Consider the following 57,671-nt stretch of genomic DNA (forward strand, 5'->3'; position numbering starts at 1 on the left):
TTAGTAAAAGAGTCGATATCGATATATAACGACTTGAGGCCGCACATGAGCTTGGGGATGAAAACTCCAAGTGAAGTGCATGAAAAAGCCAGCAGGGATTACCTACTGGCTTCATAAAAAAAGCGTCAACCTATTTTAGGACTAGACAATTATTTGTTAAGGAAGTTGACCGCTTTATCTGGGAAATCGGTAAACAGACCATCTACCTTGACTTGATTGTAGAAGATATCCATCATGCCCTCGAAGCTATCCGTGTAACTTGGAATACGGCCTGGGTCTGCTCGGAAAGTGTATGGGTGAACATCTAGGCCTGCTGCTTTTGCCTCTTTCATCAACGGCTTGATAATAATGTTATCTTTGGTTGATTTATCATCGACCAGCATTGGTTTCCAAGGGCCAATACCTTCGGCGTACTTGGCAACTTCCTTCATTGCGCCTGATTCGAACATCCAATCATAGCTGTACGGGGTTGCCGTATCACCTTGGTAGACCATGGTTTCGTTCCAGTCAGTGTAAGCCATCAGCTGCACTAATTTGAGATCCATGTCCATACTCGGCATGAGTTCATCGTTAATGCGTTTGAGCTCATTGGCGTCAAAGCATTGCAAGTACACTTTGTCATCCTGACTGTCATAGCCGTACTGTTTTAATAACTTAAGCACTGCGGAAGAGATGTCTTTGCCTTCATGACGGTGGAACCAAGGGGCTTTGATTTCAGGGTAGATACCAATATCGTAACCAATGGTCTTGTTGAGCCCTTGAATCAGCTCAATTTCTTCAGCCAGTGTAGGGACGCTGAAGTCGGACTTCCACATCGGAAAACGGGTTGGATAACCCGCGACTTTATTGCCACTGTCGTCAATATTGAACCCTTCTGTCACCTTCAATGTTTTGATTTCGGCGAGCGTAAAGTCAATCGCATAATAGCGGCCATCAGCGCGAGCACGATCAGGGTAGCGCTCTGCGACATCGGTGACCCGATCAAGGTAATGATCGTGTAAAACAACCAGTTGATCGTCTTTGGTCATAACGACATCTTGCTCAATGTAATCCGGTTTCATTGCATAAGCTAATGCCTTAGCCTCTAAAGTGTGCTCGGGTAGGTAACCTGAAGCACCCCGGTGAGCGATGACCAGAGGATGAGCTATGGCACTGGTTGATAGGCTAAGAGCCAGAAACGTAGCGCAAACTGACGTTGTTTTCATTGTTCTTTCCTTGATTGATATAGAGGTAGCATGGCTACCTCTGTTATAGATATTAAGCGAGTGCCGCTTTTTCACTGTCTTTTTGTTTATGGTGATCACGTTCGCCAACAAATGCATACACTAGGCAGACGATGGATGCGATACAAGAAGCGATAAGAATGGCAAAACCACCATCCCAACCAAAGTGATCCACGGTGTAACCTAGAATCGCATTAGCGGCAACCGCACCACCAAGATAGCCAAACAAGCCTGTTAGACCTGCTGCGGTACCTGCGGCTTTTTTCGGTGCTAACTCGAGAGCGTATAGGCCAATCAGCATTACTGGGCCGTAAATCAGGAAGCCGATTGCGACGAGTGCCATCATGTCGACAGCAGGATTGCCAGCAGGGTTGAACCAGTAAATCAATACAGCAATAGTGACGAGCGCCATGAATAAGATGCCAGCTGGAGCACGGCGCCCTTTGAACAACTTATCGGAAATCCAACCACACAGTAACGTTCCTGGAATACCCGCCCACTCATAAAGGAAGTAAGCCCATGAAGATTTATCAACCGTGAAATCTTTCGCTTCTTTGAGGTAAACGGGAGCCCAGTCAAGCACGCCGTAACGAATTAAATAGACAAATGCGTTTGCAATGGCGATTGACCAAAGCAGTTTGTTAGAAAAAACGTATTTGAAGAAGATTTCTTTCGCCGTCATTTCCTGTTCATGCGATTTATCGTAATCATCTGGATAGTCGTTTTTGTATTCTTCAATCGGAGGCAAGCCGCAAGATTGAGGAGTGTCTCGAACTGTCATCCAGATGAAGATAGCAACCAACGTGGCAAAAAAAGCAGGAACGTAAAAAGCGGTGCGCCAGTCGTCATTAAATGCCCATAGACCGAGAATGAATAGTGGGCCAATCAAGCCACCACCCACGTTATGGGCCACATTCCATACTGAAACGATTTCACCACGTTCCTTGCGTGACCACCAATGCACCATGGTTCTACCACAGGCAGGCCATCCCATACCTTGGAACCAACCGTTGAGGAAAAGCAGGATGAACATTGCAGTGATACTGCCTGTTGCCCATGGCATAAAGCCGAAGCAGAACATGATCAATGCCGACATCAGTAAGCCGCCACTGAGGAAGTAACGAGGGTTAGAGCGGTCAGAGACACTGCCCATTAAAAACTTGGATAAACCGTACGCAATTGATACCGCAGCAAGTGCAACCCCAAGGTCACCACGGCTGAATCCTTGCTCAATTAGGTAAGGCATTGCCAAACTGAAGTTTTTACGGACTAGGTAATAGCCAGCATAGCCGACGAAAATACCGATAAAGAGTTGCCAACGTAATCGGGAATAGGTGCCGTCGATGCTATCTGAAGATAAGCGATCGATGTGCGCCTTAGGTTTGAAGATTCCAAACATGAGGACCTCATTTTTTATTGTGCGATGGTAAGGTAAAGGAAAGTGAACGAGCAAAATTTATTTCGTTCGAAAGTGTTGGGCATTGTATGAATAATGGTATTAATTTCTGTGATAAATGTTGCATAAGTATTAAATTTTACTTAAATACAGAAAGTTAGAAGGGAAAACTTCGATGTCGATTCCGGATTACGCACTTTTGGTTACGAACGAAAACTTTTCTATCGAACAGCTTTTGTTCATAAGAGAACATTAATTAGAGAGGGAATAAGAAAGGCTGGATTTATGAAGCAGAAACAAAAAGCCACCGCACAGGACGGTGGCTTTTTTCTGGAAGGCGAAAGTTTAATGAAGGATACGTGCGCGTAGTGTCCCTTCGATCCCTTTGAGTTTCTTCAGCGCTTCTTCTGAGCGACTGGTTTCAACGTCGATCACTACATAACCAATATCAGCATTGGTTTGTAGATACTGACCGGCGATGTTGATGCCTTCTTCTGCAAAAATGGTGTTGATTTGCGTCAGGATGCCAGGGCGGTTTTTGTGGATATGCAGTAGACGTGAGCAATCACGATGCTCAGGCAGAGAAACCTCAGGGAAGTTAACACTCGAAAGTGTCGAACCATTGTCAGAGTATTTCGCTAGTTTGCCTGCCACTTCAACACCAATATTCTCTTGCGCTTCTTGTGTTGAGCCGCCGACGTGTGGTGTCAGGATAACATTGTCAAACTTTTGCAATGGTGACTCAAATGGGTCTGCGTTGGTTTTAGGCTCGGTTGGGAATACGTCAATCGCGGCCCCGGCAAGGTGGCCTGATTCCATCGCATGACAAAGTGCTTCAATATCGACCACAGTGCCCCGTGCGGCGTTGATGAAAATTGAGCCCGGTTTCATACGAGCAAATTCTTCCGCACCCATCATGTTTTTGGTACCCGCGGTTTCTGGAACGTGCAGAGAAATGACATCACACTTGTTCAGTAGTTCACTCATGGTATGCACTTGAGTGGCGTTACCAAGTGATAGTTTGTTCTCAATATCGTAGAAGTAAACACGCATCCCTAGGTTTTCCGCGATAATACCCAACTGCGTGCCGATGTGGCCATAGCCGATAATACCTAAACGTTTGCCTCGTGCTTCGTACGAGTTGTCGGCGCTTTTTTTCCAGATACCACGGTGTGCTAGGGCGTTCTTTTCTGGAATCCCGCGCAGTAGAAGCAGGACTTGACCAAGAACCAATTCCGCTACACTGCGTGTGTTAGAAAATGGGGCGTTAAACACTGGAATACCGCGAACAGCGGCTGCATTAAGATCGACTTGGTTGGTACCAATACAGAAACAACCAATCGCTACGAGCTTCTCTGCTGCGTTAATCACTTCCTGCGATAGGTTAGTGCGGGAACGGATACCGATGAAGTGAACATCCTTCACAGCTTCTAGCAATTCGTCTTCCGGTAACGAGCCTTTGTGGTATTCAATATTGGTGTAACCAGCAGCCTGAAGCACTTCTACCGAAGATGGGTGAAGACCTTCAAGTAGGAGGATCTTAATTTTGTCTTTTTCCAGTGAAACTTTGGCCATTGTTTTCGTCCTTAAAATGGAAATTTGGGGCTTAACTGGCGCACAAGCGGTGTAATGTTATTAAAGCAAACGTTTTATTAGCAAAAAGCCTGACGCAAACGTTTTCCTTGTGCGTCTTCTGTTCACTAAGTTAACAAAAAAAATACACTTTGGGTAAGAAAATTACGGAATAAGGAATAATTTTTATAGGATAAAAGACAAAAACGGCACCTAATGGTGCCGTTTGTAATGAAATAACTGAAACTAGCTTCAATTAATCTTCGATTTTAGCCCCTTGAGGCGTGCCAGTGATCACGACATCCGCACCACGGTGAGCAAATAAGCCAACCGTCACAACACCTGCGATAGCATTGATTTTATCTTCCATTTCTTTCGGGTTGGTGATCTGCATACCATGCACATCAAGGATCACGTTGCCGTTATCTGTTATCACACCTTCACGGTATACAGGATCGCCACCAAGTTTTACCATTTCACGAGCGACGTAAGAACGCGCCATTGGGATGACCTCTACGGGTAACGGGAACTCACCAAGAACGTCAACGGCTTTGGTGCCATCTACGATACAGACAAACTTATCGGAAATAGCGGCAACAATTTTCTCGCGTGTTAGCGCCGCACCACCACCTTTGATCATGTCGCGCGTTGCGTTGATTTCGTCAGCACCATCAACGTAGACATCCAAGTTCGACACTTCATTACAATCGAAGACTTCAATACCTAAACCTTTGAGTTTTTCAGTCGATGCCTCTGAGCTAGAAACCGCACCTTTGATATCGTCTTTGATTGTACCGAGTGCATCGATGAAGTGATTTACCGTAGAACCTGTACCAACACCGACAATGCTGTCTTTTTCAACATACTTAAGTGCTGCCCAACCAGCTTCTTTCTTCATTTCATCTTGAGTCATGCCCATCTCCTGAACGAGGTTTGAAATTAACGTTTGCGGCGCGATTATATGATCAATCAGAGACTATTCCCAATCCCAGATCTGCTTTGGTGTCACTATTTTTGGCAAAGGTACATCCCAGGATTCAACAGGTAGCTTGTCGACTTGTTGGCAATCATGCGCAAGGCCGATAGGTTTAGCGCCTGACTTGTGGTGAAACCAAGGCTCTAGCGTCCGATCATAATAGCCGCCCCCCATTCCAAGTCGGTGGCCGTGATGATCAAAGGCGACTAAAGGGGTAGTAATGAGATCCAATTGTTGAACGGGGATAATACGCGTTTGATCTAGCTTAGGTTCTTGAATGTTATAGCGATTACGTACCATTGGTGTATCGCTATCATATCGAAGGAACAACAATTGGCCTGCTGAAAAAGGGTGAATAACCGGAAGGTAAATGTCTTTGCCTTGCTGTCTGAGCCAGGCGATTAATGGAGCGGTATGGATCTCACCGTCAGTAGAAAGATACAGAGCAATATGCTGAGCTGAAGATAATTCTGGTAGTCGAGCAAATTGAGCGATCAAATCCGCTCCCGCTTTTAGCTGTGTCGCCTCATTGAGTTGATTGCGTCTGGTGCGGATGAGTTTTCTGAGGTCTTGTCGGGAAAGAGTCATAGGAGTACCCATAGTTACTGGGTACCGAGGAGGATACCCCAGAGTGCCGTTGGAGATTTTGACCCTTGAACCAGCTGGTTCAAGGCGGATCAGCAATGATAACCGTAGGCTTCTCGGTTCAAGCCGAGCTTGCTCAATAGCTATCAAGTACTAACCCTTGGGTATTGCTTATCGGCTCAGGGACGTAATCCCCTCACGAACACTCCAGGGTAAATTCTTGTTTGGCGGTAAAGGCTATTGCTGTCCTGGCTTTACTTTACTTAGTGCTTTCGTCAGTGATGCGCTGAGCTTTTCCAATTGCTCATTGAGTGCATTCTGCTGCTTTTCATCTACTGTATCACGGCTTTCGAGCTCATGACAGACGTTCAGAGCAACAAAGGTCAATAGTTGAACTTCATTGGTAATTTTGGTTTTTGCAGCCATGTCTTTTAAGCGTTCATCAAGGTTTTGAGCTGCATTACGCAAAGACTCTTCTTGTCCTGACGGGCAATTTACCAGAGTTAGCTTACCTAAAATTTCGACTTCAACTGCTTGATTACTCATACCGACTCTAAATGCGTTAGTAGGGGTGATGTGCAGACAATCACCGAGGGGGAAACTATAGGAAAAGGCTTGTTAAGATTCAAGCTTTTCCCCGCTAAGGTGAATAAATCATAACGCAATAACACAGTAATTGGGCAAATTGTGTAAAAGCTACCCACAATTGCGTAATCGCTCGTTTTCGCTGCTCTTGGTAAATGGTAGGATTGGCATTATTTAGCAAATTTTGGGTCTCTTTATGAGCGAAAGCAATCTGCCAGAATACCTAACTTTGGCAAGTGAACTTCAGTCAGCTGGATTGGCCGTCAACCCTTCGGAACTGCACGGCTTATTGGCTGGAATGTTAAGTGGTGGTTTGAGTTTAACCGACAAAAGCTGGCAACCTCTTATCTTTGATTACACCAATGATGGTATGGGCTGGCCGACAAAATCTTTGCAGTTGGCTGAAGCTACATTAGAAGCGACGATCGTAGAGTTTACAGGTTCAGGAATGGATATTTCGATGTTGATTCCAGACGAAGAAGCTAGTGCTAGCTTGTTTGACACAGCAGATGGTGTCGCAGAATGGGTCAATCACTTCATTTCGGGTCTGGGGTTAGTTGGTGCTGAGCTGAAGAAAGCGTCTAAGGATGCCAAAGAAGCGCTGGCCGATCTGGAAGAGATTGCCAAGCTTGGCATTGATGAAGATGATGACATGGAAGAGCAGGCGCTGTTATTGGAGCAAGTGATTGAGCACGTTAAAGCTTGTGCGCTGACTATTCACTCTGAATTTGGCCAAAAGCCAGCAGAACAAAAAGCACCAACTATCCACTAATCAGGACTTCTCATGAAGCAGTTTGATGTTGTAATTGCTGGTGGTGCAATGGCGGGTATGACGCTGGCATTAGCGATTAATACACTTTCTCAACAGCCGATTTCTATTGCAGTTATTGAGCCTTATAAAGCTGATCACCAAGCTCACCCAGGCTTTGACTCCCGTTCTATCGCTCTATCATATGGCACCGTAAATGTTTTAAAACAATTCGAGCTGTGGGAAGACATTTCAAAATTAGCGACCGCCATTGAACATATTCATGTATCTGATCGCTCGCATGCAGGCATGACAGACATCGACCATAAAGCAGTGGGTGTAGAAGCTCTAGGCTATGTGGTCGAGTTAGCGGATATTGGTCGCTTGTATCATGATAAAGCGGCTCAAGATCCTAATATTACTTTGCTTTGCCCCGTATCGGTGAACCGTGTTGAACGTTTGCAGGAAGAAGTGCATGTTTCTCTTGATAATGGGCAGGTGATCAGTGGAAAGCTATTAGTCGCCGCTGATGGTGCGGTATCAACCTGTTGCCAGCAAATCGGATTAGAGCTCAACGAGCATGATTTTGAGCAAGTAGCAGTGATTGCCAATATCAAAACAGCTCAAGCTCACCAAGGTCGTGCGTTTGAGAGGTTCACTGCATCTGGTCCAGCCGCCTTGTTACCAATGAGCGAACAGCGAATGTCGTTAGTTTGGTGTTTAAGCTCAGATGATGCACAGCGAATCATGTCTCTGAGTGAAGACGCATTTCTTGAAGAGTTGCAGCAGGCTTTCGGCTGGAGACTGGGTAAGCTGGAAAAAGTCGGACAACGAGCTGACTATCCATTGCTGTTGCGTTACAGATCGCAGAACACCTCTCACCGATTTGCCCTTGTGGGGAATGCTGCCCAGACGCTGCACCCAATCGCTGGACAAGGCTTCAATTTAGGGATCCGGGATGTTGCGACATTAGCCGAAGCGATTGCCAATCATGAGCATGATCCAGGTGCATACTCGGTTTTACGCCAGTTTAAGCATCGTCGTGAAAGTGACCGCCGCGCGACCATCACTTTGACTTCGTCTTTGGTGCATATTTTTTCCAATGACTACCTTTCGTTGCGTATTGGCCGAAATATCAGTTTAGCAGCGATGGACAATATTCCAGCTTTAAAAGCCCCTTTATTAGCGAGAACTTTAGGTTTAGTTTCTCGCTAGCAGATTGAATAAGGATTGAATTCAGATGATGCAAAGCGTTGATATTGCAATTGTCGGTGGAGGCATGGTCGGTCTAGCTTTGGCGGCGGCGTTTAAAGAGACTGACCTGCGTATTGCAGTAATCGAAAGCCGTGTTCCGGATAGTGAACTGGCTGAACTACCAGATGTTCGCGTCTCAGCTTTGAGCCGTTCAAGTGAAAATATATTACGTAACCTAGGCGCATGGAATGGCATCGTACAGCGTCGCGCCGCACCGTATTCAGCCATGGAAGTATGGGAGCAAGATAGCTTTGCCCGGATTGAGTTTGATGCTCAGAAGTTAGCCCAGCCAGACTTGGGGCATATTGTTGAAAACCGTGTGATTCAGCTATCATTGCTTGAGCAGGTCAAGCAGCAGTCAAACGTTAGCTTATTTATGCCGACAAAATGCAGTTCGATGGCTATTGGTGAAAGTGAAGCTTGGTTAACGTTGGATAACGGTCAGTCCCTGACTGCTAAGTTGGTTGTTGGCGCGGATGGGGCTAATTCTTGGGTGCGCAAGCAGCAAGATATTCCTTTAACGCACTGGGACTATGGGCATAGTGCCGTTGTAGCGAATGTTTGGACAGCAGAAACGCACGACAGAGTTGCGCGTCAGATCTTTACACCACAAGGACCGCTGGCTTTTTTACCTATGGGTGAAAGCAATATGAGTTCGATTGTCTGGTCTACCGAACCGAATCGAGCCGACAGTTTAGTGGCCATGTCTGATGCTGAATTCAATAAAGCCCTGACGGCTGAATTTGATGCTCGACTAGGGTTATGTGAAGTCGTCGGACAACGCTTTGCTTTCCCACTCAAAATGCGTTATGCGCGAGACTTTGCCGTAGAGCGAGTTGCCCTCGTGGGGGATGCGGCTCATACCATTCACCCGCTAGCGGGGCAGGGTGTCAACCTTGGTTTGTTGGATGCTGCGAGTCTTGCCCAAGAGGTGATGACGTTATGGCGTAAAGGTGATGACATTGGTGCTAAACGTAATCTCCGTAGTTACGAGCGCTGGAGAAAATCTGAAGCCGCGAAAATGATCGCAGCGATGCAAGGATTTAAAGATCTGTTTTCTGGGGATAACCCTGCGAAGAAGCTGGCGAGAGGTATTGGTATGGCGTTGGTTGGGCAATTGCCAGGAGCGAAAGATGAAATCATGAAACGTGCTCTTGGATTGAAAGGTGAGCTCCCTGCGCTAGCGCAATATCATGAGGCGACATTACCTTAGTTGTTTGTGGTAAATCACAAAGGGTTGGCTAAAGCCAACCCTTTTTAATTCCTATTTACGCGTACGCGCAGCGTAGTCTCATTATTTCTTGGTTCACTTCTTTGACTGTCTGGAAATGTCGTCGCTCAGCCTTTTCCGGTAAGACGAGTTTACCGTTATCAAATTCAAACTTACCAATACCGTAGATATAAATCCTTCCCTTAAAGAGCCGACTTACGTGTTTAGCAATCATACTTGGTGTATAGCGCTTAAACAGTCTCATAGAGTAATCCTTATGTTTAGCAAGCACTGCAAAGTATACGATTTTCCGCCTATTTTTTATGTGATTATGGTGGAGGAATATGCAGTTAAATGTGTTTTTTTGGATATTTGTGTTGTTGTAGGCAAAACTGCGGATAAATATCCATTTTATTGTGACAATTACCTCAGTTATGTTCTGTTTCTGGAACTCATCTCGGCTTATCACTCAGCGCAATAGTAAACCGGAGATTTATGACATTTATAAGAATAGTTTAACTTTTTTATAATATGCCAACTTACGGTAAATTTTTTGTATAAAAAAAGCCCGCTAAAATGCGGGCGAATAGTCACAGATGCATTACACAAAAAGTGGATGTCCTGAAACAATCAGTGGATTCACTTTTTCGTTGGAGAAGGATTTGTATGCTTATTACTATTTAATCGCTCAGCAGCTAAACATACCAAGCTATACATCATAATTCGCTCGTACTTTACCCAACGAAAATAAGCTTAATCTAAAATATTGATTGTGACTATATATTCTTTATTATTGAATAATGATTTATTTTGTTGGGGTGCTTTATTGAGTGGCTTATCACGATTTTATGCAAATAGAATGAGTGATAAGAGAGGTAAATGATGGTTATATCACCTGCAGATGTCGGCAAAGATCGGGTTGCAGAGCCGGATCAAGTCGTCCCTGTGGAGGGCTAAACCTGCCATATTTGAGCCACTGCTTATGGTGACTTTGGATTCGTTTAAGATTTGGTTATCAAAAATGATCGGCATGTTAATCGGAAGCAGTAAGGGTGTGACGGTGCCAATTTGATAACCTGTAAGCTCTTCCACCATTGATAAATCCACACAGGTCATTCGTCGGCAGTCAAGCAATGAGCGCACTTTTTTAGGATCAACTGATTTGTCTCCTGGTGCACAAGCTAACGCATACAAGTTACCCATATCACGCAATAGGATCGATTTAACCATCTGTGCAGGTCTAACTCCTCGTTGCCGAGCGGCATCATCAATCGTAATCGCTGGGGATTGATGCGGGAGGAGCTGGAAAGAAACCCGCTGCTCGGTCAAGTAGCGGGTGAGCTTGGTTTCGAACTTATTCATCATCTTCAAGAGAATAAGGAAGGGGTTGCATAGTCAAGATGGTGTTAGGGACATCTTTTAAGCGGAATTGTGTGTCGGCGTCGAGGTTATTTGGTAAAACCGCAAGGCCAATAGCGATACCATCATTAAAGTGATAATGACTCATGAGTTGTCCTGCACTACGCCAATTATCACCGACGGAACGCTCTATTTCTGCTCCTGCTTTGAGCTCTGATTCGCAGTGACCTCTTAGGAGCTGTAAGGCGCGCTTGTTCATGCCACGGTATTTTGCTCTAGCGACGGTTTCCTGGCCGGTATAACAACCTTTGCTAAAGCTGATGCCTCCGAGAGCCTGAACATTCAACGCTTGTGGAATATGTTCGCCTTGGTGCTCTTTTCTGACAGCAGGGATCGCCGCATTAATATCTAGGCAAGTCCAGATATCTTCGCAAGCCTTGGTCGCCTTGATGGACTGGCATAGCTGGGTTGCCGTTGCGCTATCAACGGCTAACAACCATCGTTGTTCGTCGATTTTGAGAGCCGTGCCACCTTCGATAGCACGCACATCTCCACTTTGCTGTGACAGTTCCTCAATGACTTGATTGGCGTTAGTACCAATTAGGCCAAGCAATACGTCGTGGCTTTCAGCAAACTCGACATTTGAGAAAATGGCGTATTTCTTTAATTCCGCCAGCTCTGTTTCGATTGCCGACTTGGGCTGTAGCATGGCGTAACCGCCTTGGTGGTGGAACAGACGAAATACACTCCAAACCTTGCCTTTCGCATCACAGTGAGCACCAAATGTTGTCTCGTCTTTGGCAAGCTGAACCACATCACAGGTGACCTGACCTTGCAGGTAAGATTTTTTATCATCGCCTTGTGCGGTGATCATTCCCCATGACGTTAAGTGGGTGAGAACAAGTTCGGGAAGAAAATCTGAACTAGAGAGAGAAAGAGGTGCAAAATCTTGTTGCCATTCCATGATGATTACCTGAATGCTATCGAATAGCGCTATGTTAGCGCTGAAAGAGTGATGGAAACAACCTTTGAAGTGATAGGGATAAATGGTGTAAATCTGTTAGCTTGCTCGGGAGTGTGACTGAGTTAGTAGTTGTGGGCAATTTTGATTGTTACACTCGGCGCAAACAACCGAATAGGTGAGGAATAAGAATGTACACCACGGAAGAAAAAGCGCGAATCAAATGGGCGTGCCGCCGCGGAATGCTCGAATTGGACGTCGTGATTATGCCGTTTTTTGAAGAGTGCTTTGACGAGCTCCAAGACAATGAGCAAAGAGATTTTGTGTCGTTACTTGAGTGCGACGACCCCGATCTGTTTACTTGGATCATGGGTCATGGTCGTAGTGAAAACTTAGGTCATGCATCCATGGTCGATAAGATTGTTGCCCACAACCTCAGTAAAGTGCGTTAATCTCTTCGCCACCAAGTCATTTCTATTTCAACAGGCTAATGCTACTTTCCTGATGTTGGCCTGTTGCCTTGTTATTTCTTCTGATCTACCTCTGCTTGCTACAGTCTTTATCCTTATTAGACTGATTCAATACCACAGTGAAGCAACATGGATTACTGAACCTGTACAAGGCCATTTAACCTTCTCTTCTGCCTGCTCATGTGAGATTGACGGAAAACCGTTAGATATTAAAAAAAGTGTGCTGAGCTTGGCTATGTTTGGTGTGCTGATATGGTTCGAAAGCGGGCAAAAACGTATTCTCTGGCGAGATAGTGTTGCAGAAGAGCACTACCGACAATTACTAGTGATGTTAAAAAGGGAACATTAAGTTCCCCCTTTGATTTATGACTGGATTTTCTTCGGTTCCAAAATAGTGGGGCCACTATTTGGTGCCAGTTCTGGGTAGTCGAGAGTGTAATGTAAACCTCGGCTTTCCTTACGCTCCATAGCGCAGCGAACCATGAGTTCCGCGACTTGAAGTAAATTACGTAGCTCAAGTAAGTTGTTAGAAACCTTGAAGTTACTGTAATACTCATGGGTTTCCTGCTGCAGTAGCTGGATGCGGCGTAAAGCCCGCTCAAGACGTTTATCGGTACGAACGATACCCATGTAATCCCACATAAAGAGGCGCAGTTCATGCCAGTTGTGCTGAATTACCACCTCTTCATCTGAGCAGCTCACCTGACTTTCATCCCAAGCAGGTAATGAAGGGGGAAGCTCTGCGTCGTCTAAACGTTGGATGATATCGTTAGCCGCCGACCATGCATAAACAACACACTCTAGTAATGAGTTCGATGCCATTCGGTTGGCGCCATGCAATCCGGTATAGCTGACTTCGCCAATGGCATACAACTGAGATAAATCCGTTTCACCTTGCTTATTGACCATGACGCCACCGCATGTGTAGTGAGCTGCCGGTACAACCGGAATCGGTTCTTTGGTCATGTCGATACCAAGATCCATCAAGCGGGTATATATGGTTGGGAAATGCTTTTCGATAAAGTCGGCAGGTTTATGGCTGATGTCTAAATACATGCAGTCTGCACCCAATCGTTTCATTTCAAAGTCAATTGCACGCGCGACGACATCGCGTGGTGCCAGCTCTTCTCTTTCATCAAAGTCTGGCATAAAGCGTGAACCATCCGGGCGACGTAGGAATGCACCTTCCCCACGCAATGCTTCAGTCAAAAGGAAGTTTCTTGCTTCTGGGTGATACAAACAAGTTGGATGGAACTGATTGAACTCCATGTTGGCGACTCGACAGCCCGCTCGCCAAGCAATCGCAATACCATCTCCTGAGGACACATCAGGGTTTGAAGTGTATTGGTATACTTTAGATGCGCCACCCGTAGCTAGTACCACAAACTTGGCCCGTACCGTCTCAACGTGCTCTTGGTTTCGGTTCCAGATGTAAGCACCAACAATTTTATTTTTATCGCCACCCACCTTATCTTCGCAGATTAGGTCTAGGGCATTATGCCGTTCCAATACCGTAATATTTGGGTGATTGTGAGCGTTATCTTGCAATGAAGTCTGCATGGCCATGCCTGTCGCATCTGCAGCATGCAGAATACGGCGATGGCTATGTCCACCTTCGCGTGTAAGGTGATAACGAGGTTGGTCATCACTATCACCGTCTTCGCGGTCAAAAGGTACACCACCATCAATTAACCATTGAACACACTCTTTCGCGTTCTCTGCGATAAATTCGACGGTTTCTTGCTCACACAGACCAGCACCCGCGACAAGTGTGTCCTGAACATGAGATTCAATGCTGTCTGACTCATCAAACACAGCAGCAATACCGCCCTGAGCATAATAAGTTGCCCCTTCACTTCTCGGCCCTTTGCTCAATACAATGACTTTGCCATGTTCTGCTACACGTAACGCTAAAGACAGACCGGCTGCGCCACTACCTACCACTAACACATCACATTGATGTTCACGGTTTGCGTTCATAAAACTTTTAAATTCCCGAGTTAAGTTGTACTGGCGCCAATCCAACTTTTTAGCGTCAGTAATAGAGCGGCTTCGCTCTTTAAATCAATTTTTAAATTGCAACATGAACCCTGAAAATATCAGAGTTAGCTCACTATAGTAGCATTGGAATGAATGCAATTCTTGGTAAATAACATTGCTTTTAAGTTCTTTCGTCCCCACAATCTGGGGCAGAAGTTATAGGGTCATCACTTCTCAAATAAAATTCGAAGAAAGTTTGAACTTTATATTTATTGCTGAGTCACAATAGTGCTCAAGTAAGCAGTGGTGTCAATACTACATTTTGCATAATTAATGCTCATATCTGACAAGATAGGGGTTAATAACAATAGGAGTACCCGCTCGAATGAACGAGCAGCTGACCGATCAGGTGTTAATTGAGCGAGTTCAGAATGGAGATAAGCAAGCATTTAATCTATTGGTCACTAAATACCAAAATAAAGTGTGTAACCTTATTTCCCGCTACGTCAACAATCCGGGAGATGTGCCTGACGTAGCACAAGAAGCATTTATTAAAGCATATCGCGCCATACCAAGCTTTCGTGGCGAAAGTGCCTTCTATACTTGGTTATATAGAATTGCTGTTAATACTGCGAAAAACCATATTGTTGCTCAGGGCCGAAGACCGCCTGCGCAAGATGTGGATACTGAAGAAGCTGAATATTACGAAACTGGTAGTGCATTAAAAGAAATATCGAACCCTGAGAACTTAACGTTGTCCAAGGAATTGAAGCAAGTAGTTTTCAGTGCGATTGAAGCACTACCCGATGACTTAAAAACTGCAATGACGTTGCGCGAGCTTGATGGCTTGAGTTACGAAGAAATCGCTGCGGTGATGGATTGTCCTGTTGGAACGGTACGTTCACGTATCTTCCGAGCCCGTGAAGCGGTTGAGAAAAAGATTCAACCCCTTTTGCAACGCTAGTACCAGTAACATTAATGGTGAAAAGAATGGCTGACAAAGAAAAACTTTCAGCACTCATGGATGGAGAGTTGGTTGATAAAGCTTTAATTAGTGAATTAGAGCATGACCAAGGTAGCCTGAAAACCTGGAAAAATTACCATTTGATTGGTGATGTGATGCGAGGTGAAGCACCGGAAAAACCGGAGTGGAATATTGCCGATAGTGTTGCACTTGCTTTAGAAGATGAGCCTGCGCATTCGACGTTTACCTCAGGTAAAGTCACAGACATCAATGAGCAACGCACTGAAGCTCAGCCTACGCCTTCTCAAGCTCGTCGCCAATTACCTGCTTGGCTCAGTCAATTTGGTCAAGTAGCTGTTGCAGCATGTGTGTCATTGGCGGTGATTCTCGGTGTCCAGCAGTATGGTGGCAGTGAATCGGGCCAACAGGATACTGAGCAACTCCCAGTGCTACAAACTATCCCATTTACTGGTAGCGCAGAGCCAGTGAGCTTAACGCGCTCATCGGTTGAACAACCATCAGCAACGAGCGAAGCAAATGTTCAGGAGCAACGTCGTCGTATTAACGCTATGCTTCAGGACTATGAGTTACAGTTGCGTTTAAATAGCGACAGTACCGCAGAGCACAATGACAACCCAGAAACGGTAGTTGAATGAGAAAATTTCTGATCAGTGCGCTGACACTGTTCAGTTTGAGCTCGCCACTAGCCTTTGCAGAAGACAAACCTGCAGAGGCTTTGTTGCATCAAATGAACGAAGCCAGTCAGCATCTCAATTATGAACTGTCTTATATCCTGATTAAGAAAAACAGCATCGAACCTTTGCTGTATCGTCACGCTCGTGATGAAGAACAGCAACTTGCCCATCTTATTTACCTCAGCGGCCCAGTACGAGAAGTCATTCGTCGTGGTGATGAGGTCAGCTACATAGAGCCTGGCGTTGAGCCATTTACGATTGAATCGGGTAATATGGTCGCCCCAACTATCCCTCTTTTGGATGCCAATGTGGATGAATTGAGTGAGTTCTATGACTTTGTTCAAGTTGGTCGAGCGCGTGAGGCAGGAACGGCCTGTCAGGTATTGAGAGTGGCGCCAAAAGATGGACTACGCTACTCCTACATTCTGTGGGTTGATGAACAAACTAAGTTGCCTCTGAGGGCTGATCTGGTGGACCGTGATGGCGAAGTGCTTGAGCAGTTTCGTACGATTTCTTACAGCGTGAATGATCAGATTTCCGATATCCTGAGTGGGTTGAATACCGTTAAATTACCGGATGTCCTGTCTTTACCTAAAGGTGAACTTGAGAAAAGTTTTTGGACGGTTGGTTGGATTCCCAAAGGTTTTGAGTCCAAAGAGCTGAACCGTTATCGAATGGCAAATACTGATCGTATGGTGGAGACACAGATGTACAGTGATGGTTTGTTCAGCTTTTCTATTTATGTGTCTGAAAGTGACAATTACTCACTTAAAGGGCAGCTAGTTCGTCAAGGTAGACGCACGCTTCATAGCTTTGTTAAGGGCAACAAAGAGATTTCTGTCATTGGAGATATTCCTCCCGCTACAGCAAAACGTATTGCTCAGTCTGTCACCATTGATAAACAAGCGGGTACAGCACAATGATGACGGCGTTGGCAACCGTTTCTTCAGTGAGAGCTGGCCCATCTGGCTATGATATTGAGCTGAGCTGCGAGCAACAGACAAGTTGCAGTAGCTGCTCGTCACAAAAAAGTTGTGGTACTGGTATTGTATCTAAAGCGGTGGGAAACAAGTCTCTGCATTGGCATCTAGTGACCAGTAAAAGAGTTAAAGAAGGTCAAGTGGTGGAAATTGGCTTGCCGGAAAAAAGCCTCCTGCAATCTGCCGCGGTGGTTTATTTAGTCCCGTTGTTTGCCATGATCCTAGGCGCTGTTGTTGGACAGTGGCTATTAGCGCCAGCGTTTGGTCTTGGCGAGGGTATTGCTATCCTGACATCTGCTATCTTTACTGTGGCAGGCATTTATGGCGCAAAAACTCTAGCCGCCAATTTTGAGCGCCAGTCACTGCGAGACGTTATATTACTTCGGGTTTTGGGAGAACCAATTAGCTAGTGCGAAGTGCACGGAAATTGGGTAGAATCTGCCAACTTGATTGAAACGCCGTCACAAGACGGCTTTCTTATGTCCCTATTTTAAAGAGTTTAGTCACACCAAATCATGAAGCACATTCGTAACTTTTCGATTATCGCCCACATCGACCATGGTAAGTCGACCCTATCAGACCGTTTGATCCAAGACTGTGGTGGATTGAGTGACCGTGAAATGGCAGCTCAGGTTCTGGACTCCATGGACCTTGAACGTGAGCGTGGCATCACTATTAAATCTCAAAGTGTGACACTCAACTATACCGCTAAAGACGGTGAAACCTACCAATTGAACTTCATCGATACTCCAGGGCACGTTGACTTTGCCTACGAAGTTTCTCGCTCTCTAGCAGCATGTGAAGGTGCGTTGCTGGTGGTTGATGCTGGTCAGGGTGTTGAAGCTCAAACGTTGGCTAACTGCTATACCGCGATCGAAATGGATCTGGAAGTGGTGCCAATTCTGAATAAGATCGATCTACCTGCCGCGGATCCTGAGCGAGTAGCAGAAGAGATCGAAGAAATTGTTGGCATCGATGCGATGGAAGCCACGCGCTGTTCGGCGAAAACGGGCCTAGGCATTGAAGACGTACTAGAAAACATTGTCTCTGCGATTCCAGCACCAGAAGGTGATCCTGAAGCGCCACTGCAAGCTTTGATCATTGACTCTTGGTTTGATAACTACCTAGGTGTTGTTTCTCTGGTCCGTATTAAAAATGGCGTTCTGAAGAAGAATGATAAGATCAAGGTGATGAGCACTGGCCAAGTTTGGGGTGTGGATCGTCTTGGTATCTTCACACCTAAGCAGGAAGACACGACAGAGCTGAGAACGGGTGAAGTAGGCTGGGTTGTCTGTGGTATCAAAGATATCCTAGGTGCGCCTGTTGGTGATACGCTAACGCTAGCAAAGCATGGTTGTGAAGAGCCGCTGCCAGGGTTTAAGAAAGTGAAGCCTCAGGTATACGCCGGACTATTCCCTGTCTCTTCGGATGACTACGAAAACTTCCGTGATGCACTAGGTAAACTGAGCCTAAACGATGCGTCTCTGTTCTATGAACCAGAAAACTCAGCCGCTCTAGGCTTTGGTTTCCGCTGTGGTTTCCTCGGCATGCTGCACATGGAAATCATCCAAGAGCGTCTGGAGCGTGAATACGATCTTGACCTGATTACTACAGCGCCAACGGTAGTGTACGAAGTAGAGCAAACGGATGGCGAAATTCTTTACGTTGATAGCCCAGCTAAGCTACCAGCAGTGAATGATATCGAAGAAATTCGTGAGCCGATTGCGCGTTGTAACATCCTTGTACCTTCTGATTACTTAGGTAATGTGATTACTCTGTGTGTTGAGAAGCGTGGTGTTCAGGTTGATATGGTGTATCACGGTAACCAAGTTGCTGTGACTTACGATATTCCGATGGCGGAAGTGGTACTCGATTTCTTTGATCGTCTGAAATCAACCTCTCGTGGTTATGCGTCTCTGGATTACAACTTCCAGCGTTTTGAAGCGTCTAACATGGTTCGTGTGGATGTACTTCTCAACGGTGATAAGGTGGATGCACTGGCATTGATTACGCACAAAGATCAATCTCAGACTCGTGGTCGTCAACTTGTCGAGAAGATGAAAGAATTTATCCCACGCCAGATGTTTGATATTGCGATTCAGGCTGCGATTGGTAACCATATTATTGCGCGTTCAACGGTTAAACAGCTACGCAAGAACGTAATCGCAAAATGTTATGGCGGTGACGTGAGCCGTAAGAAGAAGCTACTGAAGAAGCAGAAAGAAGGTAAGAAACGTATGAAGCAGATCGGTAACGTAGAACTGCCTCAAGAAGCCTTCTTAGCTATCTTACACGTAGGTAAAGATTAATTTGTTGGGTAACGACTCAATATAAGAACTTGTTAAGTGAAAGGGTTTCGGCTCTTTCACTTTCGTATTTTTTAGGTAAGGGAAGTCAATGGCAAATACATTTTCACTGTTCTTGGTTATTGTCACTCTGGTGACCGGTATTGTTTGGGTGCTGGAAAAGCTGGTGTTTGCGAAGAAACGTCAGACTAAACTAGCTGCAGTTGAAGCTCAGACAAACGGACTGGATACTGCGACTGCTGAACAAGTGGAAAAGCAGCCATGGTGGATTGAAAACAGTGTTTCAATTTTCCCTGTTATTGCGGCTGTTTTGGTATTGCGCTCGTTTATCTACGAACCGTTCCAAATTCCTTCAGGCTCAATGATGCCGACTTTATTGGTGGGAGATTTCATTCTGGTTGAGAAATACGCATACGGTCTAAAGGACCCTGTGTGGCGTACACAACTAGTTGAAACGGGTAAGCCAGAACGTGGTGACATCGTGGTATTCAAATACCCACCTCAGCCAAACATTGACTACATCAAGCGTGTTGTTGGCCTACCGGGTGATACGGTTCGCTACAGTAATAAGAAAGAAGTATGTATTCAGCCTAAAGGTGAGAGTCAATGTACTCAGGTTCCCTTATCAAATGTGGAAGAAAGCCCATTTATCCAAGATGGCGTACCTCTGATTCAACTGAACGAAAAACTGGGGGAGGTTGAACACCAGATTTTGGTTAACCCATTACTCCCTAACCGTGTTTCGGCTTACCAGCCTCGCAGTGGTGTAAATGAGTGGGTGGTACCTAAAGGTCAGTACTTTGTGATGGGTGATAATCGTGACAATAGTGCTGACAGCCGTTATTGGGGCTTTGTTCCAGAGGCAAATTTGGTTGGTAAAGCGGTTGGTATCTGGATCAGCTTCGAGTTCGAACGTGATGCAGATAGTGTTTTACCATCATGGATTCCAACTGGTGTGAGATTCAACCGCATCGGTGGTATTAACTAACTTCTCGTGATGGGTGGCGTTGGCTCAAGTAGTCGCGCCATTTGAACGAGAAATGAAATAAAATTATTGAGAGAGCATGAATTCTCCTATTGCCAAACTAGAGAAAAAGCTCGGCTATCAATTCAATGATGCTGAGCTTATTAATTTAGCGCTGACTCACCGTAGCGCTCATGGAAAACACAATGAGCGTCTTGAGTTTCTGGGCGATTCAATTTTAAGTTTTGTCATTGCTGACGATCTTTATCATCGTTTCCCTAAAGTCAATGAAGGGGATATGAGCCGTATGCGCGCGACACTTGTTCGTGGTAACACGCTGGCTGAACTCGGTCGAGAATTCGAACTGGGAGATCACTTAAAATTAGGTCCAGGTGAATTGAAGAGTGGTGGTTTCCGTCGTGATTCAATTTTAGCTGACGCTGTTGAAGCCATTATTGGTGCCATTTATTTAGACAGTGATATTGAAGTGGTACGTGGCATTATCCTTAGCTGGTATAAGCAACGCCTTGAAGCGATTCAACCGGGTGTTTCTCAGAAAGACCCGAAAACACGTCTTCAAGAGTTTCTGCAGGGACGAAGAAAACCACTTCCTGTCTACACAGTGACTAATATTAAAGGTGAAGCACACAACCAGCAGTTTACTGTGTCGTGTGAAGTTGCAGGTGTCGGATCACCTGTAATAGGTAAAGGCACCAGCCGACGCAAGGCAGAACAAGCGGCTGCAGAACTAGCATTAGAGCAACTGAGCAATGACTGATTCAACAGATAACAACGAGTTCGATATCGATGCGTTTTTCTCATCGAGTGGTGAAGTGAGCTCACCGGAAAACCAACATTGTGGCTTTGTTGCGATTGTTGGTCGTCCTAATGTAGGTAAATCAACACTACTCAATCGAATTCTTGGGCAAAAAATTTCGATCACTTCTCGTAAGCCCCAAACAACGCGTCACCGTATTATGGGGGTTGACACTGAAGGCGATTATCAGGCGATTTACGTCGACACTCCTGGCCTTCACATTGAAGAAAAGCGCGCGATAAACCGCTTAATGAACCGTGCGGCTAACTCATCTCTGAGTGATGTGAATTTGGTGTTCTTTCTGGTCGATGGCACACATTGGACCAAAGACGACGAAATGGTGCTGACTAAGCTGCAGAAGTCGAACTTCCCAGTGGTGTTGTGCGTCAACAAAGTCGACAACGTACAAGATCGTAACGAAGTGATGCAGCACATGATGGACATGTCGAAAAAGATGGAATTCGTTGATGTGGTGCCTATCTCCGCGAAGCAAGGCAAAAATATCGATGTGCTGCGTAAGCATGTACGTGAGCACCTACCCAAAGCGGCACATCACTTCCCAGAAGAGTATGTTACGGACCGTTCTCAGCGTTTTATGGCGTCGGAAATTGTGCGTGAGAAACTCATGCGCTTCACAGGCGAAGAGTTGCCATATTCGGTGACGGTTGAAATTGAGCGCTTTGACTACAACCCTGAAACCGATGGTTTCCATATCAATGCGTTGATTTTGGTTGAACGTAATGGCCAGAAAAAAATGGTGATTGGTAAAGGCGGCGAGAAAATTAAGACAATAGGCCGTGAAGCACGTCTGGACATGGAAGAGCTGTTTGGTCGTAAAGTGTACCTAGAAACTTGGGTTAAAGTGAAATCCGGCTGGGCTGATGATGAACGTGCACTGCGTTCACTTGGCTACATCGACGATTTATAAGTTTGGCAGCGAATTCACTTCGCTCCAACATGAGTTAGTATAAGGAGCCTATAGGCTCCTTATTTTTTATGTAACATTGATTTGGCATTCTCTATGACTTCAGAAGGCTTACAGCGCTGCTTTGTTCTTCATCGTCGTCCTTACAGTGAGTCGAGTTTAATTCTTGATGTCTTTAGTGAGGAGTTTGGACGCGTCACATTGATGTCAAAAGGGGCGCGCAGCAAACGCTCCAATCTCAAAGGGGCATTGCAACCATTTACACCTTTACTTCTTAAGTGGTCTGGGAAAGGTTCGATGAAAACACTGCGTCAAGCAGAACCTATCAGCCTTGGATTGCCTCTTAGCGGAATCAACCTTTATTCAGCGATGTACGTAAATGAGTTGATTGGACGTATCTTGATGGCAGAAGTACCGATGCCAGCTTTATTCCATGATTACCTTCATGCGCTGACTGAGTTGGCTCAGTGTGATAATCCAGAACCGGCATTGCGACGTTTCGAGTTAGCTATGCTGTCAGCCATGGGGTATGGCGTTGATTTTTTACATTGTGCGGGCACTGGAGATGCGATTGATCCAGATATGACCTATCGCTATCGGGAGCAGAAGGGTTTTATCGCCTCTGTCCGACGCGATAACTTAACCTTTTTGGGGAATGAACTGATTGCGATTAGTGAGCGAAGGTTCACCACAAAAGAACAACTTAAAGCGGCAAAACGCTTTACACGTATAGCATTAAAGCCGTATCTTGGCGGCAAACCATTAAAGAGTCGGGAGCTATTTATGCAAATTTTAGCGCCCAAATCACGGAGTATTGGAAAATGAGTTCAATTTACCTGGGTGTTAACATCGATCATATTGCGACATTACGTAACGCTCGTGGTACTAAGTACCCAGATCCGGTTCATGCAGCAGAAGTGGCAGAGCGTGCTGGAGCCGACGGTATCACCATTCATTTGCGAGAAGATCGCCGCCATATTGTTGATCGTGATGTACGTATTCTGCGTGAAACTATCCAAACTCGTATGAACCTTGAGATGGCTGTGACGGATGAAATGGTTGAGATCGCCCTGCAAACTCAGCCTGAATACGTGTGCCTTGTACCAGAAAAACGTGAAGAATTAACCACAGAAGGCGGCTTAGATGTGGCTGGTCACTTAGAGAAGATTAAAGCTGCCACTAAAACATTGACGGACGCAGGTATTAAAGTGTCCCTATTTATTGATGCTGACCGCGAACAGATTGATGCAGCTAAAGCGTGTGGTGCGCCATACATTGAGCTTCATACTGGCCATTATGCGGATGCAGAAAATGATGCTGATCAGCAGGATGAGCTAAAGAAAATCGCTGCGGGTGCGAGCTATGCTGCGGATCTGGGTATTACAGTAAATGCTGGTCATGGCCTGACTTATCACAACGTGGCCCCTATTGCTGCTATTCCAGAGATCTACGAACTGAACATTGGTCACTCTATCATCGGCCGTGCAGCATTTGATGGCTTGCATAAGGCGGTGGCAGACATGAAAGCACTGATGGTTGAAGCGCGTAAATAACCACAATGGCGATCGTTGGTCTAGGGACAGATATTGCAGAAATCGAGCGAGTGGAGAAAGCGCTAACTCGTAGTGGAGAAGCGTTTGCTCGACGTATTTTGACGGATGTTGAGCTACAACGATTCCAATTGCTTAAGCAGCAGGGGCGTTTCTTAGCTAAGCGCTTTGCGGCTAAAGAAGCCGCATCAAAAGCATTGGGCACTGGTATTGCATTGGGGGTGACGTTCCATGACTTCACCATTACCAATGACGAACATGGCGCGCCACTGTTGTCTTTATCTGGCAAAGCATTGGAATTTGCTCAAAAAAAACAGGTGGAGCATATCCACCTGTCGATTTCCGATGAGCGTCACTATGCCGTGGCTACCGTTATCTACGAATCTAAATAAGGCGCCGCACTTGCGGTGACCTTTTCCATTTCATCTTGTAGCTCAAACAGCTCTGGTTCTATATCTTCAATACTGGCGCCTGAACGTAGGGCTTTCTCTATTGTCGCGCAGACTTTCTTTAATCTAGGGACACCACAGTAAGAGCTACTGCCATGCAGTTTGTGTACATGGTGGATGAGGTTTTCACTGTCCACATTTTCCTCTTCCAACGCCGATTCAACGATTGCGCTGACTTCGGGAATATAGTCGATCAGCATTTGCAGCATATCGCGTGCAAGGTCTTCCTTGTTTGCCGACTGTTTAAGCGCTGCTTGCCAGTCAATAATGATGTTGTCGTGCTCAATGATAGGCATGCTAGTGTGTTCATCAGGTTCGAGATCAGAAGGTAAGTCGATCTTCTCCATTTGTGTTTCAGAAGTATATGGATTCCAGTGCATCAGTACTTGTTGCAGTACATGCTCTTCAATCGGTTTGGTCAGGTAATCATCCATACCCGCTCCTAGTAATCTATCACGTTCGCCACTCATAGCATGGGCTGTCACAGCGATCACTGGAGTGCTGGCATTCAGTTGTGTTTGCTTGATTTTGCCACAAGCGGTCACACCATCCATGTGCGGCATTTGAATGTCCATTAATATGATATCGAAATGCTGAGCTTCTGCTTGAGTCACGGCATCTAAGCCATTAGTACAAGTGACGACTTTTTCGACCCGCTCTGTTAATAGAGCGCTGATTAATTTAAGGTTAGCCGGGTTGTCATCGACGGCCATAACGGTAAGTGGCAGGGTTTCATTGTAGGCGGGTTCTGCTTCGATAACAGGTAAACTTTCTTGATTTGCTGCCAGTGTTTGCAGCAGTTTGCGACGAGATAATGGCTTAGTAATACAATGGACATGATGGGTCTGAATCAGATGATCAGACAATGCCAGAGCCGTACTTGGGATACCGACCACAACTTGAGGAGCACATAGCTGTGCTTGTTTCACCCATTGCTCGACTAGTTCAGGCTCATTGGCTTTATTTGGCGCAAGATTCAGTAGCACATAATCGTATTGGTTGGCTTCTTCAGGTACGGAAGAGCGATAGGTAACAATCAAGCCCTCTTGTACAAGAGTTTGTTGAGTGACAGAAGCGGCTTGCATATTTGGCTCTACCAGCAGCAGTGTTCTCTGCTTGAGAACCTGAGTTTCGATCAAATCGCTCACGGGCATATCCGTGGCGTTCAATCTCAGAGTGAACCAGAAGGTGGAACCTTGGTGCAAGCGGCTGGTTAGGCTGATTTCTCCCCCCATTTGGCTGACCAGCTTCTGGGTAATGACTAAGCCAAGCCCCGTACCACCGTAGCGACGAGAGATACTGGCGTCTGCTTGGCTGAATGCTTGAAATAATTGTGATTGCTGGCGCTCTGAAATACCAATGCCGGTGTCTCGCACCATAAACTGAAGCTCGACTGAGTCTTCTTTCTGTGAGCGTAGCTCAACACTGATATCGATATTGCCACGCTCGGTAAATTTGATCGAGTTGCCTACCAGATTAGTCAAAACTTGCTGAATACGTAGCGGGTCTCCGACCAGACCTGCAGGGATTTTAGGATCCACTTTAAGGGTTAATTCGAGGCCTTTTTCATGGGCGCTGGTGGCTTGCAAGCTCACAACTTCTTCAAGCGTTTCCTGAAACTCAAATGGAATATTTTCCAATGCCAACTTGCCTGCTTCCAGTTTAGAAAAGTCCAGAATGTCATTGATAATATTGAGCAGGTTGTTGGCTGACTTTTCGATGGTCTGCAAATAATCCGCTTGGCTGTTAGTCAGCTTGGTTTTGAGCATCTGTCGAGTAAAGCCAATCACACCGTTTAATGGTGTACGTAGCTCATGAGACATATTCGCGAGGAACTCAGACTTCACTCGCGCGGCTTCTTGGGCTCGTTTCTTGGCAATATCCAATTCAACGTTTTGGATCTCGAGCTGTTCAAGCGTTTCTCGCAAGTCGGAAGTAGCCTGATCAATACTATGCTGCATTTCCACATGATACTCTGACAACGAAACTGCCATTGCGTTGATACCATTTTTGAGTGAATCGAGCTCTCCATGCATTTTACCTTCAATTCGCACATCTAAATGTCCACGACGGATTCTGTCGACCATGTTTTTCATATGAGAAATCGGGCGCGTGACATCATGCATCAATCGGTAAGCGAACATCGCGGATAGCCCTAGCCCAGAGAGTAGAACCAGAAAGGCGGAAAAAATCTCTTGGTATTGTTGCAAACGTAAGGAAGAAAGATCCAGCTCTACCGCAATGTAGCCTAGAGCTTGGTTGGTGTTTTGTCCTTTTGGTGTTGATATCAGCCCTGATTCAGCGATGATCGGCGCACGTAGGATCAGTGTGTTTTCCTGTAAGTCAGAAGTGACCAGTAGTGGAATTGGCGCATTGCCCGGGAACGTCAGAGATTCGAAGTTCGGATGAAAGTTAGAAGTAACGAATAATTCGTGGTTGTAATCGAAAACCGCAATACTGCGGACGAACTTAGAGTTTTTACGATGCGCATAACTGATAATTCGACGGACAGATTCGCGGCTGTTGTTTTTCAATCCCTCTTCACTGGCAATCGCCAGAGGCTCGATGATACTTAACCCTGAATTGATAACCTGTTTTTCGAGATCGTGATAGCGGTTAAAAGAGAAAAATGCACTCAGTAACAGGCCAATGATCAACGTCGGTGCGAGTGTGAGGGTAATAACGCGGGCGCGTAAGCCATATCTTGTCATTATTATCTAAACATCGTGGTGTGGATATGGGAAAATAACTTCCACAAATAGAAGAAGCCGTCGAATCCTTAAGCATAATAAACTCGTTCGGCTCAGACAATGATTCAGGCCTGAAAAGGTGCGCCTGAACATCAATACAGAGCAATAGTTAAAAGGCACAGAGCAAAGCATGGCGCGTTTCTTCCAACCGAAAAAGAAAACTCAACTCAATACTAAGCATCAATCGCTGAAGATCGAAAAACTCGATCACCACGGTGCCGGAATTGCTTACCAGGACAAAAAGCCAATTTTCATCGATGGTGCATTGCCTGGAGAGCAGGTCATCGCACAATTAACAGAAAGCAAAAGTAAATTTTCTCGCGCATCTTTAATCAAAATTCAGACACCCAGTGAACAGCGTGTTGAGCCTTTCTGCCCTCACTATCAGCAATGCGGCGGTTGTAACATGCAGCACTTGAGCAGTGAGCATCAACAAACGCATAAGCAGCAAACATTGAGCCAGTTGATGAGTAAATTTGCGGGGCAAACACTGAACCTAGATGCGCCTATTGTGGGGGATACAAAAGGTTACCGACGCCGTGCCCGAATCAGTGTCATGGTGGATAAAAAAACGCGCCAACTGCAGTTCGGTTTTCGCAAGAAGCAGAGTAAAGACATCGTCACCGTAACTCACTGTCCCGTTTTGACACCGGAATTGGATGAGTTATTGCCTGAGTTATATGCGCTGTTATCACGCTTTTCTCAACAAGAGAACATCGGCCATGTCGAGTTGGTAAAAGCTGACAACACGCGGATTGTGGTTTTACGTCATCTCAAGCCACTGAAAGATAAAGATCATACTGCACTGCTTGAATTTGCCAAGCTCAATAAAGTTACGCTTTATCTAATGCCAAACAATGAACAACTGGTGCTAGAAAGCGGTGAGGCGGGTGTTTATCAGGAAGTTGGTGTGACTGTTCCGTTTGAACCAAACCATTTCATTCAAGTGAACCAACAAGTGAATGCGCAGATGGTGGCTCAGGCGTTGGATTGGCTGGCGTTATCTGAGCAAGACAGAGTGTTAGATTTGTTTTGCGGGCTAGGGAATTTCAGCCTCCCTATTGCTAAGCAGGTGAAGAGTGTGACGGGCGTGGAAGGGATCGATGAGATGGTTAGTAAAGCCACTCATAATGCTCAAGTGAACCAGATTGAGAATGCACAGTTTTATCAGGCGAATTTGGAACAAGATATGTCTGGTCAGCTCTGGGCGAGAGAAAAGTTTGATAAAATACTGCTGGATCCGGCACGAGCTGGCGCCAGTGGTATTGTCGAGCAAGTTTCATCGCTAGGTGCGACAAGAGTCGTTTATGTTTCTTGTAATCCTGCTACTCTAGCGCGAGATTCTCAGAGCTTGCTAAGTCAGGGGTTCAAGTTACAACGATTGGGAATGCTAGACATGTTTCCACACACCAGTCACTTAGAATCCATGGCGCTTTTTGTGAAGGATTAATACGAACTTACTCTCTCAAGCGCAGTCTCACTGCGGGGTAGGTCGAAGAAAAAAGTTTAACAGGACGAAGACAATGGTTGCGGTAAGAAGCGCACATTTGAACCAAGACGAACAGTTTGATCTAGATAATTGGATTGCTAGCCTAGAGCAGGACACAAAAGTCGCGAAGCGTCTTAAAGAAGTGTATCGCCATTGCGAAACGATTCTTGAAAATAACGACCAAGGCCCACTGTTATTATGGCGTGGCCGTGAAATGATCGAAATCCTCATTACCCTCTCCATGGACAAAGCAACGCTAGTCGCCGCCTTATTGTTCCCCGTCGTTTCTAGCGGTGCGTATCAACGTGAAGCGCTGGAGGAGGACTTCGGTAAGGAAACGATTAAATTGATTGATGGCGTTGAAGAAATGGCGGCATTGGGCCAACTCAACGTCACAATGGAAGGCAGCGCCGCTTCTGCTCAGGTCGATAATGTGCGCCGCATGCTACTGGCGATGGTTGACGACTTTCGCTGCGTGGTGATCAAACTTGCCGAGCGTATTTGTAATCTGATTGAGGTGAAGAAGGCCCCGGATGAAGTTCGTCAAGCCGCGGCAAAAGAGTGTTCAAACATTTATGCCCCTTTGGCTAATCGCTTAGGTATCGGTCAGCTGAAATGGGAAATTGAAGATTATGCTTTCCGTTATCAACAGCCAGAAACTTATAAGCAAATCGCCAAACAGCTGTCTGAGCGTCGTATCGTCCGTGAACAGTACATCACCGATTTTGTGGATGACCTGTCGAATGAAATTACATCGTCAGGCATCAATGCGGAAGTGAGTGGCCGTCCGAAGCATATTTACAGTATCTGGCGCAAAATGCAGAAGAAGAGCTTGGCATTCGATGAACTGTTTGATGTGCGTGCGGTTCGAATCATTGCTGATAAGCTTCAGGATTGTTATGCCGCCCTAGGTGTGGTGCATACTAAGTATAAGCATTTGCCAAGTGAGTTTGATGATTACGTGGCAAACCCCAAGCCAAATGGTTATCAGTCAATTCATACCGTGATCCTTGGCCCTGAAGGAAAAACCATCGAAATCCAGATTCGTACTAAAGACATGCATGAAGACTCGGAGTTGGGGGTTGCTGCGCACTGGAAGTACAAAGAAGGTGGCGGTGGTCGAAGTGGCTACGACGAGAAAATTACTTGGCTGCGTAAGCTACTTGATTGGCAGGAAGAAATGTCAGATTCGGGCGAAATGCTTGATGAAGTCCGCAGTCAGGTCTTTGATGATCGCGTTTATGCCTTTACCCCGCGCGGGGATGTTGTTGATTTGCCGATGGGCGCGACACCGCTTGATTTTGCCTATCACATTCATTCTGAAGTTGGTCATCGTTGTATTGGAGCGAAAGTCGCAGGTCGCATCGTACCGTTTACTCATAAGCTTTCTATGGGTGATCAGGTCGAGATCATCACGGCGAAAGAACCCAATCCTTCGCGAGACTGGCTCAACCCGTCAATGGGGTTTGTCACTTCTGGCCGTGCTCGTGCCAAGATCAATGCTTGGTTCCGCAAACAATCACGTGAGAAGAATTTAGAAGCGGGTCGAGAGATCCTTGAAGTCGAACTGGCAAAAATCGGTGCAACACTGAAAGATGCAGAGCAATATGCGCTGAAACGTTTTAATGTTAACAGTGCCGATGAGCTATACGTCGGTGTTGGCAGCGGCGACTTGCGTATTAACCAGATCATTAATCACATCAATGCTTTGGTGAACAAGCCAACCGCTGAAGAAGAAGATCAGCAGGCGCTCGAAAAACTGCAGGAAGCAAAAACTAAAGCGCCTGCGCAAAGTCGTCCGAAGAAAGATGCCGTAGTGGTTGAAGGTGTAGATAATTTGATGACGCACCTTGCACGCTGCTGTCAGCCCATTCCAGGTGATGAGATTTCTGGTTATATCACACAAGGGCGGGGGATCTCTGTCCACCGAGCGGACTGTGAACAACTGGAAGAGCTGCGTCATCACGCGCCAGAACGTATCATAGATACTGTGTGGGGTAGTGGTTTTGTAGGGTCTTACATACTGACGGTACGCGTAGAAGCCATGGAGCGCAGTGGGTTACTCAAAGACATCACGACGCTGTTTGCCAACGAGAAAATCAAAGTCACCAGCATGAAGAGTCGTGTTGACTACCGTAAGCAGTTGTCGATTATGGACTTTGATCTTGAGGTGACGAATATCGAAATTCTACAGCGTGTGTCGAAGCGAGTAGAGCAGATCCGAGATGTTATGTCGGTAAAACGCCTCGGCTAAAATTCTCGTCATACTTGAAGCTGATAGCGTTGTTGCCTGCGCTTACTCGCTCCATCACATAGGCAAGCTATGCTCAGGAGTCTCGCTCGCTTGTCGCCTAGCTACAGCTTCAATTATTTAGAGAATTGATAAACATATAACAAAGGTGAGTGGTTGTACCGCTCACCTTTTTCTTTAGATAGATAGGTTTAAAGGAACAAAGATTATGAATCACCCGATTGAACGACTAGAAGCGATAATGTCGCAGCTTCGTGACCCTGAGAATGGTTGTCCGTGGGACCTAAAACAAAGCTTTGACACGATTGTTCCTCACACCATTGAGGAAACCTACGAAGTCGTAGATGCCATCCACAATCGCGATTGGCCAAACCTTAAGGAAGAACTCGGGGATTTATTGTTTCAGGTTATTTTCTATAGTCAGCTAGCTAAAGAACAGGGTTTGTTTGATTTTTCAGAGGTGGTCGATACGGTGAATGAAAAGCTCACTCGTCGTCATCCCCATGTCTTTTCTGATGTTGAATTTGAATCGGACGAAGAAATCAACGCCAACTGGGAAGCTGAAAAAGCCAAAGAAAAAGCTGAAGTAGGCAGAATGGAACAAAGTATTCTAGACTCAATACCGAATTCTCTGCCGGCCTTGTCGCGTGCGACAAAGATTCAGAAGAAGTGCGCCAAGTTTGGCTTCGATTGGGATTCTTTAGGGCCTGTGGTCGACAAAGTGAGAGAAGAGGTTGATGAAGTGATGGCAGAGGCACTTCAAGTTTCCCCTGATGAATCGAAAATTGAGTTGGAATTAGGCGATTTACTGTTTGCTACCGTCAATTTAAGTCGGCACTTAGGCCAAAATCCTGAATCTGCCTTAAGCAAAGCAAACTTAAAATTTTCTCAACGATTTAGAAGTGTTGAAGCTATAGTTGCAGAGCAAGGTAAGCAACTGACAGATTTTGATTTACAACAATTGGATAGCATGTGGGACGAAGTAAAACGCCGCGAATCGAAGCCGTAATCATAGTGTATCTTGCCGATCGAATTTGATTTGAAGCAAAAAATAAAAAATTACAGTGTGATAGATTTCACGTTGTGGCGATAAGGGTCTTCTGGTATATTTATCTCCCGTCCAGAAGAAATCCATTTCCCTCATTCAACCAATTTCAGGTTAAACATGACGACAAATTACATTTTTGTTACTGGCGGGGTTGTATCCTCTCTAGGTAAAGGTATTGCAGCAGCATCTCTTGCCGCTATTCTTGAAGCTCGTGGTCTTAAAGTGACTATGATGAAGCTTGACCCTTACATCAACGTTGACCCAGGCACAATGAGCCCAACTCAGCACGGTGAAGTGTTTGTTACAGAAGATGGTGCCGAAACTGACCTAGACCTTGGTCACTACGAGCGTTTTATTCGCACTAAGATGACTAAGCGTAATAACTTCACCGCCGGTCGTGTTTACGCTGACGTGCTACGTAAAGAGCGTCGTGGTGATTACCTAGGTGCAACGATTCAGGTTATCCCTCACATCACTAATGCAATCAAAGACCGCGTTATTGCAGGCTCTGAAGGCCATGACGTTGCGATCGTTGAAGTTGGTGGCACCGTTGGTGATATCGAATCTCTACCATTTATGGAAGCAATCCGTCAGTTGGCTGTAGAGCTAGGTCGTGAGCGTGCTATGTTCATGCACCTGACACTGGTTCCTTACCTTGCCGCAGCAGGTGAAGTGAAAACGAAACCGACCCAGCACTCAGTGAAAGAGCTGCTGTCTATCGGTATCCAACCAGATATTCTTGTTTGTCGCTCTGATCGCATGATCCCAGCGAACGAGCGTAAGAAGATCGCTCTTTTCTGTAACGTGCAAGAAAAAGCGGTTATCTCTATGAAGGACGTAGATTCAATATACAAGATCCCTCAATTGATCAAATCTCAAGGTCTTGACGACCTAGTTTGTTCTCGTTTCGGCATTTCTGCTCCTGAAGCTGATCTGACTGAGTGGGAACAGGTTATCTATGAAGAAGCAAACCCAACGGCAGAAGTGACCATTGGTATGGTCGGTAAGTACATCGAACTGCCGGATGCTTACAAGTCAGTCAACGAAGCGCTGAAACACGCAGGTCTGAAGAACCGTTTGAGCGTTAAGATTAAGTACGTTGACTCACAAGACGTAGAAACCAAAGGTGAAGAAGCGCTGGAAGGTCTAGATGCTATCTTGGTACCTGGTGGTTTCGGTGATCGTGGGGTGGAAGGCAAAATCCGTGCGGCGCAATACGCTCGTGAAAACAAGGTTCCTTACCTAGGTATTTGTCTGGGTATGCAAGTGGCACTGATTGAATACGCGCGTAACGTTGCGGGTATGGAAGGTGCACATTCAACAGAATTTAACAAAGAGACCAAGTACCCTGTGGTAGGTTTGATCACAGAGTGGGTAGACGGCGAAGGTAAAGTTGAAGAACGTACCGAAAAGTCTGACCTAGGCGGTACGATGCGTCTTGGTTCGCAGCTATGTCACCTAGAGAAAGGGACTAAAGCTCGTGAACTCTACGGTAGCGCGACGATTCATGAACGTCACCGCCACCGTTACGAAGTGAACAACAATCTGCGTCCAAAAATTGAAAAAGCGGGCCTAAAAGTGTCAGGCCTGTCAGCAGATAAGAAACTTGTGGAAGTTATTGAGAATCCAGCTCACCCATGGTTTGTAGCGGCTCAATTCCACCCAGAGTTCACTTCGACACCTCGCGATGGTCACCCACTATTCGCAGGGTTCGTAAAAGCGGCTGGTGAATTCCAACGCGGCGAATTAGAGAAGTAAAAAGGATACGGGCAGTGGCGAAGGTTGAAGGTTGTGCTGCTGCCTTTTAAATTTGACATTTATATTTGAACGAGAGGAAACATTAATGTCTAAGATCGTTAAAGTTCTAGGTCGTGAAATCATCGACTCACGTGGTAACCCAACTGTAGAAGCTGAAGTACACCTAGAAGGCGGTTTCGTAGGTATGGCTGCTGCTCCATCTGGCGCATCAACTGGTTCACGTGAAGCTCTTGAGCTACGTGATGGCGACAAAGCTCGTTTCCTAGGTAAAGGTGTTCTTAAAGCTGTTGAAGCGGTAAACGGTGAAATCGCTGAAGCTCTAGTTGGTAAAGACGCTAAAGACCAAGCTGCAATCGACGCAGTAATGATCGAGCTAGACGGTACTGAGAACAAATCTAAGTTCGGTGCTAACGCAATCCTAGCGGTTTCTCTAGCTAACGCTAAAGCTGCTGCTGCGGCTAAAGGCATGCCTCTATACGAGCACATCGCTGAACTAAACGGTACTGCTGGTCAGTTCTCTATGCCTCTACCAATGATGAACATCATCAACGGTGGTGAGCACGCAGACAACAACGTTGACATCCAAGAGTTCATGATCCAACCAGTTGGCGCTAAGACTCTTAAAGAAGGTCTACGTATCGGTGCAGAAGTATTCCACAACCTAGCTAAAGTTCTTAAGTCTAAAGGCTACAGCACTGCAGTTGGTGACGAAGGTGGTTTCGCTCCTAACCTTAAGTCTAACGCTGAAGCTCTAGAAGTTATCGCAGAAGCTGTTGCAGCTGCTGGTTACGAACTAGGTAAAGACGTGACTCTAGCGATGGACTGTGCGGCATCTGAGTTCTTCGACAAAGAAGCTGGCATCTACAACATGAAAGGCGAAGGTAAGACTTTCTCTTCTGAAGAGTTCAACCACTACCTAGCTGAGCTAGCTAACCAATTCCCAATCGTTTCTATCGAAGATGGTCTAGACGAATCTGACTGGGATGGCTTCAAGCACCAAACTGAACTACTAGGTAGCAAGCTTCAACTAGTTGGTGACGACCTATTCGTTACTAACACTAAGATCCTTGCTGAAGGTATCGAGAAAGGCGTAGCTAACTCTATCCTAATCAAGTTCAACCAAATCGGTTCTCTAACTGAGACTCTAGCTGCAATCAAGATGGCTAAAGACGCAGGTTACACAGCAGTAATCTCTCACCGTTCTGGCGAAACTGAAGATGCAACTATCGCTGACCTAGCGGTAGGTACAGCTGCAGGTCAAATCAAGACTGGTTCTATGAGCCGTTCTGACCGTGTTGCTAAGTACAACCAGCTAATCCGTATCGAAGAAGCTCTAGGTTCTAAAGCTCCTTWCAACGGTCTTAAAGAAGTGAAAGGTCAGTAATTCATAGTTTGAATTACTAGCTTAAAGCTTTAATGAATGCCTCACTTTTTAGTGGGGCATTTTGCGTTTAAGGCTCTAAGAACTTTTAGAATTCTATGGGCAATGAGCCGTTCTGACCGTGTTGCTGCTACACCTAAAAGAAAGCAACCAACTAATCGGTATCGAAGAAGCTCTAGGTKCTAAAGCTCCTTWCAACGGTCTTAAAGAAGTGAAAGGTCAGTAATTSATAGTTTGAATTACTAGCTTAAAGCTTTAATGAATGCCTCACTTTTTTAGTGGGGCATTTTGTGTTTAAGGCTTTAAGAACTTTTAGAGTCTTAGCTGACTTTTGTCGAGAAAATTAAGGTGTTTACACGACTCTTGAATTGCTAAGCCCTTGCTTCTTCGATCGCTTTCACTCGTCGTTTCTCCATTTCTTCACGAATGGCAGCACCTTTAAAACCATCTTGGATAATGTCTTGTACATCGACGGCTAAAGCCGCTTGGTAGGCTCGATCGAAAAGATCCATTTGAGGGTATTCGGCATCTTCAAACCCTGTACGACCTCGGCTATCAGCCATACAACATAGTAAGATGTCTTTTAAACGTTCAGGTTTACGCCAAACATCAAAACTATTGAGAACCTTAAGTATGGTTTTACCTCGAAGCTCTGCGGCACGATGAACATTGGAGTGCTGCTCACACACCATTAAGGCGAGATCGCGGTATTCATTAGGCACACGTACACGTTCACAAAGCTGTTTAATGATTTTAAGCCCGGTGTAGCAATGCTTTTTATGGCTGGGCCATTCCTCCTTTGGGGTGACTCCTTTACCTAAATCGTGCATTTGAGCGGCAAAACGCACTGTGGGTGATTGGCTAAGCAGAGCAGCTTGTTTAGCGACTAGAAGGTTATGAATCCCGGTATCGATTTCTGGGTGCCATTGTTCTGGTTGAGGGACGCCAAACAGCCGATCTAGTTCAGGAAGAACGATCTTGAGTGCACCACAATCACGCAGTGCCGATAGAAAAATCTGTGGATCTCGGGTTGATAGAGATTTATGCCATTCTTGCCAGACACGTTCGGCTGTTAAGTGTTCTAGCTCTCCTGACTCGACAATCTGCGTCATTAATTTCTGAGTGTCTGCGGCGATGGTAAAACCAAGGTAATGCAATTTCGCCGCGAAGCGTGCGATTCGGAGTACGCGAAGGGGATCTTCGGTAAAAGCATCTGAAACATGGCGAAGAATACGATCATTGAGATCTTGTTGACCGCCGTAAGGATCGATAATAAGACCTTGCTCATCTTCTGCCATTGCATTGATGGTCAGGTCTCGGCGATACAAGTCTTCTTCTAGCGTTACGTCTGGTGCAAAATAGCAGTCAAAACCTTTGTAACCAGAGCCTGTTTTTCGTTCGGTTCTTGCTAGGGCATATTCTTGTTTGGTTTTAGGATGTAAGAAGACGGGGAAGTCTTTTCCAACCGCGATAAAGCCTTGAGCGAGCAATTCTTGAGGCGAGGCACCAACTACCACCCAATCTTGGTCGTAAACCTCTATATTCAGCAATTTATCGCGGACTGCCCCGCCAACCAGAAATATTTGCACAGATGTCTCTCTTAAATTCGGATATTAGAATTGGCTATTCACTTCAGCAATGGTACTTTTCTTATCGGTAAATTCCCAGAGACGAGAAGTATGTATAAACAACATTTTGGATTCACAGAGCTGCCGTTTTCGATTGTGCCGAATTCTCGTTTTCTGTTTCAAAGCCAGAGGCATAAAGAAGCGCTGTTTCGATTGCAAGCCGGCCTAGGAGAAGGCGGTGGCTTCGCAATGCTGTCGGGCGAAGTTGGGACAGGTAAAACAACCGTTGCTCGTGCATTGCTAAAATCATTGGGAAGTGATACTCAGCCAGGATTGATCCTAAACCCCACCTTTTCAAGCATAGAGCTGCTGGAAGCAATCTGCGATGAATTTTCGATTGAGTACCAGACGGGGTCAACACTGAAGCAGCTCAATCAAAAAATCCATGAGTTCCTTCTCTGCAGTTATGCGAATGGTGTGCAGACCCTACTGGTCATTGATGAGGCTCAGCATTTATCTGCCGAAGTATTGGAGCAGTTGAGGCTACTGACCAATCTTGAGACCGACAATCAGAAACTGCTCAAAGTGCTCTTAGTTGGCCAACCAGAGCTACAGCAGAAGTTGCAAATGCCACAACTTCGTCAATTGGCACAGCGTATTACAGGCCGCTATCATCTGCTGCCTTTAGATATTAAAGAGACGGCCAGTTATATCCAATATCGATTGGAGTTAGCTGGAGGCGAGCCGAGCCTATTTTCTGCTAGGTCACTCAAACATATTGCCCAACAGTCATTAGGGATTCCACGCCTGATCAACCTAATTTGCGATGCGGCTTTGAAGCGTGCATACAGTATTGGTGAAACGATTCCAAGCCATGCTAGTGTTGAGCAAGCTTGTGAAGAAATTATGAGTTTTCAGACGTCTTACCATCCACCACAAGCTGCGCAGCAAGAGCGCCGCCGTTCATCATTAGCCCTAGCGAGTGCCGTCGGCGCTATCTTTGCCGTTGGTAGTTATTGGTTGGCTCCTCAGCTGGTGAATCAACAAATTCAGGATCACCTTCGAGGGGCTTACCCACCTCAGCAGTCGATCACTGAGGAAAAAGAAGTGTTTCCAACGCAATTGCAAGCAACATTGGCGCGCTCAACCAATTTCCAGCAAGGGATCGCAGAGCTTTACCATGTTTGGGGGCTGAATGCTTCTGTGGCTGAACGTTTGTGTCAGCCAACTGATCAGAGTGTTTTCCGTTGTGCGGAGTCAAACGGTACACTGACTGAACTCAAACAAGCGAATGTGCCTGTACTCTTATCGTTAAGAAAAGATGGCCTAGAGAGTTATGCAGTACTGTATAAGTTAAGCCATGATACTGCTCAATTACTACTAGGCACTGAGCGAATTGAGTTGCCTATTGCTAAGCTCAATCAACTTTGGCAAGGGCAGTATTACCAAATTTGGCAAAGTTATTGGCGTCAGACATTAAAACCTCGTATGTCAGGTCAAGCGATTGCTGCTCTCGATCAACGGCTGTCCGAGGTATTGGGAGAATCGCAAAGGCAATCCGATGTCTATGACCAAGAATTGATGCGTAAAGTAAAGCTATTCCAACAGTGGCAAGGCTTGCATGTGGATGGTATCGCTGGGCGTCAAACTCTGCAACGTCTAGAAAAGCTTTCACAAGATAATGCACCTAGCCTAAATGTTTCAGAGGAGAAAGCATAATGTCGAAAGTATTGCAGGCTTTAGAGCGCTCTGAACAAAACCACCAAGCGTTGAATGCAATGAACCACTTTGAGGTGGCCAAACGCTCTTCGATAACTCGTACTGCACCCGGTTGGCTATTGGTCACGGTTGTCGTCGCGCCGGCATTACTGACTGGTGGGATAGGGATTTATCAGAGCTATACAGAGCAGCGAGAGGCGTGGCTGGTGAATAATCAGGCGAAAACGCAGGTGTTGGAAGTACCGTTTGCTTATCAGAGTTTACCTTACCCGTCATTTACTGAGCTGCGTGAGACACATGATTTTGTGGGCTCGGTGAGTGAGGTTGAATTAGTCAGCCAAGCGGCTTTAGAGGATGTAGAGCTTCCACAAGTGGTTGAGTCACGTATTGAACCTCAAACTCAGCCAGAAAATAATGCTTTATTGGAAGGTTTGGATTTGTCAGGGCTTTCACCTGAGCTAGCAATGCGTGTTGAATCGGCTCTTGAGTCCCATGAACCACCAGCCTCTCGTACCAACAGTCGGGCTTCAGATCTGGCGGTACACAGTAGGGATTGGCAAGGTAAGTTACCTGCGCTGAATTTTCAGACTCATGTGTATTCGAGTAACCCAGATAAGCGTTGGGTGAAAATAAATGGCACGGAATATCGTGAAGGTGATTGGATCCGTAATGACATTCAGTTACAGCATATTGAACCGCAACGTAGCACCATATCATTCAACGGTTCTGTTATTGAAGTGCCAGCTTTATATGATTGGAAAGGGTAAGAAAAAGGTCGCCTTCGCGACCTTTTTTGGTGTTCTATCTTTATGCCCAACCAGAAGGGGAACGCTTCTTACGTGGGATAATATGCGGCAACAATAAGCCAAATAGCAATCCAATACCTGCGACACCACCACCGTACATAAAGTACTTCAACAGCAGGTCATCTTTTTGTGTATCTAGCTTGGCACGTAGATTACGGACTTCTTCCTGTGAAGCTGTCAGCTGTTGACTGATTTCACCGTAGCTCTTCTCAAGATCGGCAATCTGGCGATTACGGTTTTCTAGTGAGTCGGCTAAGCCGGCTTTTTCTTGGTCTGCATTCGAACGTGCATTGGCAAGTTTTTCTTTTACTTCAGCCAGTTCTTTTTCTAGCTTCGGTAGACGAAGTGCCATGCTTTCTTGTCTGGTCACGAAACGGCTTTCTACCCAGCCTTTTCGGCCTTTGGCATCTTCAATTTGCGTGTAGCCCGTATCGCGGTTGGTTGAAAGTTGCTTCACTTTGTCACCGGCATCGACACTGCCGATGATACGAAATTGGTTACTAGGACCAGAGTGCATGTAGGTAAATAGCTTATCAGAAATGTATCGGTCTTGAGCCATTGCTGCTGGAACAGCGAGCATTGATGCTAGAACGAAGCAAACCAGTTTTTTCACGGTAAATCCTTTAACAGTCTTTTGTCTATCACTTGCTAGTGCCAAATAGTAAGTAGTTTCCCCAATCTCTGCAACAAAGAAGGGAGGCTAAGCCTCCCTTTCTGTGGATTTGAGTCAATAATGACAGTGAGTTAACACGTCATTGACCTGTTCTTTAGATGAACATTGCCTGAATAGCGTAGAAGAAAACAACGGCCAACAGTGCACCTGCAGGTAAGGTGACAATCCAAGAGGCGACAATGTTACGTACCACACCTAGGTTTAAGGCAGCAATACCGCGAGCAAAACCAACACCTAATACCGCACCGACCAGTGTTTGTGTGGTGGAGATTGGTAAACCTGTACCTGATGCTAGAACCACCGTACAAGCTGTTGCCAGCTGAGCTGCGAAGCCGCGGCTAGGTGTCAGTTCAGTAATGCCTGTTCCTACGGTTGCCATTACTTTGTGACCTAGCGTAGCCAGACCAACAACAATACCGAAACCACCAAGAGGTAAAATCCACCAAGCAATGGTGCTCTTACCAGAAATTTCACCCATGTGCTCAACCGTAGAGACAACAGCAGAAAGAGGACCAATTGCGTTAGCAACGTCGTTTGAGCCGTGAGCAAATGCCATCGCACACGCTGTAATAACCATGAGTACGCTGAAGATACCTTCAACACCAGCAAAACCGTGGTCATCTTCGCGGCTTGAAAATTTCTTCTGAATGTAGAAGTAACCACCTGTCATAACCAGTGCCGATACTCCCGCAGCCCACATCCACGCTTCACCATCTGAAAGGTGAAGACCAACGTGCTTAAGGCCTTTCTTGATCGTTACCAGTGCAATCACCATGGTGGTGATAAACATGTAGACTGGGACGAAACGCTTAGCGTTAAAGAGAGGCTTTTCAGTATCAAAGATCAGGCGCTGAGCGCTGACGAAAATCACGTAGGCAAAGAAACCTGAAATAACTGGAGTAATGATCCAGCTACCAACGATGCCTTGAACTGAGCCCCAATCAACCGCTTCTGTCCCCACAGATACACAGGCAAAGCCGATGATGGCACCAATGATAGAGTGAGTGGTTGATACTGGCCAACCCATGTAAGAAGCAAGCAGAAGCCATGTTCCCGCAGCAAGCAGGGCGGACATCATGCCAAAGACAAGCACATCTGGCTGGCTGGCAAAAAGTGACGTTTCGATGACGCCTTTACGGATAGTGTCGGTGACTTCACCGCCTGCAAGGTATGCCCCCGCAAATTCAAAGATCATCGCGATAATGATCGCTTGTTTTACGGTGAGAGCTTTGGAGCCTACCGATGTACCCATTGCATTGGCCACGTCATTCGCGCCAATACCAATCGCCATCATAAATCCAAAAGCTGCTGCAATAATAATCAGGACAGTGCCGTAGTTCGCAAGGATATCCATCGTAATACCTAGTTGTTGATAACAAGCGGAGCAAATTTGGCACGACAAAGCCCCTTCGGCGCCTCGTTATTTAACGCCTATCAGGGGAGTGCTATTAAGATGCTCTTCGTTATTTGGTTAACTTATTTGTTTATGAGCGAGATAACATGAGTTCCAGACGCGCACCAACACGTTGCGCCTGATCTGCTATGCCACCTACCCATTCAAGAATTTTATAAAGGAACATCACATCAATCGGATTCAGATCGCCTTCAATCACCATCAGTTGTTGGCGAAGTTGAATCTGCATCGCGTCTGTGTCGTCCTCAATCACATCCAGTTGGTGGATCATTTCAGCCACAAGTGTTACTTCGCGGCCTTTAAATCCCGTTTCCAATAACTCGTCGAGCTCATTGATGACTTTTTGCGCTTGATTTGCTGCATCTAGGCAACGTTTGACGTACGCAATGAAGTTTTCCTGGAGTGGCTCTGGGATAGTCAATTGTCGACCGTACACACGGCCCGCAATATCTTTTGCTAGGTTTGCCAGTTTGTCTTGCTGAGTCAGCAGTTCAAGCATGTCGCTACGATCTACTGGCATAAACAAACCGCGAGGAAGTTTAAGGCGAATTTCGCGCTTAAGTACGTCAGCTTCTTTCTCTAGGTGAGAAATCTGTGCTCGAATTTCTGAAGCTTTCTCCCAGTCACCCTTTGAACTGACTTCAAAGAAATTAACCAGATGAGAACAACATTCGTTAACACACACAACGTGGCGCTGCAAAGGCTTAATAGGGGACTTTGCAAATAACCCCATAATTGTATTTACTGGCATGGTCATTCAACCTAATTAATATAACCTAAAAATAACATACACCATTCGTGGTGAAATGTTGAACGATGGCTATAAAGGCGCGCATGGTAACGCATTAAATCCATCATTAAAACTGTTTTAGATCATCATTACGGCGATATTTCTTTCTTGCCCAGTGCGAAAATTGGCAATATCCTGTTCGTATCTGTTTTAAAAGGTATAGCTATGGAAACCGAGATAGAACTGAAGTTTTTTGTTTCTCCTGATTTTTCAGAGACTTTGCGAAATAAAATCGCCCAAGCAAAAGTACTTCAGCACAGTTGTCGTGAGCTAGGAAATACCTACTTTGATACTCCCGACAATTGGTTACGTCAGCATGACATTGGCTTAAGAATCCGTCGTTTTGATGATGTTTACGTTCAGACGGTCAAGACTTCCGGGCGTGTCGTCGCTGGGTTACATCAACGACCAGAGTTTAACGCTGAACATGACAGTAACGAGCCACTTCTTTCTCTTCACCCGTCAGATATCTGGCCAACTGGTAAAGACGCCGACACACTCCAATCTGAACTTATCCCGCTTTTCTCTACCAATTTTACTCGTGAACAATGGTTGATTGCGATGCCTGATGGCAGCCAAATCGAAGTTGCGTTTGACCAAGGTAATGTAGAGTCTGGTGATAAAGAAGATCCGATTTGCGAAGTGGAACTGGAACTGAAATCCGGTCAAACCGATGCCTTATTTACCTTAGCCCGTCGTTTTTCTGAAGAGGGGGGCATGCGCCTAGGTAACTTGAGTAAAGCGGCGAAAGGTTATCGCCTTGCTAGTGGTTATACTGGAGATGAAGTGAAGCCTATGGCGTTGGTGAGTACAGATAAACACGACACTGTGGAGTCTTGCTTTATCAACTCTCTGGAACATGGTTTATCTCATTGGCATTATCACGAACAAATTTATGCTGAACGTGAATCTGTCGAAGCCTTACATGAGATTAAAAACGCCATCAGTTTTATTCGTCAAGTTTTGACTGTATATGGCGGCGTGGTGCCGCGCCGAGCGAGTGCGTTAGTACGTCAAGAACTTAAGTGGCTTGAGCAAGAGCTAGAGTGGTTACATGACTATGACTACCTTGAAGCATTGCTCGACGATAAAGGCCATGCACTGCGCAAACTCGATGCGCGTAAGTTTCTGCTTGAAGAACTCAAAGTGATTCAGGAAGCGTTGCCTGCTCGTGAAGAAATACTGACCCTGTTAAATTCGGCCAGATACACAGGGCTCTTACTGGATTTAAGTCGTTGGATTTTAACGCGTGGTTGGCAACCATTTCTCGATGAGAAAGCGCGCGATAAGATGTCACTGACGATTGAACCTTTCTCTGTCAAGCAGTTGGATCGCACTTGGGCTGAGTTAATGGAAGCTTTTCCGCCAGAGCGTGCCTTGAGCAGTCAGGACTATATCGATCAGCAGTATCGCCTGATGCGCAACCTATACACCGGAGTCAGTTTTGCGAGTCTATTTGACTTCGAGGAGCGCAATAGCTTCCGTTTGCCTTGGAGCGATTTGCTACATGGTATCGATGATCTACTGAAACTGCGTACTTTAGACAAGATGGTGAATAAACTGGAAGGCGAGGAGCAAGAACAGCTTCAACGCTGGTTGTCTCGACAGGAGCGTTCAATCCTCCATGCCATGGAGCAAACGCGCATCATTTGTATTGAAGCGGAACCCTATTGGCAAGACTAAGCGGCGTACTAGGGTGGAAGCGGGAGCCTTATGGCTCCCGTTTTTGTTGAGTTTGCTGTTCCAAGCGCTCTAAGCGGTGCAAGATTTCGTTTTGTTTCTCTACCAACTCTAATAGTAAGCGTTCTTTATTCTCAGAGCGTTTGGCTTGGACTTCAGTAGGTGAAGTGATCAGCGAAGTGATCAAACCGGAAATCATACCAAAAATACCCACCCCACATATGATCAGACCTGAGGCAAGGATCTTTCCTGCATCAGTCACCGGAAAGTGATCGCCATAGCCTACGGTAGAGATGGTTACCAATGCCCACCACATCGCATCCCCTCCCGTTTGAATATTGGCCTCCGGTGATTTTCCCTCCACGAATAGCATCATGCTTGAGCCTATGGTGAGCAAGACCACCATCAGTAATAGGATAGAAGCCAGAGTCGTTTCACGACGATTCACAAGTAGCTGCTTGATGAGAAGTTTGCTCGAACGGATGACCAGAATCACGCGCAGGATATGGAATAACCGAGCAAAGCGTAGTGGCTCGATCATTGGGATGCTGGCGATGAAGTCAATCCAGTGTCGTTTCATAAATTGCATGCGATCTGTAGAGCGGATCAAATCTACGCTTAGCTGAAGGAGAAAGACGCTACAGATAATAAAGTCTAAGCCGATAAGAACTTGTCGCGTTTGAGTGCTGAGTGGGAAGAACAGCAGGCCAGAGATCACAAATAGTGCCATGAAAGACAGGATTAGTGACAGTAAGCTCATTGGTTTTGTATCAGATTTGATATCATCTATATTCATACGAGGCTCAAAATAAATATGTATTCGCTATCTATCGATAGTCACGAGCGGCAGTGTACAGCCTCCTGACTGTATCAGGAAAAACAAATATATAAGACTTAGCGGAGAACTAACAATGACCAAGATGGCATTTAAGCCATGGGAACGAGTGATAACGGATATTCGTTTGGTTCCCAAAATGGTGATGTTGATGGTGTTCAGTACCATTTTGATCATCGGCAAACAACTATGGGATGCGAGTACTTTTTATGATTCTCTTCTCGCCGCTACGAAAAATGTTCAGGTTGCGCAGGAACACTATGAGGCTTACATGGTGCAGGTGGCGTGGCAAACGGCCACTATGATCATTGTGTTTGTTGTCTTGCTTTTATTCGCTGCACGGATCATGTTACGTCAAACTCAATATCTTAGTGATGCGATCAAATTAATGGCAGATCGTAACTTATCGGTGCCAATTGAAATGGACTGTAAGGATGAATACGGTGACGTGGCTCGTGAATTGGAAAAGACGCGAGTGCAACTGCAGGACATGATCAAACTGCAAATTGAAGCATCACAGGAACTGGCAGGCCTAACAGAAGTCATGACCTTGAGCATGTCGGAAACCAAAGAGTCAGCGCAAGAAGAGTTTAACGAGATTGATCAATTGGCTACGGCAATGAGTGAGATGTCATCAACGGTCCAAACCGTTGCGGATCATGCGCAAAATGCGTCTTCGTTGACTGAGAATGCTTCCGGTCAGGCGGAAAGTGGTCAGCGGTTTGTTCAGGATACCGTACATAAAATCAGCGAACTATCGAGAGATATTTCCGCTTCAGCACAGGCTGTGAATCAGGTTGAGGAGAGTGTCGAGTCAATCGGCAGTGTGGTTGGCACTATTCAAGGTATCTCAGAGCAAACAAACCTGTTGGCACTCAATGCTGCGATTGAAGCAGCGAGGGCGGGGGAAGCGGGTCGCGGATTTGCCGTCGTAGCAGATGAAGTTCGCAGCCTAGCCCAGCGTACTCAGAACGCGACAGTAGAAATTCAGGATATGATCACTCAGCTGCAATCCAGTGCGAGCTCAGCAGTTGAGCTGATGGAAAAAAGTGTGGTTGAGGCGGCTGAAGGCGTGGATTTGGTCACCAATGCCGGTAGTGAGTTGGATGGTATCGTCACGCAAGTCAACCAAATTAACGATATGAATTTCCAAATAGCGACCGCCGCAGGGCAACAAAGTAGTGTGGCAGAAGAGATGAATCAAAACCTCACGAACGTTCGTGAGCTGGTGGAAGCGTCGGTGACAGTGGTATCAGAATTACTTGAAACTTCAGAGATCATGCAGAAAAATGCTGAAGCCTTAGATGCCAAGATCACATCCTTTAAAGTCTAATAGTCACAAGTCCTATGAATCAGCGCCCACTCAGTGTTAGTGGGCGTTTTTTATTGGTATAAAACGCTATCAAAGAATTTATCGAACCAAGGAAGAACCATGCAATTGCCCGCAAGTCTTGCTTCTGTTTCTCAGACGGCTCTGGAATCCCTACTGCAACATCAGGCTATTCAAGAGTGGCCTGACTCTTATCGTAAGGAGCTTAGCTATGTGGCTGGGTTGAGTCAGTTTATTGTCGACACCCTGCAGCAAGATGAGTATTTGCATCAACATTTGCCTGAGATGTTGGAGGCAGAGTCTCGGCACGAAGCATATCGACAGCGTCTGGAAGAGTTATTGGCCGGATGCAGTGATGAAATGCAAGGTCACCGAGTACTCAGACAGTTTCGTAATCGCGAGATGACATACATTGCATGGCGAGATTTCATAGGCAGTTGGGAGCTTGAACAAAGCCTAGAGCACTTGTCTCAGTTGGCGGAGGCGATGATTTTTGAGACTTACCAATGGCAATACAAAGCGTGTTGTGATTTGTGGGGAACTCCTTGTAATGAAGCGGGTGAAGCGCAGCCAATGTTGATTATTGGCATGGGTAAGCTTGGTGGCGGAGAGCTGAACTTCTCCTCAGATATTGATCTTATTTTCACTTACCCAGAAAACGGTGACACTCAAGGCGCTCGTCGCAGTATTGCCAATGCTCAGTTTTTTACTCGCCTAGGACAACGCATCATCAAAGCGCTCGACCAGCAGACGTTTGATGGTTTTTGCTATCGTGTCGATATGCGGTTACGTCCTTTTGGTGACAGTGGCCCGTTGGTGATGAGTTACGCGGCGTTAGAGGACTATTACCAAGAGCAAGGACGCGATTGGGAGCGTTACGCGATGATCAAAGCGCGTGTAATGGGGCGTGAGATGTATCCGCAATATCAGGAATTACGTCAGATGCTGCGCCCGTTTGTTTTCCGTCGTTATATTGATTTCAGTGCGATTCAGTCACTACGGCGCATGAAGTCAATGATCAGCAGTGAAGTTCGTCGTCGTGGTTTAACAAATAATATCAAGCTAGGAGCGGGCGGCATTCGGGAAATCGAGTTTATCGCTCAGGTATTTCAGTTGATTCGAGGAGGCCGTGAGCCAAACCTGCGTCACCGAGGGTTACTGATGACTCTCGACGCAATTGAAGAGCTGGAGCAACTAACCAGTGAAGAAGTGAGTAATCTCAAACATGCGTACAAGTTCCTTCGTCGCTTGGAAAACCTGCTTCAAGCAATGGCTGATAAACAAACGCAAACTCTACCAGAAAGTGAGGTTGAACAGCTGCAACTTGCTGTTGCAATGGGATTCTCGGATTGGACTTCACTGATCGAGCAAGTGCGTCAGCATATGCGCAATGTTCATCAGGTATTCAATAGTTTGATTGGCGATGAAGAAGAGGAATGCTCCGAGGTCGCCAAGCATTTTCATGAGCTGTGGGATATGGCGGAGAAGCCAGATGTAATTGAAGCGGTACTTGAGCAGGATATTGCGATCGGCGATGCTACTGAAATGGCATCAACCGTTATTCAATTTAAACAAGATCTTGCGAAGAAGACACTGGGGCCTCGTGGTCGAGAAGTTCTGAACCGTTTAATGCCAAAGATCTTTGCGGCGATCTATTCTCATCAAGATGCCAAATATGGCTTACCCCGTGTCTTACATTTGCTGCATAAGATCGTGACTAGAACAACGTATTTGGAGTTATTGGATGAGCACCCTGCAGCGTTGACGCAGCTAGTTAGATTGTGCACGGCCAGCCCGATGATTTCTGAGCGGCTTGGACGTTATCCGATTCTGCTTGATGAGCTGATTGATCCGCAGCAGTTGTACAATCCCGTACCATTGGAAAGCTACCGTACTGAACTGCGTGATTTCCTTGCTCGTATCCCGGAAGACGATATGGAGCAACAGATGGAAGCACTGCGTCAGTTTAAGCAGATCTGTATTTTACGCATCGCTGCCGCAGACATTGCAGGAGTACTGCCTGTTATGAAAGTGAGTGATCACCTCACTTATCTGGCAGAGGCTATTGTGGAGTCGGTTGTCAATCAGGCGTGGCTGCAAATGGCGGAGAAATATGGTGAGCCAACACATCTAAAAGATAGAGAGGGTCGAGGTTTTGCTGTGATTGGTTACGGCAAAGTAGGCGGCTGGGAGCTAGGGTACAACTCGGATCTGGATATTGTGTTTATGCATGATTGCCCAGTTCATGCCTATACCGATGGGAAAAAAGAGATTGATGGTCGCCAATTCTACTTACGTTTGGCCCAGCGCATCATTCATATATTTTCAACAAGAACGGCGTCAGGCATCTTATACGAAGCGGATACCCGACTGCGCCCCTCAGGTGCTTCAGGGTTGTTGGTTAGTCCTGCAGATGCCTTTGATGAATACCAGCATAAAGAGGCGTGGACTTGGGAGCATCAGGCACTGGTAAGAGCACGAATGATCTATGGGGATCAGCCACTGCAACACGTGTTCTCTCAGACAAGACATAATATTTTGAGTTTGGTAAGAGAAGAGTCAAAGCTCAAAAAGGATGTCACGGAGATGCGAGTCAAGATGCGAGAGCACCTTGGTGGGAAAAAAGCAGGTCGCTTTATGCTTAAGCAAGATCCCGGTGGTATTACCGATGTGGAATTTCTTGCTCAGTACCTAGTCTTAAGGTACAGCCATGAAAAACCTAAGCTGACTCGATGGAGTGATAACGTCAGAATCTTTGAATCCATGATGGCACAAGGCATTATGGATGAAGCTCCTGCGATGGCATTGACTCAGGCATACACAACGATGCGCGATCAAATTCATCATCGCAATTTATTGAATCTTGAGGCCGATGTGGCTGAAGAAAAATTTGTCAAAGAGCGAGAGCTGGTTAAAGCGCTTTGGCATGAGTGGTTAGAATAGGTTTAGGGTCCTTATCCCCTGTGTTAAACTCTTGCCCGAATTAGAATTTGGAGACCCATAATGAAACCAATCCTACCGAACTATAGTGATTCTGGTGTATTGATCATCGGTGATGTCATGCTTGATCGTTACTGGTATGGTCCGACTGGACGCATTTCCCCAGAAGCCCCAGTTCCTGTAGTAAAAGTAGAAAATAACGAAGAGCGTCCAGGTGGTGCAGCGAATGTGGCAATGAATATTGCTTCTTTGGGCGGCCATGCGCATATCGTGGGTTTAACTGGGATTGATGAGCCAGCTAAAGTGCTTAATGAGACGCTGTCTGCACTGAAAGTAAAGTGTGACTTTGTGGCTCTGCCAAACTATCCAACCATTACTAAACTTCGCGTTTTGAGCCGTGGTCAGCAGCTGATCCGCCTAGATTTCGAAGACAAATTTGAAAATACCGATGCCGAGCTGATTTTAGATCGTATGGAGCAGGCACTACCAAAAGTGAAATCGGTTGTTCTGTCTGATTATGCGAAAGGTGCATTGGAGCACGTTCAGCAGTTTATTCAGAAAGCACGTGCCGCCAAGGTGCCTGTGTTTATTGACCCTAAAGGTGCGGATTTTGAACGCTACCGTGGCGCAACATTACTGACCCCTAACATGGCTGAATTTGAGCTGGTTGTGGGGAAAGTGAAATCTGAACAAGACTTGGTTGAGAAGGGCTTAGCGCTGATTGAAGAGTTCGATTTTGATGCATTATTGGTGACGCGCAGTGAGCACGGTATGACCTTGCTGCGCCGTGGGCAGGAACCATTCCACCTACCAACTCTTGCACAAGAGGTCTATGACGTAACGGGTGCAGGTGATACCGTGATTTCTGTGCTGGCGGCATCAGTGGCGGCGGGTAAGCCCCTTGATGAAGCTTGCGCATTGGCAAATGCTGCAGCAGGCGTCGTGGTTGGTAAGCTGGGTACATCCACTGTATCAACCATTGAACTAGCTGAAGCGGTTCATGGCAGTCAAGACACTGATTTTGGTGTTATCACTGAACAGGCGCTGATTGAAGCGGTGAAGAACGCACAATCGAAGGGCGAGAAGGTAGTGATGACCAATGGTTGTTTCGACATTCTGCATGCTGGACACGTTTCCTATCTGAACCATGCTGCTGAATTGGGTGACCGCCTGATTGTCGCTGTGAACACCGATGAATCGGTGAAGCGTTTGAAAGGCCCTGGTCGCCCGGTTAACCCGACAGATCGCCGTATGGCGGTTTTGGCTGGCCTTGGTGCCGTAGATTGGGTTGTACCGTTTGGCGAAGAAACGCCTCAGCGCCTGATTTCAGAAGTTTTGCCAGACATGCTTGTCAAAGGTGGTGATTACAAGCCTGAAGAGATTGCTGGTGGCAAAGAAGTGATTGCCAATGGTGGTGAAGTTAAAGTACTCAACTTTGAAGATGGTTGCTCAACGACTGAGATCATTGATGCAATCAAAGGTGGCAAAGGCTAAAGACACATCAGGCAGCGCGTTATTGAGCTCTGTCTGAGTCAGGCTTTGTGCATAACTTGTTACCATTTAAGTCACAGCCGACAAAGAAAAAACAAAAAATGGAGCCAATTGGCTCCATTTTTCTTTCTTCGTCTTGGTGATTATTCTTCTAAATCACCACAGAATCGGTAACCTTCACCGTGAATCGTCGCGATGATTTCTGGTGTACCTGAGACTGATTCAAAATGCTTACGGATACGACGGATAGTCACATCGACAGTACGGTCATGTGGCTTAAGCTCACGACCAGTCATCTTCTTAAGCAGGTCAGCACGTGTCTGGATCTTGCCTGGGTTTTCACAGAAATGAAGCAGGGCACGGAACTCAGAACGAGGCAGTTTGTAGCCATCGCCACTTGGGCTCACTAGTGAGCGGCTATTGATATCCAATACCCAGCCGTTGAATTCGTATTTTTCAACGCTGCGTTTTTCTTCCGTGACCACGCTGGTGCTCATAGAGCGATTTAGTAGGTTACGGGCACGGATCGTTAGCTCACGCGGGTTAAATGGCTTGGTAATGTAGTCATCTGCACCGATCTCAAGGCCAAGGATCTTGTCGACTTCGTTGTCACGACCAGTCAGGAACATTAATGCCACATTCGCTTGCTCGCGCAGTTCACGTGCTAGCAGAAGGCCATTTTTACCTGGAAGGTTGATGTCCATAATAACCAGGTTGACCTGGTTATTAGACAGCACCTGGTGCATCTCTTCACCGTCACTGGCCTCGAAAACAGCGTATCCCTCTGCTTCAAAAATACTCTTTAGAGTGTTACGAGTTACTTGCTCATCTTCAACAATAAGAATGTGCGGGGTTTGCATTGGCGGTACCTAAACTTGTGAAAAAATTGTGCTAATAGAATAAATTCTAGGCAAAAACCTAACATACAGGTAATTTGATGTTGATAATAAACCAAAGACTGTAAAAATACATTGTTTCTTTGATTGCCCGCCTTCCTTGGTCCCAATTCGCTTCTTGAGGTCCCTTTTCCTCACACGCTCTATTAGTCTTTGAGGCGGATTCTATAATGTTAACAGCATGCTAACAACGTCATAATGTTAATTCCATGCACTTTGTTGATTTATATCAAGAGTTCGAATGTAACAAATATTAATAGTCTAAAACAAATGTAAAACTGTGGTTTACATGATGATAGATGCGCAACTTTGGCAAGAATATTCAGAGCCTTATTTCAAGTTTTCTCGCAAACCAAGCACAACAAGGTTTGCGATTATAACTGCGTGGAATCCCGCGAGTCAGTGGTTGTCGAAGCCACAAAATGATCGAAATAATCACGACTTAGCCCAAGATTTTGGCCATACTTACTTTGTTGAAGTATTAGTGGGAGATGAAAGTTTTGCTTGGGCTGAAGAGAGTTTCGCTGTCGATATTGAGCAACAACAAGCTCTGCTGTTAGGGCGTAAATATAAACAGAATGCAATCTATTATGTGATAGGTGACGAGCTGTTTTTGCTCTCATGTTTAGCTGATGCGACTAAGGTCAACTTGGGGCAATGGCAATGTCGATGCAGGTAAGGATTTAAAGCCAGATTCATGGAGGAAAAATGAAAGATATTACACCGGATATATGTGATAAGCATGAAGATAAAGTCACCTCATTAGATATCCCACTGCATACTTTTGGTAAGAAAAGTGCATTTTGGGGGGAGATAGTGACCGTTCGTTGTTATCACGATAACTCTAAAGTTAGGGAAACGTTGAGTCAGAACGGCAAAGGAAAAGTTTTGATTGTCGATGGGCATGGCTCCTGTCAGAAAGCTTTACTTGGTGATCAACTGGCGATTCTTGCAATTGATAACCATTGGGAAGGCGTAATTGTGTATGGTGCTATTCGAGATGCTGCTGCAATGGCTGAAATGGAACTTGGTGTAAAAGCTTTAGGGACTAGCCCATTTAAGACGGAGAAGCGAGGAGCTGGTGATACAAATGTGACACTGACGGTTCATAACCAAATGATTCAGCCTGGCGATTATGTCTACGCCGATTGGAATGGGGTGCTAATGTCTACTGAATTATTGGACTGGAGTTAAAAGCGAAAGCCGATACCGACTTCCAGCTCTTGTTGCCACTCTTGATGTTCGAGGGTGGCGTGAAGATCAAGGTTTTCAGTTAACCTCATACGGCTAGATACTTCGGCTGAGATGACTTTGTCAGTCCCTTCCTCAGTGCTGTCTTCATTGTAGGAGTGCAGAGTACTTTTTACTGAGACTCTTGGCGTTATCTGATAGCTAACACCACTTAAAAAACCACTTTCATTGGTGTGATTCCCTTGATTAACTCTAGCCCCAACGTAAAGATCGATATTATCGAAAACATTGTATGAATAGCCACCATCAATTTTCCAAGTATCAAAATCGTGTTGATTAGCTTCACTAGATAGGAACAACTTGTGCGGAGAGTTTTTTTGCTGCGATGGCAAAGCTGGAAGCTCTGTTGCCATCGATGAGCACGCAACAAGAGTAAGCAAAAGGCTTAGTGTTGTTTTCATTTGCCACTCCTTGATTGTTACTTATCCACCGCAAGATCAATTAAAGCATAAAACCTCAGCTCTGGTAGTCACTTTTTCAGTAATTTCGTGAATTAGCCAATATGCAATCTTGTTTATATTTTAGATATAAAAGGTAACTTATTGAACTGGCTCACAGAAGACGAACCGAACGAAGTGTAAACAAAAAATAAAAACTTTTCGTTGACTCATGCTAAACAAATAGGTTAAACGTATGGGTAAGCAAACACACAATCGCAACAAAAAATATATATGTACAGCCATAGCCTAGTAGTAATGACCACAACCATTATTATTACCGACATCACACATGTTGGGGCAGGCTGCTAAGCGAAAGAAATTCAAAGAAAAGGCCTGTATCCCACAAGATACAGGCCTTTTTTTATACCAATTTACAGACATTTGGAGAAAGGGATGCGTGTATTAAAGTTTGGAGGTTCATCATTAGCAGATGCTGATCGTTTTTTGCGAGCAGCAGATATCATTGCTAATAATGCACAGCAGGAAGAGGTCGCTGTGGTTCTTTCAGCACCGGGTAAGACAACCAATAAACTCGTGGCCGTGATTGAGGGAGCACTGAAAAATGGCCAAGCGGAGTTACAAATCGCGGAGTTGGAAGATTCTTTTCGCGATCTGTATCAGGATATCAAGCAAGTTTTACCTAACATTGATGGCTCTGGCTATGACAATCAAGTCAAAACGTCTCTGACTCAGCTACGCCAATTTGTTCATGGCATCGATTTATTAGGGATGTGCCCAGATAACGTTAATGCTCGCATCATCAGTAAAGGTGAGCGTGTTTCCATTCAGCTTATGAAAGCGGTATTGGAAGCAAAAGGTCAACCTGCCAGCCTGATTGATCCAGTTAAATACCTTTACGCAAACGGTGAACACTTAGAGGCGATGGTTGACGTTGAGGTCTCGACTCAGAATTTCCGTCAGAATCCATTACCACAGGGGCACGTTAACATCATGCCGGGCTTTACCGCGGGTAACGAAGAGGGTGAACTCGTCACTCTAGGGCGTAATGGCTCAGACTATTCGGCGGCGGTTTTAGCTGCGTGTTTACGTGCTGATTGTTGTGAAATTTGGACAGATGTCGATGGTGTATATAACTGTGACCCACGCTTGGTCGATGATGCGCGTTTACTCAAATCGTTGAGCTACCAAGAAGCGATGGAGCTGTCTTACTTTGGTGCTTCTGTTCTTCACCCGAAAACCATCGCTCCAATTGCCCAATTCCACATCCCATGTTTGATCAAAAATAGCTTTAATCCTCAAGGAGCCGGTACATTAATCGGTCAAGATACGGGTGAAGATAATCTAGCGATCAAAGGCATCACTACGCTCAGTGATCTGACTATGGTTAACGTCTCTGGCCCAGGCATGAAAGGCATGGTTGGCATGGCGAGTCGTGTGTTTGGTGCTATGTCTTCAGCGGGCGTATCGATTGTGTTGATTACCCAGTCCTCTTCTGAGTACAGCATTAGTTTCTGTATCGAAGCGGAAGATAAAGCAATCGCTCAGCAAGCGCTTAGCGACTCGTTCGAGTTGGAGCTCAAAGATGGTCTGCTCGAGCCAGTTGAGTTTATGGACGATGTAGCTATTGTGACACTAGTTGGCGATGGTATGCGTACTTCCCGTGGTGTCGCCTCTCAGTTCTTCTCTTCTTTAGCCGAAGTGAACGTGAACATCGTTGCTATCGCACAAGGCTCATCGGAACGTGCAATTTCTGCTGTGATTCCTGAAGATAAAATTTCTGAAGCGATCAAAGCTTGTCATGAGAACCTGTTTAACTCTAAACACTTCTTGGATGTGTTTGTGGTCGGTGTTGGTGGTGTTGGTGGTGAACTGGTAGATCAAATCCAACGTCAGCAAGCGAAACTGGCGGAAAAAGGCATCATTCTAAGAGTGTGTGGTTTGGCGAACAGCAAAGGCCTTCTGCTCGATAGTGAAGGTCTACCCTTAGAACACTGGCGTGACCGTATGAACGACGCAACTGAAGAGTTTAGCCTTGCACGGTTGATTTCTTTGGTCCAGCGCAACCACATTATCAACCCCGTTCTGGTGGATTGTACTTCTTCGGAATCTATCGCTAATCAGTATGCGGACTTTTTGGCGGCGGGCTTCCACGTTGTCACACCAAATAAAAAAGCCAACACAGCGAGCATGGCGTATTACCACCAGCTACGTGATATCGCCCGTAGTTCACGTCGCAAGTTAATGTATGAAACAACAGTTGGTGCTGGTCTACCAGTGATCGAAAACCTGCAAAACCTTATTTCTGCAGGGGATGAACTTGAGCGTTTTAGCGGGATTCTGTCAGGTTCGCTGTCATACATCTTCGGTAAGCTTGATGAAGGTATGACGCTAAGTCAGGCGACCAATATTGCGAAAGACAATGGCTTTACGGAGCCAGATCCACGTGATGATCTGTCTGGTATGGACGTCGCTCGTAAGCTACTAATTCTGGCGCGTGAAGCTGGTATGAATTTAGAGCTGGAAGATGTGATTGTTGATCAAGCATTGCCACCAGGTTTTGATGATTCTGGCAGCGTAGATGAGTTTATGGCCCGATTGCCTGAGGCAGATGCTTACTTCCAAGAGTTGTCTGCCAAGGCCGCACAAGAAGGTAAAGTGCTGCGTTATGTCGGTGAAATCAATGACGGCCAATGTCGTGTTAGTATGGCTGCTGTGGATGAAAATGATCCTATGTTCAAGATCAAGGATGGTGAAAATGCACTCGCTTTCTATAGTCGCTATTACCAGCCTATTCCATTGGTGCTGCGTGGTTATGGCGCAGGTACAGAAGTGACGGCGGCTGGGGTTTTCTCGGATGTGATGCGTACTTTAGGATGGAAGCTAGGGGTTTAAGACGGATGAGTAGTGGTATGGATGTGGTGGTTTACGCCCCAGCGTCAATAGGTAACGTGAGTGTTGGTTTTGATGTGCTCGGTGCTGCGGTATCGCCTATTGATGGCACCTTGCTTGGTGACCGAGTGATGGTGAAAGCTGGAAACGAGTCTTTTAGCCTCAAAACAGCGGGCGATTTTGTTTCCAAGTTACCGGAAAAGCCTAAAGAAAATATCGTTTATGATTGTTGGCAAGTGTTCGCCAGAGAGCTAGATAAGAAAGGCGTGACTCTGTTACCTCTTGAAATGACGCTTGAGAAGAACATGCCGATCGGTTCTGGGTTAGGCTCCAGTGCCTGCTCCATTGTTGCGGCTCTGGATGCGCTAAACCAGTTCCATGGTAACCCATTGGATAAAACTGAGCTATTGGCATTAATGGGTGAGATGGAAGGGCAGATATCTGGTGGCGTACATTACGACAATGTCGCGCCATGCTATCTAGGTGGTGTTCAGCTAATGCTTGAAGAGCTCGGTATCATCAGTCAGGAAGTGCCATGTTTTGATGACTGGTACTGGGTAATGGCGTACCCGGGTATTAAGGTATCAACGGCGGAAGCTCGTGAGATCCTACCATCTCAATATCGTCGTCAGGATATCATTGCTCATGGTCGACACTTGGCCGGCTTTATCCATGCTTGCCACTCGAACCAGCCAGAGCTGGCGGCTAAGATGATCAAAGACGTGATCGCTGAACCGTATCGTGAGAAACTGCTACCGGGCTTTGCTGATGCACGTAAATATGCGGCAACAGCAGGCGCTCTGGCGACGGGCATTTCAGGAAGTGGCCCGACGCTGTTTAGTATTTGCAAAGATAAAGATGTCGCTGAGCGAGTTGCTCGCTGGTTAGAACAAAATTACGTACAAAACCAAGAAGGATTCGTCCATGTTTGCCGTTTAGACAAGCAGGGCTCGAAAGTAACAGGAAGTGAGCTATGAAGCTTTACAATATAAAAGAAAATGATGAACAAGTTTCCTTTGGTCAAGCCGTTCGCCAAGGGTTAGGCCGTAATCAAGGTCTGTTTTTTCCATCGGAATTGCCGAAATTTGATGATGTTGATGCTCTGCTAGCAGAAGACTTCGTGTCTCGTAGCACTAAAATTTTGTCAGCGTTGATTGGTGATGAGCTGGCGCAAGATAAAGTTCACTCTATGGTTGATGCGGCATTCCAATTTCCGGCACCAATCAATGAAGTCAAACAAGGCGTTTACGCTCTTGAACTTTTCCATGGCCCAACTCTAGCGTTTAAAGACTTTGGTGGCCGCTTTATGGCGCAATCCTTAGCCGCGGTTTCAGACGGTGGTAAAATTACCATTTTGACTGCTACCTCTGGTGATACGGGCGCCGCAGTCGCGCATGCTTTTTACGGTATGGAAGACATCAATGTGGTGATTCTGTACCCGAAAGGCAAGATCAGCCCACTGCAAGAGAAATTATTCTGCACGCTTGGTAAAAATATTCACACCGTAGCGATCGATGGTGACTTCGATGCTTGTCAGGCGCTAGTTAAGCAGGCGTTTGATGATGCGGCACTGCGTGAAGAGATAGGCCTGAACTCTGCAAACTCAATCAACATTAGTCGTTTGATGGCGCAAATCTGTTACTACTTTGAGGCCGCAGCGCAAATGAGTAAGGAAGAGCGCGAAAACTTGGTCGTTTCTGTGCCAAGCGGTAACTTTGGTAACTTAACCGCAGGTCTACTGGCGAAAGCACTTGGCCTGCCAATTAAACGTTTTATTGCGGCAACAAACGCTAATGATACTGTGCCGCGTTACCTAGAGACGGGGAGCTGGGAGCCAAAACCTACAGTGGCAACCACATCGAATGCGATGGATGTAAGCCAGCCAAACAACTGGCCGCGTATCGAAGAACTATGCCGCGTGAAAGAGTGGGGCCTAGAGACATTAGGCAAAGGTGCAGTTTCAGATGAGCAAAGTGCGCAGTCAGTCAAAGAGTTGTACTCGCTTGGTTATCTTTGTGAGCCGCATGGTGCAATTGCATACCGCGTCCTTGAAGAGCAGTTGCAAGATGGGGAAACGGGGTTATTCCTTTGCACCGCTCACCCGGCCAAATTCAAAGAAGTTGTTGATGAGATTCTTGATTCACATATCGCTCTACCAGGACCGCTCGCAAAACACGCTGAGATGGAATTGCTTTCTGAAGACTTAGCCAATGACTTCGATTTATTGAAAGACGTTCTGCGTCGAGTGCAAAAGTAATTTATCGCTCAAAGCCAAAAGGTCACCTCGGTGACCTTTTTTATGTTTAAACGCTTTAATTAACGATTGAGCGCAAATGTTGGCA

General features: G+C 45.9%; 50 protein-coding genes, 1 other RNA gene and 1 other annotated feature (1 of these 52 running past the window's edge). Of the genes, 31 read left to right on the forward strand and 20 right to left on the reverse strand.

The annotated features are described in order from the left end of the window. Positions 1-149: 149 nt before the first annotated feature. The 7 genes from glpQ to zapA form a co-directional block, all read right to left on the reverse strand. Entirely contained in the window at positions 150-1,205 is a 1,056-nt protein-coding gene (gene glpQ / locus L1D15_RS16400; RefSeq protein WP_239876446.1) for a glycerophosphodiester phosphodiesterase, read from the reverse strand. A 52-nt stretch (positions 1,206-1,257) separates the two neighbouring features. After that, positions 1,258-2,622, reverse strand: a complete 1,365-nt coding sequence (glpT, locus tag L1D15_RS16405; RefSeq protein ID WP_239838550.1) for a glycerol-3-phosphate transporter — start codon at positions 2,620-2,622, stop codon at positions 1,258-1,260. 342 nt (positions 2,623-2,964) lie between these two features. Next, positions 2,965-4,194 carry a phosphoglycerate dehydrogenase gene (gene serA / locus L1D15_RS16410; protein ID WP_239838549.1) on the reverse strand — a complete coding sequence of 410 codons (1,230 nt, stop codon included), beginning with the start codon at positions 4,192-4,194 and terminating at the stop codon, positions 2,965-2,967. A gap of 253 nt (positions 4,195-4,447) precedes the next feature. Continuing rightward, positions 4,448-5,104, reverse strand: coding sequence for a ribose-5-phosphate isomerase RpiA (rpiA, locus tag L1D15_RS16415; RefSeq protein WP_239868884.1), 657 nt, complete (start codon positions 5,102-5,104; stop codon positions 4,448-4,450). A gap of 63 nt (positions 5,105-5,167) precedes the next feature. Further along, positions 5,168-5,755, reverse strand: a complete 588-nt coding sequence (locus L1D15_RS16420; RefSeq protein WP_239876447.1) for a 5-formyltetrahydrofolate cyclo-ligase — start codon at positions 5,753-5,755, stop codon at positions 5,168-5,170. Positions 5,756-5,786: 31 nt separating this feature from the next. Further along, positions 5,787-5,969: non-coding RNA, 6S RNA (gene ssrS / locus L1D15_RS16425), on the reverse strand. Between the two features lie 20 nt (positions 5,970-5,989). After that, positions 5,990-6,298, reverse strand: coding sequence for a cell division protein ZapA (zapA, locus tag L1D15_RS16430; RefSeq protein WP_239876448.1), 309 nt, complete (start codon positions 6,296-6,298; stop codon positions 5,990-5,992). A 235-nt stretch (positions 6,299-6,533) separates the two neighbouring features. Between zapA and L1D15_RS16435 the strand changes: the two genes are divergently transcribed. Genes L1D15_RS16435 through L1D15_RS16445 form a run of 3 tightly spaced genes read left to right on the forward strand, consistent with a single transcriptional unit; the run spans position 6,534 to position 9,552 of the window. Next, complete coding sequence (locus L1D15_RS16435) at positions 6,534-7,109, forward strand: YecA family protein (protein ID WP_239876449.1); 576 nt, start codon at positions 6,534-6,536, stop codon at positions 7,107-7,109. 12 nt (positions 7,110-7,121) lie between these two features. Beyond that, on the forward strand, positions 7,122-8,300 hold the full coding sequence (ubiH, locus tag L1D15_RS16440) for a 2-octaprenyl-6-methoxyphenyl hydroxylase (RefSeq protein ID WP_239876450.1): 1,179 nt from the start codon (positions 7,122-7,124) through the stop codon (positions 8,298-8,300). Positions 8,301-8,325: 25 nt separating this feature from the next. Beyond that, on the forward strand, positions 8,326-9,552 hold the full coding sequence (locus L1D15_RS16445) for an FAD-dependent 2-octaprenylphenol hydroxylase (protein WP_239876451.1): 1,227 nt from the start codon (positions 8,326-8,328) through the stop codon (positions 9,550-9,552). Positions 9,553-9,607: 55 nt separating this feature from the next. Here L1D15_RS16445 and L1D15_RS16450 read toward each other — a convergent pair whose 3' ends face one another. The 3 genes from L1D15_RS16450 to ygfZ all read right to left on the reverse strand — a co-directional run bounded on the left by L1D15_RS16450 (position 9,608) and on the right by ygfZ (position 11,872). Beyond that, a complete protein-coding gene (locus L1D15_RS16450) occupies positions 9,608-9,814 on the reverse strand; it encodes a DUF1107 domain-containing protein (RefSeq protein ID WP_239838542.1) in 207 nt (68 codons plus the stop codon). A gap of 626 nt (positions 9,815-10,440) precedes the next feature. Then, positions 10,441-10,914, reverse strand: coding sequence for a YbaK/EbsC family protein (locus L1D15_RS16455; protein ID WP_239868836.1), 474 nt, complete (start codon positions 10,912-10,914; stop codon positions 10,441-10,443). Then, complete coding sequence (ygfZ, locus tag L1D15_RS16460; protein ID WP_239876452.1) at positions 10,904-11,872, reverse strand: tRNA-modifying protein YgfZ; 969 nt, start codon at positions 11,870-11,872, stop codon at positions 10,904-10,906. Before ygfZ ends, L1D15_RS16455 begins: the two co-directional genes overlap by 11 nt. A 188-nt stretch (positions 11,873-12,060) precedes the next feature. On the opposite strand from ygfZ, the gene L1D15_RS16465 reads away from it, so the two are divergent. Beyond that, positions 12,061-12,321, forward strand: a complete 261-nt coding sequence (locus tag L1D15_RS16465) for a succinate dehydrogenase assembly factor 2 (RefSeq protein ID WP_239838539.1) — start codon at positions 12,061-12,063, stop codon at positions 12,319-12,321. 381 nt (positions 12,322-12,702) lie between these two features. Here L1D15_RS16465 and nadB read toward each other — a convergent pair whose 3' ends face one another. Next, positions 12,703-14,319, reverse strand: coding sequence for an L-aspartate oxidase (nadB, locus tag L1D15_RS16470; RefSeq protein WP_239876453.1), 1,617 nt, complete (start codon positions 14,317-14,319; stop codon positions 12,703-12,705). Positions 14,320-14,704: 385 nt separating this feature from the next. Between nadB and rpoE the strand changes: the two genes are divergently transcribed. The 11 genes from rpoE (at position 14,705) to acpS (ending at position 23,912) form a co-directional block, all read left to right on the forward strand. After that, positions 14,705-15,283, forward strand: coding sequence for an RNA polymerase sigma factor RpoE (gene rpoE, locus L1D15_RS16475; RefSeq protein ID WP_006957798.1), 579 nt, complete (start codon positions 14,705-14,707; stop codon positions 15,281-15,283). A 26-nt stretch (positions 15,284-15,309) separates the two neighbouring features. After that, positions 15,310-15,939: an RseA family anti-sigma factor gene (locus tag L1D15_RS16480; protein ID WP_239876454.1), complete on the forward strand. Its 630-nt coding sequence runs from the start codon at positions 15,310-15,312 to the stop codon at positions 15,937-15,939. Further along, positions 15,936-16,901, forward strand: coding sequence for a sigma-E factor regulatory protein RseB (gene rseB, locus L1D15_RS16485; RefSeq protein WP_239868808.1), 966 nt, complete (start codon positions 15,936-15,938; stop codon positions 16,899-16,901). The genes L1D15_RS16480 and rseB overlap by 4 nt, the downstream gene beginning before the upstream one ends. Next, positions 16,898-17,368 carry a SoxR reducing system RseC family protein gene (locus L1D15_RS16490; RefSeq protein ID WP_239876455.1) on the forward strand — a complete coding sequence of 157 codons (471 nt, stop codon included), beginning with the start codon at positions 16,898-16,900 and terminating at the stop codon, positions 17,366-17,368. The genes rseB and L1D15_RS16490 overlap by 4 nt, the downstream gene beginning before the upstream one ends. 105 nt (positions 17,369-17,473) lie before the next feature. Next, entirely contained in the window at positions 17,474-19,267 is a 1,794-nt protein-coding gene (gene lepA, locus L1D15_RS16495) for a translation elongation factor 4 (RefSeq protein WP_043006850.1), read from the forward strand. 88 nt (positions 19,268-19,355) lie between these two features. Next, positions 19,356-20,252, forward strand: coding sequence for a signal peptidase I (gene lepB, locus L1D15_RS16500; protein ID WP_239876456.1), 897 nt, complete (start codon positions 19,356-19,358; stop codon positions 20,250-20,252). Between the two features lie 76 nt (positions 20,253-20,328). Continuing rightward, the gene (gene rnc / locus L1D15_RS16505) at positions 20,329-21,006 is read left to right on the forward strand and encodes a ribonuclease III (protein WP_006957792.1); all 678 of its coding nucleotides are present in this window, start codon (positions 20,329-20,331) and stop codon (positions 21,004-21,006) included. Further along, positions 20,999-21,973 (forward strand): GTPase Era, encoded by a 975-nt coding sequence (gene era, locus L1D15_RS16510; RefSeq protein WP_239838533.1) that lies wholly within the window; start codon positions 20,999-21,001, stop codon positions 21,971-21,973. The genes rnc and era overlap by 8 nt, the downstream gene beginning before the upstream one ends. A gap of 93 nt (positions 21,974-22,066) precedes the next feature. After that, positions 22,067-22,795: a DNA repair protein RecO gene (recO, locus tag L1D15_RS16515; RefSeq protein ID WP_239838532.1), complete on the forward strand. Its 729-nt coding sequence runs from the start codon at positions 22,067-22,069 to the stop codon at positions 22,793-22,795. After that, entirely contained in the window at positions 22,792-23,523 is a 732-nt protein-coding gene (gene pdxJ / locus L1D15_RS16520) for a pyridoxine 5'-phosphate synthase (RefSeq protein WP_239868791.1), read from the forward strand. Before recO ends, pdxJ begins: the two co-directional genes overlap by 4 nt. 5 nt (positions 23,524-23,528) lie before the next feature. Beyond that, a complete protein-coding gene (acpS, locus tag L1D15_RS16525) occupies positions 23,529-23,912 on the forward strand; it encodes a holo-ACP synthase (protein ID WP_239838530.1) in 384 nt (127 codons plus the stop codon). Here the strand turns inward: acpS and barA are convergent. Further along, entirely contained in the window at positions 23,897-26,680 is a 2,784-nt protein-coding gene (gene barA / locus L1D15_RS16530; RefSeq protein WP_239876457.1) for a two-component sensor histidine kinase BarA, read from the reverse strand. The two genes, acpS and barA, sit on opposite strands and share 16 nt — an antisense overlap. 169 nt (positions 26,681-26,849) lie before the next feature. On the opposite strand from barA, the gene rlmD reads away from it, so the two are divergent. The 5 genes from rlmD to eno all read left to right on the forward strand — a co-directional run bounded on the left by rlmD (position 26,850) and on the right by eno (position 34,649). Next, positions 26,850-28,169, forward strand: coding sequence for a 23S rRNA (uracil(1939)-C(5))-methyltransferase RlmD (gene rlmD / locus L1D15_RS16535; RefSeq protein WP_239876458.1), 1,320 nt, complete (start codon positions 26,850-26,852; stop codon positions 28,167-28,169). Positions 28,170-28,242: 73 nt separating this feature from the next. Then, the gene (gene relA, locus L1D15_RS16540; protein WP_239868749.1) at positions 28,243-30,462 is read left to right on the forward strand and encodes a GTP diphosphokinase; all 2,220 of its coding nucleotides are present in this window, start codon (positions 28,243-28,245) and stop codon (positions 30,460-30,462) included. Between the two features lie 205 nt (positions 30,463-30,667). Beyond that, entirely contained in the window at positions 30,668-31,468 is an 801-nt protein-coding gene (mazG, locus tag L1D15_RS16545; RefSeq protein WP_239876459.1) for a nucleoside triphosphate pyrophosphohydrolase, read from the forward strand. Positions 31,469-31,624: 156 nt separating this feature from the next. Beyond that, positions 31,625-33,265: a CTP synthase gene (locus tag L1D15_RS16550; protein ID WP_021458603.1), complete on the forward strand. Its 1,641-nt coding sequence runs from the start codon at positions 31,625-31,627 to the stop codon at positions 33,263-33,265. A gap of 85 nt (positions 33,266-33,350) precedes the next feature. Further along, on the forward strand, positions 33,351-34,649 hold the full coding sequence (eno, locus tag L1D15_RS16555) for a phosphopyruvate hydratase (RefSeq protein ID WP_239876460.1): 1,299 nt from the start codon (positions 33,351-33,353) through the stop codon (positions 34,647-34,649). Positions 34,650-35,017: 368 nt separating this feature from the next. Here eno and L1D15_RS16560 read toward each other — a convergent pair whose 3' ends face one another. Beyond that, the gene (locus tag L1D15_RS16560; RefSeq protein ID WP_239876461.1) at positions 35,018-36,235 is read right to left on the reverse strand and encodes a multifunctional CCA addition/repair protein; all 1,218 of its coding nucleotides are present in this window, start codon (positions 36,233-36,235) and stop codon (positions 35,018-35,020) included. Between the two features lie 90 nt (positions 36,236-36,325). On the opposite strand from L1D15_RS16560, the gene L1D15_RS16565 reads away from it, so the two are divergent. After that, on the forward strand, positions 36,326-37,933 hold the full coding sequence (locus L1D15_RS16565; RefSeq protein WP_239876462.1) for an ExeA family protein: 1,608 nt from the start codon (positions 36,326-36,328) through the stop codon (positions 37,931-37,933). Next, positions 37,933-38,700 (forward strand): general secretion pathway protein GspB, encoded by a 768-nt coding sequence (locus L1D15_RS16570; protein ID WP_239876463.1) that lies wholly within the window; start codon positions 37,933-37,935, stop codon positions 38,698-38,700. The genes L1D15_RS16565 and L1D15_RS16570 overlap by 1 nt, the downstream gene beginning before the upstream one ends. A gap of 40 nt (positions 38,701-38,740) precedes the next feature. On the opposite strand, the gene L1D15_RS16575 is transcribed toward L1D15_RS16570, so the two are convergent. The 3 genes from L1D15_RS16575 to L1D15_RS16585 form a co-directional block, all read right to left on the reverse strand. Beyond that, a complete protein-coding gene (locus L1D15_RS16575) occupies positions 38,741-39,352 on the reverse strand; it encodes a TIGR04211 family SH3 domain-containing protein (protein WP_239876464.1) in 612 nt (203 codons plus the stop codon). Between the two features lie 154 nt (positions 39,353-39,506). Continuing rightward, complete coding sequence (locus L1D15_RS16580) at positions 39,507-40,766, reverse strand: inorganic phosphate transporter (protein ID WP_239838520.1); 1,260 nt, start codon at positions 40,764-40,766, stop codon at positions 39,507-39,509. 130 nt (positions 40,767-40,896) lie between these two features. Next, the gene (locus tag L1D15_RS16585; RefSeq protein ID WP_239838519.1) at positions 40,897-41,577 is read right to left on the reverse strand and encodes a TIGR00153 family protein; all 681 of its coding nucleotides are present in this window, start codon (positions 41,575-41,577) and stop codon (positions 40,897-40,899) included. Positions 41,578-41,781: 204 nt separating this feature from the next. On the opposite strand from L1D15_RS16585, the gene L1D15_RS16590 reads away from it, so the two are divergent. Beyond that, a complete protein-coding gene (locus tag L1D15_RS16590; RefSeq protein WP_239876465.1) occupies positions 41,782-43,299 on the forward strand; it encodes an inorganic triphosphatase in 1,518 nt (505 codons plus the stop codon). Positions 43,300-43,327: 28 nt separating this feature from the next. Here the strand turns inward: L1D15_RS16590 and L1D15_RS16595 are convergent, their stop codons facing one another. Further along, positions 43,328-44,092 carry a potassium channel family protein gene (locus L1D15_RS16595; RefSeq protein WP_239868731.1) on the reverse strand — a complete coding sequence of 255 codons (765 nt, stop codon included), beginning with the start codon at positions 44,090-44,092 and terminating at the stop codon, positions 43,328-43,330. Positions 44,093-44,207: 115 nt separating this feature from the next. Here L1D15_RS16595 and L1D15_RS16600 point away from each other — a divergent pair, with 115 nt between their 5' ends. The 3 genes from L1D15_RS16600 to hldE all read left to right on the forward strand — a co-directional run bounded on the left by L1D15_RS16600 (position 44,208) and on the right by hldE (position 49,895). Then, complete coding sequence (locus L1D15_RS16600) at positions 44,208-45,464, forward strand: methyl-accepting chemotaxis protein (protein WP_239838516.1); 1,257 nt, start codon at positions 44,208-44,210, stop codon at positions 45,462-45,464. A gap of 99 nt (positions 45,465-45,563) precedes the next feature. After that, positions 45,564-48,404, forward strand: coding sequence for a bifunctional [glutamate--ammonia ligase]-adenylyl-L-tyrosine phosphorylase/[glutamate--ammonia-ligase] adenylyltransferase (glnE, locus tag L1D15_RS16605; RefSeq protein WP_239876466.1), 2,841 nt, complete (start codon positions 45,564-45,566; stop codon positions 48,402-48,404). A 60-nt stretch (positions 48,405-48,464) separates the two neighbouring features. Continuing rightward, positions 48,465-49,895: a bifunctional D-glycero-beta-D-manno-heptose-7-phosphate kinase/D-glycero-beta-D-manno-heptose 1-phosphate adenylyltransferase HldE gene (hldE, locus tag L1D15_RS16610; RefSeq protein ID WP_239838514.1), complete on the forward strand. Its 1,431-nt coding sequence runs from the start codon at positions 48,465-48,467 to the stop codon at positions 49,893-49,895. A 140-nt stretch (positions 49,896-50,035) separates the two neighbouring features. Here hldE and arcA read toward each other — a convergent pair whose 3' ends face one another. Further along, entirely contained in the window at positions 50,036-50,752 is a 717-nt protein-coding gene (gene arcA / locus L1D15_RS16615; RefSeq protein ID WP_239838513.1) for a two-component system response regulator ArcA, read from the reverse strand. 325 nt (positions 50,753-51,077) lie between these two features. Here arcA and L1D15_RS16620 point away from each other — a divergent pair, with 325 nt between their 5' ends. Next, on the forward strand, positions 51,078-51,467 hold the full coding sequence (locus tag L1D15_RS16620; protein WP_239876467.1) for a DUF3293 domain-containing protein: 390 nt from the start codon (positions 51,078-51,080) through the stop codon (positions 51,465-51,467). A 29-nt stretch (positions 51,468-51,496) separates the two neighbouring features. Then, the gene (locus L1D15_RS16625) at positions 51,497-51,982 is read left to right on the forward strand and encodes a putative 4-hydroxy-4-methyl-2-oxoglutarate aldolase (protein WP_239868718.1); all 486 of its coding nucleotides are present in this window, start codon (positions 51,497-51,499) and stop codon (positions 51,980-51,982) included. Here the strand turns inward: L1D15_RS16625 and L1D15_RS16630 are convergent. After that, positions 51,979-52,440 carry a hypothetical protein gene (locus tag L1D15_RS16630; protein WP_239838510.1) on the reverse strand — a complete coding sequence of 154 codons (462 nt, stop codon included), beginning with the start codon at positions 52,438-52,440 and terminating at the stop codon, positions 51,979-51,981. The genes L1D15_RS16625 and L1D15_RS16630 overlap by 4 nt on opposite strands. Before the next feature lie 283 nt (positions 52,441-52,723). Beyond that, positions 52,724-52,843, forward strand: a sequence feature (Thr leader region). Positions 52,844-52,872: 29 nt separating this feature from the next. Here L1D15_RS16630 and thrA point away from each other — a divergent pair. Genes thrA through thrC form a run of 3 tightly spaced genes read left to right on the forward strand, consistent with a single transcriptional unit; the run spans position 52,873 to position 57,586 of the window. Next, positions 52,873-55,332 (forward strand): bifunctional aspartate kinase/homoserine dehydrogenase I, encoded by a 2,460-nt coding sequence (thrA, locus tag L1D15_RS16635; protein WP_239868712.1) that lies wholly within the window; start codon positions 52,873-52,875, stop codon positions 55,330-55,332. A 17-nt stretch (positions 55,333-55,349) separates the two neighbouring features. Further along, positions 55,350-56,306: a homoserine kinase gene (thrB, locus tag L1D15_RS16640; RefSeq protein ID WP_239876499.1), complete on the forward strand. Its 957-nt coding sequence runs from the start codon at positions 55,350-55,352 to the stop codon at positions 56,304-56,306. Continuing rightward, positions 56,303-57,586: a threonine synthase gene (gene thrC / locus L1D15_RS16645; protein WP_239876468.1), complete on the forward strand. Its 1,284-nt coding sequence runs from the start codon at positions 56,303-56,305 to the stop codon at positions 57,584-57,586. Before thrB ends, thrC begins: the two co-directional genes overlap by 4 nt. A gap of 59 nt (positions 57,587-57,645) precedes the next feature. On the opposite strand, the gene L1D15_RS16650 is transcribed toward thrC, so the two are convergent. Continuing rightward, positions 57,646-57,671, reverse strand: the final stretch of a protein-coding gene (locus L1D15_RS16650; protein WP_239838507.1) for a TRIC cation channel family protein. 595 nt of this gene lie beyond the right edge of the window; 26 of the gene's 621 nt are visible here — the last part of the coding sequence; its start codon lies off the right edge, out of view; the stop codon is at positions 57,646-57,648.

It is taken from the genome of Vibrio sp. Isolate25, from assembly GCF_022398025.1.
In the GTDB taxonomy this organism is placed as follows: domain Bacteria; phylum Pseudomonadota; class Gammaproteobacteria; order Enterobacterales; family Vibrionaceae; genus Vibrio; species Vibrio coralliilyticus_A.

What these genes read in the sequence shown, in the direction of transcription:
- glpQ (WP_239876446.1), bottom strand. Translation starts at nt 1,205, where the DNA reads ATGAAAACAACGTCAGTTTGCGCTACGTTTCTGGCTCTTAGCCTATCA.
- glpT (WP_239838550.1), bottom strand. Translation starts at nt 2,622, where the DNA reads ATGTTTGGAATCTTCAAACCTAAGGCGCACATCGATCGCTTATCTTCA.
- serA (WP_239838549.1), bottom strand. Translation starts at nt 4,194, where the DNA reads ATGGCCAAAGTTTCACTGGAAAAAGACAAAATTAAGATCCTCCTACTT.
- rpiA (WP_239868884.1), bottom strand. Translation starts at nt 5,104, where the DNA reads ATGACTCAAGATGAAATGAAGAAAGAAGCTGGTTGGGCAGCACTTAAG.
- L1D15_RS16420 (WP_239876447.1), bottom strand. Translation starts at nt 5,755, where the DNA reads ATGACTCTTTCCCGACAAGACCTCAGAAAACTCATCCGCACCAGACGC.
- zapA (WP_239876448.1), bottom strand. Translation starts at nt 6,298, where the DNA reads ATGAGTAATCAAGCAGTTGAAGTCGAAATTTTAGGTAAGCTAACTCTG.
- L1D15_RS16435 (WP_239876449.1), top strand. Translation starts at nt 6,534, where the DNA reads ATGAGCGAAAGCAATCTGCCAGAATACCTAACTTTGGCAAGTGAACTT.
- ubiH (WP_239876450.1), top strand. Translation starts at nt 7,122, where the DNA reads ATGAAGCAGTTTGATGTTGTAATTGCTGGTGGTGCAATGGCGGGTATG.
- L1D15_RS16445 (WP_239876451.1), top strand. Translation starts at nt 8,326, where the DNA reads ATGATGCAAAGCGTTGATATTGCAATTGTCGGTGGAGGCATGGTCGGT.
- L1D15_RS16450 (WP_239838542.1), bottom strand. Translation starts at nt 9,814, where the DNA reads ATGAGACTGTTTAAGCGCTATACACCAAGTATGATTGCTAAACACGTA.
- L1D15_RS16455 (WP_239868836.1), bottom strand. Translation starts at nt 10,914, where the DNA reads ATGATGAATAAGTTCGAAACCAAGCTCACCCGCTACTTGACCGAGCAG.
- ygfZ (WP_239876452.1), bottom strand. Translation starts at nt 11,872, where the DNA reads ATGGAATGGCAACAAGATTTTGCACCTCTTTCTCTCTCTAGTTCAGAT.
- L1D15_RS16465 (WP_239838539.1), top strand. Translation starts at nt 12,061, where the DNA reads ATGTACACCACGGAAGAAAAAGCGCGAATCAAATGGGCGTGCCGCCGC.
- nadB (WP_239876453.1), bottom strand. Translation starts at nt 14,319, where the DNA reads ATGAACGCAAACCGTGAACATCAATGTGATGTGTTAGTGGTAGGTAGT.
- rpoE (WP_006957798.1), top strand. Translation starts at nt 14,705, where the DNA reads ATGAACGAGCAGCTGACCGATCAGGTGTTAATTGAGCGAGTTCAGAAT.
- L1D15_RS16480 (WP_239876454.1), top strand. Translation starts at nt 15,310, where the DNA reads ATGGCTGACAAAGAAAAACTTTCAGCACTCATGGATGGAGAGTTGGTT.
- rseB (WP_239868808.1), top strand. Translation starts at nt 15,936, where the DNA reads ATGAGAAAATTTCTGATCAGTGCGCTGACACTGTTCAGTTTGAGCTCG.
- L1D15_RS16490 (WP_239876455.1), top strand. Translation starts at nt 16,898, where the DNA reads ATGATGACGGCGTTGGCAACCGTTTCTTCAGTGAGAGCTGGCCCATCT.
- lepA (WP_043006850.1), top strand. Translation starts at nt 17,474, where the DNA reads ATGAAGCACATTCGTAACTTTTCGATTATCGCCCACATCGACCATGGT.
- lepB (WP_239876456.1), top strand. Translation starts at nt 19,356, where the DNA reads ATGGCAAATACATTTTCACTGTTCTTGGTTATTGTCACTCTGGTGACC.
- rnc (WP_006957792.1), top strand. Translation starts at nt 20,329, where the DNA reads ATGAATTCTCCTATTGCCAAACTAGAGAAAAAGCTCGGCTATCAATTC.
- era (WP_239838533.1), top strand. Translation starts at nt 20,999, where the DNA reads ATGACTGATTCAACAGATAACAACGAGTTCGATATCGATGCGTTTTTC.
- recO (WP_239838532.1), top strand. Translation starts at nt 22,067, where the DNA reads ATGACTTCAGAAGGCTTACAGCGCTGCTTTGTTCTTCATCGTCGTCCT.
- pdxJ (WP_239868791.1), top strand. Translation starts at nt 22,792, where the DNA reads ATGAGTTCAATTTACCTGGGTGTTAACATCGATCATATTGCGACATTA.
- acpS (WP_239838530.1), top strand. Translation starts at nt 23,529, where the DNA reads ATGGCGATCGTTGGTCTAGGGACAGATATTGCAGAAATCGAGCGAGTG.
- barA (WP_239876457.1), bottom strand. Translation starts at nt 26,680, where the DNA reads ATGACAAGATATGGCTTACGCGCCCGCGTTATTACCCTCACACTCGCA.
- rlmD (WP_239876458.1), top strand. Translation starts at nt 26,850, where the DNA reads ATGGCGCGTTTCTTCCAACCGAAAAAGAAAACTCAACTCAATACTAAG.
- relA (WP_239868749.1), top strand. Translation starts at nt 28,243, where the DNA reads ATGGTTGCGGTAAGAAGCGCACATTTGAACCAAGACGAACAGTTTGAT.
- mazG (WP_239876459.1), top strand. Translation starts at nt 30,668, where the DNA reads ATGAATCACCCGATTGAACGACTAGAAGCGATAATGTCGCAGCTTCGT.
- L1D15_RS16550 (WP_021458603.1), top strand. Translation starts at nt 31,625, where the DNA reads ATGACGACAAATTACATTTTTGTTACTGGCGGGGTTGTATCCTCTCTA.
- L1D15_RS16565 (WP_239876462.1), top strand. Translation starts at nt 36,326, where the DNA reads ATGTATAAACAACATTTTGGATTCACAGAGCTGCCGTTTTCGATTGTG.
- L1D15_RS16570 (WP_239876463.1), top strand. Translation starts at nt 37,933, where the DNA reads ATGTCGAAAGTATTGCAGGCTTTAGAGCGCTCTGAACAAAACCACCAA.
- L1D15_RS16580 (WP_239838520.1), bottom strand. Translation starts at nt 40,766, where the DNA reads ATGGATATCCTTGCGAACTACGGCACTGTCCTGATTATTATTGCAGCA.
- L1D15_RS16585 (WP_239838519.1), bottom strand. Translation starts at nt 41,577, where the DNA reads ATGCCAGTAAATACAATTATGGGGTTATTTGCAAAGTCCCCTATTAAG.
- L1D15_RS16590 (WP_239876465.1), top strand. Translation starts at nt 41,782, where the DNA reads ATGGAAACCGAGATAGAACTGAAGTTTTTTGTTTCTCCTGATTTTTCA.
- L1D15_RS16595 (WP_239868731.1), bottom strand. Translation starts at nt 44,092, where the DNA reads ATGAATATAGATGATATCAAATCTGATACAAAACCAATGAGCTTACTG.
- L1D15_RS16600 (WP_239838516.1), top strand. Translation starts at nt 44,208, where the DNA reads ATGACCAAGATGGCATTTAAGCCATGGGAACGAGTGATAACGGATATT.
- glnE (WP_239876466.1), top strand. Translation starts at nt 45,564, where the DNA reads ATGCAATTGCCCGCAAGTCTTGCTTCTGTTTCTCAGACGGCTCTGGAA.
- hldE (WP_239838514.1), top strand. Translation starts at nt 48,465, where the DNA reads ATGAAACCAATCCTACCGAACTATAGTGATTCTGGTGTATTGATCATC.
- arcA (WP_239838513.1), bottom strand. Translation starts at nt 50,752, where the DNA reads ATGCAAACCCCGCACATTCTTATTGTTGAAGATGAGCAAGTAACTCGT.
- L1D15_RS16620 (WP_239876467.1), top strand. Translation starts at nt 51,078, where the DNA reads ATGATGATAGATGCGCAACTTTGGCAAGAATATTCAGAGCCTTATTTC.
- L1D15_RS16625 (WP_239868718.1), top strand. Translation starts at nt 51,497, where the DNA reads ATGAAAGATATTACACCGGATATATGTGATAAGCATGAAGATAAAGTC.
- L1D15_RS16630 (WP_239838510.1), bottom strand. Translation starts at nt 52,440, where the DNA reads ATGAAAACAACACTAAGCCTTTTGCTTACTCTTGTTGCGTGCTCATCG.
- thrA (WP_239868712.1), top strand. Translation starts at nt 52,873, where the DNA reads ATGCGTGTATTAAAGTTTGGAGGTTCATCATTAGCAGATGCTGATCGT.
- thrB (WP_239876499.1), top strand. Translation starts at nt 55,350, where the DNA reads ATGGATGTGGTGGTTTACGCCCCAGCGTCAATAGGTAACGTGAGTGTT.
- thrC (WP_239876468.1), top strand. Translation starts at nt 56,303, where the DNA reads ATGAAGCTTTACAATATAAAAGAAAATGATGAACAAGTTTCCTTTGGT.